43 protein-coding genes and 1 pseudogene (1 of these 44 running past the window's edge) are annotated in these 43,322 nt (G+C 65.7%); 21 read left to right on the forward strand and 23 right to left on the reverse strand.

The features are described from left to right. Positions 1-722, reverse strand: partial view of a homospermidine synthase gene (locus CFB24_RS17915; RefSeq protein ID WP_176440461.1) — the 5' portion only. It extends 715 nt beyond the left edge of the window; the window shows 722 of its 1,437 coding nt (coding positions 1-722); it begins with the start codon at positions 720-722; its stop codon lies off the left edge, out of view. A gap of 113 nt (positions 723-835) precedes the next feature. Continuing rightward, positions 836-1,399 (reverse strand): GNAT family N-acetyltransferase, encoded by a 564-nt coding sequence (locus CFB24_RS17920; RefSeq protein ID WP_088522053.1) that lies wholly within the window; start codon positions 1,397-1,399, stop codon positions 836-838. Between the two features lie 789 nt (positions 1,400-2,188). Here CFB24_RS17920 and CFB24_RS17925 point away from each other — a divergent pair. Then, positions 2,189-3,790, forward strand: a complete 1,602-nt coding sequence (locus CFB24_RS17925; protein ID WP_088522010.1) for an OpgD/OpgG family glucan biosynthesis protein — start codon at positions 2,189-2,191, stop codon at positions 3,788-3,790. An 81-nt stretch (positions 3,791-3,871) separates the two neighbouring features. Here the strand turns inward: CFB24_RS17925 and frdD are convergent, their stop codons facing one another. From frdD to CFB24_RS17960, 7 genes are all read right to left on the reverse strand, one after another. After that, the gene (gene frdD, locus CFB24_RS17930) at positions 3,872-4,246 is read right to left on the reverse strand and encodes a fumarate reductase subunit FrdD (protein WP_088522011.1); all 375 of its coding nucleotides are present in this window, start codon (positions 4,244-4,246) and stop codon (positions 3,872-3,874) included. Continuing rightward, positions 4,243-4,641: a fumarate reductase subunit C gene (locus tag CFB24_RS17935; RefSeq protein ID WP_088522054.1), complete on the reverse strand. Its 399-nt coding sequence runs from the start codon at positions 4,639-4,641 to the stop codon at positions 4,243-4,245. Before CFB24_RS17935 ends, frdD begins: the two co-directional genes overlap by 4 nt. Before the next feature lie 5 nt (positions 4,642-4,646). Next, on the reverse strand, positions 4,647-5,393 hold the full coding sequence (locus CFB24_RS17940) for a succinate dehydrogenase/fumarate reductase iron-sulfur subunit (RefSeq protein WP_088522012.1): 747 nt from the start codon (positions 5,391-5,393) through the stop codon (positions 4,647-4,649). Then, entirely contained in the window at positions 5,386-7,179 is a 1,794-nt protein-coding gene (gene frdA, locus CFB24_RS17945) for a fumarate reductase (quinol) flavoprotein subunit (RefSeq protein ID WP_088522013.1), read from the reverse strand. The genes CFB24_RS17940 and frdA overlap by 8 nt, the downstream gene beginning before the upstream one ends. 107 nt (positions 7,180-7,286) lie before the next feature. Further along, a complete protein-coding gene (locus CFB24_RS17950) occupies positions 7,287-8,102 on the reverse strand; it encodes a purine-nucleoside phosphorylase (RefSeq protein ID WP_088522014.1) in 816 nt (271 codons plus the stop codon). Further along, positions 8,086-8,514, reverse strand: coding sequence for a cytidine deaminase (gene cdd / locus CFB24_RS17955; RefSeq protein ID WP_244593246.1), 429 nt, complete (start codon positions 8,512-8,514; stop codon positions 8,086-8,088). Before cdd ends, CFB24_RS17950 begins: the two co-directional genes overlap by 17 nt. Positions 8,515-8,524: 10 nt before the next feature. Then, complete coding sequence (locus CFB24_RS17960; protein WP_141098490.1) at positions 8,525-9,352, reverse strand: hypothetical protein; 828 nt, start codon at positions 9,350-9,352, stop codon at positions 8,525-8,527. A gap of 425 nt (positions 9,353-9,777) precedes the next feature. Here CFB24_RS17960 and CFB24_RS17965 point away from each other — a divergent pair, with 425 nt between their 5' ends. Next, positions 9,778-10,365, forward strand: coding sequence for a methylated-DNA--[protein]-cysteine S-methyltransferase (locus tag CFB24_RS17965; protein ID WP_088522017.1), 588 nt, complete (start codon positions 9,778-9,780; stop codon positions 10,363-10,365). 36 nt (positions 10,366-10,401) lie between these two features. Here CFB24_RS17965 and CFB24_RS17970 read toward each other — a convergent pair whose 3' ends face one another. Next, a complete protein-coding gene (locus CFB24_RS17970) occupies positions 10,402-11,559 on the reverse strand; it encodes a hypothetical protein (protein ID WP_088522018.1) in 1,158 nt (385 codons plus the stop codon). A gap of 127 nt (positions 11,560-11,686) precedes the next feature. Between CFB24_RS17970 and CFB24_RS17975 the strand changes: the two genes are divergently transcribed. The 5 genes from CFB24_RS17975 (at position 11,687) to CFB24_RS17995 (ending at position 14,886) form a co-directional block, all read left to right on the forward strand. After that, positions 11,687-11,878: a hypothetical protein gene (locus tag CFB24_RS17975; protein WP_088522019.1), complete on the forward strand. Its 192-nt coding sequence runs from the start codon at positions 11,687-11,689 to the stop codon at positions 11,876-11,878. A gap of 58 nt (positions 11,879-11,936) precedes the next feature. Then, positions 11,937-12,896, forward strand: a complete 960-nt coding sequence (gene trxB, locus CFB24_RS17980) for a thioredoxin-disulfide reductase (RefSeq protein WP_088522020.1) — start codon at positions 11,937-11,939, stop codon at positions 12,894-12,896. Positions 12,897-13,059: 163 nt separating this feature from the next. Then, complete coding sequence (locus tag CFB24_RS17985; protein WP_088522021.1) at positions 13,060-13,446, forward strand: response regulator; 387 nt, start codon at positions 13,060-13,062, stop codon at positions 13,444-13,446. A 125-nt stretch (positions 13,447-13,571) separates the two neighbouring features. Beyond that, complete coding sequence (locus tag CFB24_RS17990) at positions 13,572-13,943, forward strand: phage holin family protein (protein ID WP_088522022.1); 372 nt, start codon at positions 13,572-13,574, stop codon at positions 13,941-13,943. Between the two features lie 19 nt (positions 13,944-13,962). Then, a complete protein-coding gene (locus tag CFB24_RS17995) occupies positions 13,963-14,886 on the forward strand; it encodes an SPFH domain-containing protein (RefSeq protein WP_088522023.1) in 924 nt (307 codons plus the stop codon). Positions 14,887-14,923: 37 nt separating this feature from the next. Here the strand turns inward: CFB24_RS17995 and CFB24_RS18000 are convergent, their stop codons facing one another. Together CFB24_RS18000 and CFB24_RS18005 are read right to left on the reverse strand one after the other, a co-directional pair. Next, positions 14,924-15,760, reverse strand: coding sequence for an alpha/beta fold hydrolase (locus tag CFB24_RS18000; protein WP_088522024.1), 837 nt, complete (start codon positions 15,758-15,760; stop codon positions 14,924-14,926). Between the two features lie 174 nt (positions 15,761-15,934). Then, positions 15,935-16,732: an NAD(+)--dinitrogen-reductase ADP-D-ribosyltransferase gene (locus CFB24_RS18005; RefSeq protein WP_088522025.1), complete on the reverse strand. Its 798-nt coding sequence runs from the start codon at positions 16,730-16,732 to the stop codon at positions 15,935-15,937. A gap of 83 nt (positions 16,733-16,815) precedes the next feature. On the opposite strand from CFB24_RS18005, the gene CFB24_RS18010 reads away from it, so the two are divergent. Continuing rightward, a complete protein-coding gene (locus CFB24_RS18010; protein WP_088522026.1) occupies positions 16,816-17,478 on the forward strand; it encodes a pyridoxamine 5'-phosphate oxidase family protein in 663 nt (220 codons plus the stop codon). A 5-nt stretch (positions 17,479-17,483) separates the two neighbouring features. On the opposite strand, the gene CFB24_RS18015 is transcribed toward CFB24_RS18010, so the two are convergent. After that, a complete protein-coding gene (locus CFB24_RS18015; RefSeq protein WP_158255254.1) occupies positions 17,484-17,765 on the reverse strand; it encodes a NifU family protein in 282 nt (93 codons plus the stop codon). Between the two features lie 394 nt (positions 17,766-18,159). Between CFB24_RS18015 and CFB24_RS18020 the strand changes: the two genes are divergently transcribed. From CFB24_RS18020 to anfO, 6 genes are all read left to right on the forward strand, one after another. Beyond that, positions 18,160-19,779: a sigma-54 interaction domain-containing protein gene (locus CFB24_RS18020; protein WP_088522028.1), complete on the forward strand. Its 1,620-nt coding sequence runs from the start codon at positions 18,160-18,162 to the stop codon at positions 19,777-19,779. Between the two features lie 388 nt (positions 19,780-20,167). After that, a complete protein-coding gene (nifH, locus tag CFB24_RS18025; RefSeq protein WP_088522029.1) occupies positions 20,168-20,995 on the forward strand; it encodes a nitrogenase iron protein in 828 nt (275 codons plus the stop codon). A gap of 82 nt (positions 20,996-21,077) precedes the next feature. Further along, a complete protein-coding gene (gene anfD / locus CFB24_RS18030; RefSeq protein WP_088522030.1) occupies positions 21,078-22,652 on the forward strand; it encodes a nitrogenase iron-iron protein, alpha chain in 1,575 nt (524 codons plus the stop codon). 12 nt (positions 22,653-22,664) lie between these two features. Then, entirely contained in the window at positions 22,665-23,093 is a 429-nt protein-coding gene (gene anfG / locus CFB24_RS18035) for a Fe-only nitrogenase subunit delta (RefSeq protein WP_088522031.1), read from the forward strand. 11 nt (positions 23,094-23,104) lie between these two features. Then, entirely contained in the window at positions 23,105-24,493 is a 1,389-nt protein-coding gene (gene anfK, locus CFB24_RS18040; RefSeq protein ID WP_088522032.1) for a Fe-only nitrogenase subunit beta, read from the forward strand. A gap of 50 nt (positions 24,494-24,543) precedes the next feature. Next, a complete protein-coding gene (gene anfO, locus CFB24_RS18045; RefSeq protein WP_158255253.1) occupies positions 24,544-25,260 on the forward strand; it encodes a Fe-only nitrogenase accessory protein AnfO in 717 nt (238 codons plus the stop codon). A gap of 14 nt (positions 25,261-25,274) precedes the next feature. On the opposite strand, the gene CFB24_RS18050 is transcribed toward anfO, so the two are convergent. Next, a complete protein-coding gene (locus CFB24_RS18050; RefSeq protein WP_244593245.1) occupies positions 25,275-26,057 on the reverse strand; it encodes a phosphodiester glycosidase family protein in 783 nt (260 codons plus the stop codon). Positions 26,058-26,077: 20 nt separating this feature from the next. On the opposite strand from CFB24_RS18050, the gene ribB reads away from it, so the two are divergent. Next, complete coding sequence (gene ribB / locus CFB24_RS18055; RefSeq protein ID WP_088522034.1) at positions 26,078-27,373, forward strand: 3,4-dihydroxy-2-butanone-4-phosphate synthase; 1,296 nt, start codon at positions 26,078-26,080, stop codon at positions 27,371-27,373. A gap of 70 nt (positions 27,374-27,443) precedes the next feature. After that, on the forward strand, positions 27,444-28,895 hold the full coding sequence (locus CFB24_RS18060) for a cobyric acid synthase (protein ID WP_088522035.1): 1,452 nt from the start codon (positions 27,444-27,446) through the stop codon (positions 28,893-28,895). Positions 28,896-28,952: 57 nt separating this feature from the next. On the opposite strand, the gene cbiB is transcribed toward CFB24_RS18060, so the two are convergent. Then, on the reverse strand, positions 28,953-29,927 hold the full coding sequence (gene cbiB, locus CFB24_RS18065) for an adenosylcobinamide-phosphate synthase CbiB (protein ID WP_088522036.1): 975 nt from the start codon (positions 29,925-29,927) through the stop codon (positions 28,953-28,955). Between cbiB and cobD the strand changes: the two genes are divergently transcribed. Beyond that, positions 29,926-30,933, forward strand: coding sequence for a threonine-phosphate decarboxylase CobD (gene cobD, locus CFB24_RS18070; protein ID WP_088522037.1), 1,008 nt, complete (start codon positions 29,926-29,928; stop codon positions 30,931-30,933). The genes cbiB and cobD overlap by 2 nt on opposite strands. On the opposite strand, the gene CFB24_RS18075 is transcribed toward cobD, so the two are convergent. Beyond that, entirely contained in the window at positions 30,930-31,769 is an 840-nt protein-coding gene (locus CFB24_RS18075) for a DUF1499 domain-containing protein (protein WP_158255252.1), read from the reverse strand. The genes cobD and CFB24_RS18075 overlap by 4 nt on opposite strands. An 85-nt stretch (positions 31,770-31,854) precedes the next feature. Here CFB24_RS18075 and aroC point away from each other — a divergent pair, with 85 nt between their 5' ends. Both aroC and CFB24_RS23660 read left to right on the forward strand, forming a co-directional pair. Then, positions 31,855-32,970: a chorismate synthase gene (gene aroC / locus CFB24_RS18080; RefSeq protein ID WP_088522038.1), complete on the forward strand. Its 1,116-nt coding sequence runs from the start codon at positions 31,855-31,857 to the stop codon at positions 32,968-32,970. 125 nt (positions 32,971-33,095) lie between these two features. Beyond that, the gene (locus CFB24_RS23660; protein WP_158255251.1) at positions 33,096-34,040 is read left to right on the forward strand and encodes a DUF2171 domain-containing protein; all 945 of its coding nucleotides are present in this window, start codon (positions 33,096-33,098) and stop codon (positions 34,038-34,040) included. Between the two features lie 49 nt (positions 34,041-34,089). Here the strand turns inward: CFB24_RS23660 and CFB24_RS18090 are convergent, their stop codons facing one another. Together CFB24_RS18090 and CFB24_RS18095 are read right to left on the reverse strand one after the other, a co-directional pair. Further along, a complete protein-coding gene (locus CFB24_RS18090) occupies positions 34,090-34,572 on the reverse strand; it encodes a pyridoxamine 5'-phosphate oxidase family protein (RefSeq protein ID WP_088522040.1) in 483 nt (160 codons plus the stop codon). After that, complete coding sequence (locus CFB24_RS18095; protein WP_088522041.1) at positions 34,569-37,508, reverse strand: hybrid sensor histidine kinase/response regulator; 2,940 nt, start codon at positions 37,506-37,508, stop codon at positions 34,569-34,571. Before CFB24_RS18095 ends, CFB24_RS18090 begins: the two co-directional genes overlap by 4 nt. Positions 37,509-37,960: 452 nt before the next feature. Between CFB24_RS18095 and CFB24_RS22655 the strand changes: the two genes are divergently transcribed. Together CFB24_RS22655 and CFB24_RS18100 are read left to right on the forward strand one after the other, a co-directional pair. Continuing rightward, positions 37,961-38,161, forward strand: a complete 201-nt coding sequence (locus CFB24_RS22655) for a hypothetical protein (protein ID WP_141098492.1) — start codon at positions 37,961-37,963, stop codon at positions 38,159-38,161. Between the two features lie 242 nt (positions 38,162-38,403). Continuing rightward, positions 38,404-38,964 carry a flavin reductase family protein gene (locus CFB24_RS18100; RefSeq protein ID WP_088522042.1) on the forward strand — a complete coding sequence of 187 codons (561 nt, stop codon included), beginning with the start codon at positions 38,404-38,406 and terminating at the stop codon, positions 38,962-38,964. Here CFB24_RS18100 and CFB24_RS18105 read toward each other — a convergent pair. From CFB24_RS18105 to CFB24_RS18125, 5 genes and pseudogenes are all read right to left on the reverse strand, one after another. Beyond that, positions 38,951-40,147, reverse strand: a complete 1,197-nt coding sequence (locus CFB24_RS18105; protein ID WP_170133761.1) for an HD domain-containing phosphohydrolase — start codon at positions 40,145-40,147, stop codon at positions 38,951-38,953. The two genes, CFB24_RS18100 and CFB24_RS18105, sit on opposite strands and share 14 nt — an antisense overlap. A 149-nt stretch (positions 40,148-40,296) precedes the next feature. After that, positions 40,297-41,397 (reverse strand): protein-glutamate methylesterase/protein-glutamine glutaminase, encoded by a 1,101-nt coding sequence (locus tag CFB24_RS18110; RefSeq protein ID WP_088522044.1) that lies wholly within the window; start codon positions 41,395-41,397, stop codon positions 40,297-40,299. Between the two features lie 7 nt (positions 41,398-41,404). Beyond that, positions 41,405-42,265: a CheR family methyltransferase gene (locus tag CFB24_RS18115; RefSeq protein ID WP_244593244.1), complete on the reverse strand. Its 861-nt coding sequence runs from the start codon at positions 42,263-42,265 to the stop codon at positions 41,405-41,407. Between the two features lie 32 nt (positions 42,266-42,297). Next, a complete protein-coding gene (locus CFB24_RS18120; protein ID WP_088522045.1) occupies positions 42,298-42,813 on the reverse strand; it encodes a chemotaxis protein CheW in 516 nt (171 codons plus the stop codon). A 2-nt stretch (positions 42,814-42,815) separates the two neighbouring features. Continuing rightward, positions 42,816-43,322: pseudogene (locus CFB24_RS18125) on the reverse strand (methyl-accepting chemotaxis protein); the annotation flags it as partial.

Here is a 43,322-nt window from a genome sequence, read left to right on the forward strand (position 1 = left end):
TGCAGGCCCTCGGAGACGAAGCCCTCGACCGACCAGGTGTTGACGAACACGCCGCGCGGCTTGGGGTTTTTGGCGCGCTGGGTGTCGCGTTCGGCGATATGCACGCCCTTGACGCCAAGACGCTGCGCCAGCGCGGCCCAGTCCTCGCGGGTCTTCGGCTCGGGCGCGGAATCGCCGAGGTCCTTTGCGAGATTGACCAGCGCCTGTTTGACGAACCAGGAGACCATGCCGGGATTGGCGCCGCAGGTGGAGATCGCGGTGGGGCCGCCGGGGTTTTCGCGCTTGGATTTCAGCACGGTTTCGCGCAGGGCGTAATTGGAGCGCTCCGCCGCGCCCTTGTCCTTGTCGAAATAGAAGCCGGCCCAGGGCTCGACCACCGTGTCGATGTAAAGCGCGCCGATCTCGCGGCACAGCTCCATGATGGCGAGCGAGGACGTGTCCACCGACAGGTTGACGCAAAAACCCTGGCCGCCGCCCTTGGTCAGCAGCGGGACCAGCAGGTCGCGGTAATTGTCGACGGTGACGGGTTTCTTGATGAATTCATAGCCGCGCTCATCCACCAGCTTGCGGTCGGCGTCGCTCGGATCGATCACGACAAGCCGCGACCTGTCGAATTCGAAATGGCGCTCGATCAGCGGCAGGGCGCCCTTGCCGATGGAGCCGAAGCCGATCATCACGATCGGGCCGCTGATGCGACCGTGGATGGGCGATTTGGTCATCATTCGTCCTTTTACCGGAAGTTTGGGGGGTAATGGCGAAGGCGAGGCGCGCGGTCAAGCGACCGCATGCCGCCCTGCTCAAGCGGATTGCACAAAATTGTGACAGTTGATCGTGATCAGGCCGCCTTGCGGCGCGGCGCGGCCGCGGGGGCGGGGCGGCCGGCAGGCCGCAGCACGCCGCAAGCGCCGTCCAGCGCGCCGGCGCGCAGTTCGACGCCGAGGAAGCGCGCGCGATCGACCGGGCCGGGCATGTCGAGCCCGCCCATCTTGGCGCCGCTGAAGCCGAAACGCCGATAATACGGCTCGTCGCCGACCAGAATCACTGCGTCATGGCCAAGCGCGGCGGCTTTTTCCAACGCCATGCGGATCATGCGGCCGCCCAGGCCGTTGGAGCGCAGCGCCGGCGAAATGGCGATCGGGCCAAGCAGCAGCGCGCGGGCGCCATTGCCGATGTCGATGTCCCACAGCCGCAGCGTGCCGACCAGCACATTGTCGCGCAAGGCGGTGAAAGCCAGGCCTTCGGCCGGCAGCCGGCCCTCGCGCACCCGCTCGCTGGACTTGCGGCGCCGGTTGAGCCCAAACGCCTTGTCGAGCAGGATTTCGCGCGCGAAGGCGTCGCGGGGGACTTCGTCCCGAATGAGGATTTCGGCGGCGGCTTGCGGCAGGACGGACGGATGCATGGTGACCTCCACAGGTCAAGAGAGGGCGCGCCAACGGCGAAGGTCAGGAACCTGCCGGCGGGAGGAGGCGTCACGCGAACTGAAAATTCAGATCACTTGCGAACGGGGCTTAAGCCCTGAATGGCGCGAGACATCGCGCGCGCGGACTTCGTCGCGACCTGTGAAGTTCGAACAGATCATGCATCGCGGCATCCCTTCGAAGGGCGCATCGTCAGCGCCACAGATCAACTTCGGAGCGGATGGCTCTGACCTGTTCCGTCCGCGCGATGGAGACGCGCACGAAACGCTCGGTAGGAGCCATCCAGGGCTATCCTTGCGGAAAACCCGGCGCTGCGCCGTGATTGGAAAGGGAGGGGCCCGATCCGCACGCCCGGCAAGAAAGACAAGCCTCTTCGGTACGCCGGCTTTGGAGGCCGACAGAGACGAAAAAGCCCGGTCCGTCGTTGCTTCAAGTCGCGATCTTCCGTGGAGAACGGAGTTCGCCGGTTCGCTTCCGGCCGTCGGTTTGTTTTTGGCGCGCCGCCGGCCTCTTGTCCGGTTTGACGCCAACCGACGCGCGACCACAGGCACGTGCGATTTGGGCAAGCGGATAGATGGCACAAAACGGCGGAGATGCAAGGGGAAAAACGCGGCGTTCCGCTTTTTTGTGGGCGGCTTCGCGCCTTTCGCAAGGTCGGGGGCGCAAAATATCCCGTCCCAGCGGGCGCGCCGTTGGGCGAGAACCTTGCCGAAGCCTGAAAAGGCCGCTACCAGCAAGGTCTATTTCCTGGCTGTGTCCCGAGTCGCCAAATGACCTTGCTTGACCGTCGTTTCGTTCTCAACGCCCTCGTCGCTTCCGGCGCCGCGGCGCTGGCGCCCCCGGTTCTGGCGGGGCCGGCTCAGGCGCGACAGGCTTTCGCCCAATCCGGGCCGCCCGACAAGAGCCAGCCGCAGCCGCCGGCGCGCTTCAATTTCGAGGACGTGCTGAAGCGCGCCAAGGAACTGGCCGCCGCGCCCTATGACGCCATGCCGCCGAAACTGCCGGAGGCCCTGGGCAAGCTCGATTTCGACTCCTACCGCGACATCCGTTTCCGGGCGGAGAAATCCCCGCTCGCCACCGGGCCGTTCCGGCTGCAATTGTTCCACCCCGGCTTCATCTATACCCGCCCGGTGGTGGTCAACACGATTCGCGACGGCATCGCCACGCCGATTCCCTATTCGGCCAACCTGTTCGACTACGGCCGCAACAAGTTCGATCACAATCTTCCGGTCAATCTCGGCTTCGCCGGCTTCCGCCTGCATTACCCGCTCAATTCGGCGCGCGGCAACGACGAGGTGGTGTCCTTCCTCGGCGCGACCTATTTCCGCTTCCTCGGCCGGGGACAGTCCTACGGCCTTTCAGCGCGCGGCCTTTCGGTCAATACTGGCGGCGACGACGAGGAATTCCCGCTGTTCCGCGAATTCTGGATCGACGTGTCCGATTCGTCGGTCGAGCGTGCGACCATTTACGCGCTGCTCGACAGCGCCTCCGTCACCGGCGCCTATCGCTTCGATCTCTATCCCGGCGCCGACAGCGTGATGGAAGTCACGGCGGCGATCATCCCGCGCCGTCCCGACGTCAAGTTCGGGCTGGCGCCGCTGACCTCGATGTTCTTCACCGGCGAGGACAGCCCGCGCCCGCTGGAGGAATACCGGCAGGAGCTGCACGATTCCGACGGCCTGCTGATGCACACCGGCGCCGGCGAATGGATCTGGCGTCCGCTGCGCGCGCCGCGCGTCGGCGGCATGTCCACCTTCGAGGACAAGTCGATCAAGGGGTTCGGGCTGGTGCAGCGCGACCGCAATTTCGACCATTACCAGGACATCGAGCTGGCCTATGAGGTGCGCCCGACCTATTGGGTCGAGCCGCACGGCGACTGGGGCGACGGCCGGATCGAACTGCTGGAGCTGGCCACCAAGGACGAAACGGCCGACAATATCGTCGCTTACTGGACCTTGCAGAACCGGCCCGAAGCCGGAAAGCCGTTCTATTATTCCTACCGCATCCGCTCGCTGCTGGAGTCGCCCGATCTTTCACCCAACGGCCGGCTGCGCAATGTCTGGAAGACCGTGCCCAAGGCCTTGGGCTCGCCGGAGCAGGTGGGCGTCGGTTCGCGCCGTTTCATCCTGGATTTCGACGGTGGGGATCTCGGCTATTACCTGACCGATCCCGCGCAGGTCGAAGTGTCCGCCAACGCGTCGCGCGGCAAGATTCTGCGCACGTTCATCGCGCCCAATCCGCATATCGAGGGGTTCAGGGCGATGGTCGACGTGCAGACCGATCCGGGGACGTCGGTGGAAATCCGCGTGTTCCTGCGCGCCGGCGCGCGGGCGCTGACGGAAACGGCGTTGATCCCGTGGATCGCGGAATAGGCCGCCGGCCCAACTGAGACGGAGCGTCGGGCGCCCGCTTCCTTTCCCGCAAGAGGAGAAGAAGCGGCCTCCCGGCGCCGTTCAGAATCCGATCGCCAGCAGCAGCGCGATCACCGCCGCCGTCACCACGGCCGCGACGCCATAGGTACACAGTTTCAGCAGCAGCGACGGTCCCGCCTTCATATCCTTGAGGGTGAGGAACAGCCGCTCGGCGCCATGCCAGAAAAACAGCGCCACCACGACCAGAACCGCCAGCTTGCCGACAGGGTTCTGCGCAAAGGCGAGCGCATGGTCGTAGCTCAGGAAATTTTCCGGCAGCCCCACGCCCAGAGGCGCGAAAAAGCCGGTGATCAGGATCAGCCCCGGCCCGAACAAGGCGGAGAGCATCCCGCCCGCGCCGAACAGCAGCCAGAAAATGGGCGAAATACTGCGATTGTCCCGCGCCGGCCCCGTCATCGCGCAACTCCCAGCGTGATCAGCACCAGGGCCAGCGAGCAGGCCCCGGCGAAAATCGTGGCGACGCGCGTGATCGTCCGCTGCGCAACCGGCGCCCGGCCCAAAATCAGCTTGGGCATGGTTTTCGGCAGGATCTGGAACCATGTCTTCACATGATACAGCACCGCCGCCAGCAGGGCCGCGTGCAGCAGCAGCGAGACCGGGCTTTGCAGGAAGCGCACATAGGCGGCCCAGCTTTCAGGCCCTTGCGAAAGGCTGTAGAGCCCCGCGAAAAGGACCGCGCCGTAGCCGGCGACGGCGAGCCCGCTCATTTCGCGCACCGTATAGGCGCGATAGGGCGCCTTGGCCCACCAGTCCTTGGGCGCCGGACGCCGGTAGGGGCGGCTCTCGTTCATGAGGCTCATTCCTTTCTCAGGAAGCGCAGGAAGAAGTCGAAGGCGCTGTTGGTCTTGTTCTGATTGACGGCGTTGGCGGGGTCCACGCTTTTCGGGCAGACCTCCGAGCAGATGCCGACCGCGGTGCAGGACCACACGCCGTTTTCGCCGTGGATCGTGTCGAGACGCTTCTGCCGGCCGGCGTCGCGGGAGTCGCCGTTGTAGCGCTGCAGCAGCGCCATGGCGCCGGGGCCGATGAAATCGGGGTTCTCGCCGAATTGCGGGCAGGCGGCGTAGCACAACATGCAATTGATGCAGTCGCTGAACGATTCATAGGCCGCGAGCTGCGCCGGGGTCTGACGATACGGTCCCTGCTCGACCGTCTTCGGCTCCTTCGGCATGATATAGGGGTAGATGCTCTCGATCTTTTTCACGAAGCCGCCGACGCTGATCACCAGGTCGCGCTCGATCGGGAAATTGTTGAGCGGCTCCACGGTGACGGGGCCGGGCGGCAGGTCGCGCAGGAAAGTGCTGCAGGCGAGCTTGGGTTCGCCATTGATCATCATGCCGCAGGAGCCGCACACGGCCATGCGGCAGGACCAGCGGAACGACAAACTGCCGTCGAGCGTGTCCTTGATGGTTTGCAGCGCCTCCAGCACCGACATGTTTTCGGCGCCGGCCACTTCGAACGTCCCGAAGGACGGCGCCGCGTCAACCCCCGGCTGGTAGCGCAGGATGCGCAGCTCGATGGTCTTTTTGGCGGGGTCAGGCATGGGTCCCGTCCTTTTTCGCTTGTTCGAGCTGTTCGCCGAGGGCGCCGTAGGCGCGCGCGCCCGGCTTGGATTTGGTGATCGTCACCGGACCATAAGTGATGTCCGGCGCGGCGCCGGCGCGGTAATGCGCCAGGCTGTGGGCGAGGAAATTTTCGTCATCGCGCTTCTCGAAGCCGTCGAGCCGCTGGTGCGCGCCGCGCGATTCCTTGCGGGCCAGCGCGCTCTGCGCCATGGCCTCCGCCACGTCGAGCTGATAGTCCAGCTCCAGCGCCGCGATCCAGTCGGTGTTCCAGATGTCGGAGCGGTCGTCGAGCGTGACCTGGCCCAGACGCTGCTTCAATTCCGCCAGTTTATCGCACGTCTCCTGCATTTCCGTTCCCAGCCGATAAATGCCGCAGCCCTTTTCCATTGTGGCCGCCATTTCCTTGCGCAGCACGGAATGGCGCTCGCCGCCGCCCTTCTGGTCGCGAAGAGCCAGCGCCTTGGCCGCGCTCGCCTTGGCCTGATCGACCAGGCGGCCCGCATCGACCGCCGGCGCGTCCTTGGCGAATTTCACCGCCTGCTCGCCGGCGACGCGCCCGAACACGGTGAGTTCGCCCAGCGAGTTCGAGCCGAGCCGGTTGGCGCCGTGGATGCCCACGCTCGAACATTCGCCCGCCGCGAACAGGCCCGCCAGCGGCGTGGCGGTGTGGATGTCGGTGACAATGCCGCCCATGGTGTAATGCACGGCGGGGCGCACCGGGATCAGCGCCTCGGCGGGGTCGAGGCCCATGAATTCCATGGCGAGGCCGCGAATGAGCGGCAACCGCTCCTTCAGCTTGGCGAGGCCGAGATGGCGCAGGTCGAGATAAACCGCCGATTCGCCCTGCGGCGTCGTCACCGTGCGGCCCTTGCGGTCCTCCTGCCAGAACGCCTGGCTGAGCCGGTCGCGCGGCCCCAGCTCCATCGCCTTGTTGCGCGGTTCCGTCGTCGCCGGTCCCAGGCCGTAGTCCTGCAAATAGCGATAGCCGTCCTTGTTGACGAGATAGCCGCCTTCGCCGCGGCAGGCCTCGCTGAACAGCACGCCGGACCCCGGCATGCACGTCGGATGATATTGCACGAATTCCATGTCGCGCAGCGGCACGCCGTGACGATACGCCATCGCCATGCCGTCGCCGGTGACGATGCCGCCATTGGTGTTCTGCCGGAACACCCTTCCCGCGCCGCCGGTCGCCAGAATCACCGCGCGCGCGAAAATGGCCGAGAACGCGCCGGTCGCCGGCGACATCACCGTCGCGCCCTGCGCGCGGCCGCCGTCCACGATCAGGTCGAGGCAAAACGCCTCGTCGAAACGCCGGATCTGCGGATATTTGGTCGAGGTCTGGAACAGCGTGTGCAGGATGTGGAAGCCGCTGCGGTCGGCGGCGAACCAGGTGCGCTCGATCTTCATGCCGCCGAAGGCGCGCACGTTGATCTGGCCGTCGGGCTTGCGGCTCCAGGGGCAGCCCCAATGTTCGAGCTGGATCAGCTCGGGCGTGCAGCGGCTGACGAAAAACTCCACCACATCCTGGTCGCACAGCCAGTCGCCGCCATGCACGGTGTCGTTGAAATGGGCGTCGAGCGAATCATGCGACTGGATCACGCCGGCCGAACCGCCCTCCGCCGCCACCGTATGGCTGCGCATCGGCAGAACTTTCGAGACCAGCGCGATGCGCGCGGCTGGGTCGGCCTCGGCCGCGGCGATTGCGGCGCGCAGACCCGCGCCGCCCGCGCCCACGATCAGAATATCGGTTTCGAAAGTCTCCACGATGGGCTCCGTTCACAGCGGCTGCGCGTGAGTCAAAGGACTCGCCGTCCGCCGAATATAGCACGCTTGGCGACATTGCGATGAATGCGCCGCAATTGGTTTCCGCCTCACAGCGTGTCGGCCGTTTTTACGAAGGCGCGCAGCAGCCGGCGCAGCGGCACCACCGCGGCCAGCGTGTGGCTCTGGCCTTCGGCGAGGCTGGGCTCGGAGGCCTGCAAGCCCGCGGCGAAATGGGTCGCGGCCGCCACGGCGGCGACGCGCAGGCCGAGGCACCGGGCGAGGATCGTCTCCGGCGCGACGCCGAAGCCTATGGCGTCCGCGCCCAGTTGCCGGGCCATACGGCCTTCGGCGGGCGTCGAAAAGGTTGGTCCGCTCACCCACATGAACACGCCCTCCTGCAGCGGAACCCCGGCGGCGGCGGCGGCGCGTTTCAGCCGGCGCTGCAGGCGCGGATCGTAAGCGTCATGCAACGGGAAGATCGACTCGTCGCTGGGGAGGCCGATCAGCGGATTGAGGCCGAACAGAGCGATATGGTCGGCGACCAGCATCAGATTGCCCGGATAGAGGTCGGGCTTGACGGAGCCGGCGCCGGCGAGGATCAGCAGATATTTGGCGCCCAGCAGCCGTGCGGTCTGCAGCGGGGTCATCATGCAGGTCGGATCGCCCGCGCCATAAAAATGCGCCTGTCCCTGCAACAGGCAGATATTCGCGCCCTCCAGCCGCCCGACGCTCAGCCGCCCGATCAGGCCCGGCTCGTCGACCGGCGCGAAGCCGGGCAAATCGGAATAATCGACCGTGACCGCGTCGGCCAGCGATTCGGACCATCCGCTCAGGCCGAAGCCGAGCAGCACGGCGAAATCCACCGGCTCGGCGACGCCGCGCGCCCGCAGGGCGGCCAGGGCCAGATCAGCGTTTTCCGTCATCGGCTTGCTCCGGCGCGTTTCCCAAAGACTCCGGCCCGAACGCGTGGGGCAGCAACTCGGCCAGCGCGTGACGCCTGCAATCCCCGGACTCGTCGGCAAGATAAACCAGAACCGAGCCGTGCGCGAATTCGGCGATGCGCTGCCGGCAGGCGCCGCAGGGCGCGATGCGTCGGGGGCCGAGCACCAGGATTTCGGCGATCTCGCGGTCGCCGCCCGCGATCATGGCCGAAATCGCCGAAGTCTCCGCGCAGACGCCCAGGGGATAGGCGGCGTTTTCGACATTGGCGCCGCAATAGAACGCGCCGCTCGCCGCGCGCAGGGCGGCGCCGACGGGAAAATGCGAATAGGGCGCATAGGCGCGCGCTCGCGCCTGTTGCGCCCGCTCGAACAATTCGGAGATTGCGTCCGTCACCGCGCCCCTTTCAAAACCGTCGCCACAGGCCGAGCAGCGCCCCATATTCGCGATAAGCGTTGGCGCCCGCAAGTGTGGTGAAACCGCCGACTTGCACGCGCCATTCCGCGGAGAGCGAATAAACCAGGCTCAGCTGTCCCTTGGACTGCGCCCAACGCGGGTTGGCGGGGTGGCGGGAGGATTCGGAAACCACGTTGAAATTTTGCGCCAGCAGCATCAGGCCGGGCGTGAGATAGACGCCGAGACTGACGTCGGCGCGCCCTTCGTTCGGCGCTTTGCCGCCGCGCGCGCGAAACCCCACGGAGACGTCGATAAAGCCGGGCAGCGCGGCGACGGCGATATTCTTGCCGCCGAGCAGACGCAGGTCGAAATCGGCGTTTTTGGAGCCGTTCAGCGAGGGGGCGGCCGGCCCTGCCGAACCGGGGAGCCGCGCCAGCGCCTGCAACGAGATCACCGCCGCGTCGCTTTTCCAGACGCGGCCGCGCACGCCGATCTCGCTGTCGCCGAAGCCGCTGAACTTCTGGTTGTCCGGCGCGCCCAGCGTCGTGTTTTGCAGCGAGGGCTTGAGCGTGGCGGCGAGCCAGTCGGTGAGGCCGTAATCAAGATAGAGCGAAGCTTGGTAGGAGCGGTATTTCGGCGTGCGCGTAAATCGGCCCGCCTGATCGAAGCCGTCGTTGGCCTGATCGAACAGCGTCGTGACAATGATTTCGCCCTGTCCAGCCGGCGGCGTCCACGCTCCCGCCAGCGCGTCGCCGGGTCCCGCCAGGACAGTCCACGTCCCCGCCAGCATCCGCGTCAGGCGGACAGCCGCGCTCAACGCCGATGCGCTAGGCCGCATGCGGCGCCCTCCGGCGTCGCCCGTCGTCGCATCCCAAAACGAGGCGCCGCCGCCGGGAATGTGCGCGTAAACCCGTCCTCACCATGATCAGAGCCGCGCCGTTTCAAATCCCTGGTCGAATCCTTGGTCGTTTGCGGCGACTATCGCCCGGGGCGGCGGCGCGATTACAATTTATTTTTGCAAGTGAGCAAAATACAACCTTGCGATGCGTAAGCCCCGAATCGGACTGCGTTCAATTCCACCTTTGCTTTGCCGGATCGGCCCGCTATGGTGAACGCTTGGGGCGTGTGGGGCCGTCCCGGCGCGCGGGGGGCCGCTCCGACGCGCAGCGGTCCCATGCGTGTTTGTTTCCGTTCGGCGTGGCGCAAATCCGGGGCTCGTGCTTTGGAGCGCCGGCGACGGCTGCGAGTTTCGGTTGAGCGCATATGGCTGGCGGCACACAAAAAGCGAAAACTCCCGCAGGGGACGGGGACGAGGTCGTCTACGGAATCGGCGACACGACTCTGGGGCCGACGCTTGTGGCCCTTTCGCCGCAGGGCGTGTGCGCCCTGCTGTTCGGCGAGCAGGAGAAGAAGCTGATGCGCGACTTGCGCGCGCTTTATCCCGATGCGCGCGCCGCCGCCCCCGATCTGCTCGACCCCGCGCTCGCGGCGGCGCGCGCGCTGGCCGAACAGCCCTGGCGCGACTTTCCGCTGCCGCTCGACATTCGCGGCACGGACTTTCAGCGGCGGGTATGGATGGCGTTACGCGAGATCGCGCCGGGAACGACCGTCAGTTACGCCGAAGTGGCGCAGCGGATCGGCGCGCCGAAGTCGCTGCGCGCGGTGGCCGGCGCCTGCGCCGCCAACCGGCTGGCCATTGTCATCCCCTGCCATCGCGTGCTGCGGCTCAACGGCTCGCTGTCCGGCTACCGCTGGGGGCGCGAGCGCAAGCTGCGGCTGATTGAACTGGAGCGCGAGGCCGTCGCCGCCCGGACGTGTCCGGCGGAGTCCGGTTCGTCCAAACTGTTTTAGGTCTTAATTCGGGGGCGCCCGCTCTCCGCGAAATGTCTAGCGCAAATCCGTGATCGAGCCTTTGAACGCGCCCTGGCTCGCGCCCGCCGCCGGCGCGAGATTGATCTCGGCCGCCATGGCGGCGCGGCTGGCGCCGTCGCCGTCTTCCTCGCCCGGCCAGGGCCAGCGCAGATAGGCGCGGCGCGCCGGGGCGGCTTCGGCGAATTCGATCCGTCCGCCGGCAACGCGGACATGCGCGCATTCCTCCGCCGTTTCGCCGGGCGGCGCGTCCACGCTCCGGCACACCCGGTCGCCCTCGCGTCGCCAATTCCAGATCGACAGGCTCACGGAGCGCCGCGTCAGGCGCTTGACCTCGAACAGCTGTCCGTTCGGCGCGAAGAAGGTGGCGGCGCGATCCTCGTCGGCGGCGCCGCGCAGCAGCAGGGCGCCGACGAACGGTTCCGCTCCCGCCGCGCCGGTCCAGTCGCGGCCCGGCTTGTCGTCCATCAGCGGCACATAGTCGGGCAGGCCGCGCAGGTCGCCGCGCCGCAGCCGCACCTCGCCGTCGCCAAATCCCTGTACGGTTCCGATCGCCGTTCCCACCGCGCTGTCGCGGATGCGCGCCTCCAGCGCGGCCGCCGCGCCCCGGTGCAGCGCGGGGTCCAGCTCGACCGCGAGATAGAAACATTCCCGCAGATCCGCGCCGAAGGTGCGGCACAAATGGTCGTCGTCGCGCGACCATTGCCGCACCTCGATCGTCTTGGCGTCGAATTCGGCGACGAGGCCCCGCGGCGCGAAATAGATATGGCGCAGCGCGCCGTCCGGGCCGACGATCTCCAGCGTATTGCCGATCACGGCGGCCAGGGCGTCGTAGCGCCGCAGCACCGGCGCGGTCGCCTCCTCCGCGTCAGGCGGCGGATTCTCTTGCGCCGGTTCGACACCGGCGATCTCCGCGCCTTGCGTCGAGGGTTCGGCAGGCGCGGCCTTGGCCTGGTCTTCCCCCGACTGCCGGGCGGGCGCGGGGTCGCCGGCGACGGGCGCCTCCTCTTGCGCCAAGGACACGGTCATGGCCGTCGGCGCCTCCGTCGCCGGTTCGATCCTGGGCGCGGGGGCGAAATAGAGGCCGGGCGCATTGAATTGCACGAACAGGCCGCTCGCGAAGCCGGTGGCGAGCAGCAGTCCAAAGGCGCGAAACTTGCGGCGGTTCTGGTCCATGACTAGGAGTTTAGCCGGGAAGCCTAAATGTTACGTTAGGCCAGGATCCCCAACGACATTTAAGAAATCATTCAAGCTTTGGCGTTTTTCTCTGATGGCGTCTTGCTCGGACTCTTGAGAGACAACCATGGATTCATCGCATCACACCCTGCTGTTGGCGCTGCCGGCGACGCTGATCGCCCTGGGCGCGTTGAGTTACGGGCTGCGGCGGCTGTTGCGCGACCGGGGGCCGGGGCTGGCCGGCACGGCGGCGCTGCTGTCGCTGGGCATGGCGGCGGGGGTCGGGCTGATGGGCCTGTGCCAGTCTTTCGTCAGCTAGCTTTCCCTCGGCGTCGAAATCCTATAGAGGCGGGGCATCGTTGCTCTGCGGAGAAGACATGTCCGACACCGCCTCGCGTCACGCCAAGGTCGTCATCATCGGTTCAGGTCCGGCCGGCTACACCGCCGCGATCTACGCCGCCCGCGCCATGCTGCAGCCCTTGCTGATTTCCGGCTATGAGTCCGGCGGCCAGCTGATGATCACCACCGATGTGGAGAATTATCCCGGCTTCGCCGAACCGATCCAGGGCCCCTGGCTGATGGAGCAGATGCGGGCGCAGGCCGAGCATGTCGGCGCCGAAATGGTCAGCGACCACATCGTTTCCGCCGATCTGTCGGTCCGTCCGTTCCGGCTGACCGGCGATTCCGGCGTGGTTTACACCGCCGACGCGCTGATCGTGGCCACCGGCGCCAAGGCGCAATGGCTGGGCCTGCCGTCGGAAGAAAAGTTCAAGGGTTTTGGCGTGTCGGCCTGCGCCACCTGCGACGGGTTCTTCTTTCGCGGCAAGACGGTCATTGTGGTGGGCGGCGGCAATTCGGCGGTGGAGGAGGCGCTCTATCTCGCCAATATCGCCGCCAAGGTCATTCTGGTGCATCGCCGCGACTCGCTGCGTTCCGAACGCATCCTGCAGGAGCGCCTGTTCGCCTGCTCCAATGTCGAGTTCCGCTGGAACCGCGCCATCGACGAGATCATGGGCGCGGAAAATCCGTTGTCGGTCGAGCGCGTGCGTCTGCGCGACGTGGCGAGCGGGGCGACCGAGGAGGTGGCGGCCGACGGCGTGTTCGTCGCCATCGGCCACAAGCCGGCGACGGAATTGTTCGCGGGGCAACTGGGCCTGAAGCCGGGCGGCTACCTCAAGACCGCGCCGGATTCGACCGCGACCAATATCGAGGGCGTGTTCGCGGCGGGCGACGTCGCCGACGACAAATACCGCCAGGCGGTGACGGCGGCCGGCCTCGGCTGCATGGCGGCGCTCGAAGCCGAACGCTGGCTGGTCGCGCAAAGCAAAGTCCGCTGAAAAGGCCAAGTCCGCTGAATCCGGGCATGGGGCGAATTTCTTTTCGCCCCGTTCCGCTTTCTTAACCGATCCCGGCGCAGGTTGGCGGTTGTGGGGGCGGCGTGTCCGCTCGACTGCGCGAGACCGTTTTGGCCGCGCGGTCATCGGAAGGCCGGGGCGCAAGATGAAGCATGGATTGGTCGTCGACGATTCTGCCGTGATCCGCAGGGTGGCGAAGCGCATTCTGGAATTGATGGGCTTCGACAGCACGGAAGTCGACGACGATGTCAAGACGCTCGACCGTTGCAGCGAAGCCATGCCCGACGTGATCCTGCTCGACTGGAACATTCCCGGCGTCGATTGCATCGAATTGCTGCGCAAGCTGCGGCGGATGCCCGGTTCGGAGGCCGCCACGATCTTCTATTGCGCCACCGAGAACGACCCGATGATGATCGGCCGGGCGTTGCGGGCCGGCGCGGACGACGTTCTGCTCAAGCCGTTCGACCTGCGCACGGTGCAGGAGAGACTCGAAGATCTCGGCGCCACCGGCCGCCAGGCGCAGGCGTCCTGACCCAAAGGGCTGACCAAGCGTTCCGACAACGCCGATCCCGCCTTTGCGGAACCCTTGGCGCTTTCGCCCAAGCTTCCTATCTTTAGGGCGGCTGGCGCCGGCCGCGCCGGTGGAGGAGGCCGCCCATGATCGGATTTCTGCTTCGCGCCCTGATCGTCGCCGTTGGCCTTTACGTGGCCTCGCGCATCGTCCCCGGCGTGTCCTTCGCCTCGACCGAAAGCCTGTTGTGGGCGGCGGTCCTGCTGGGCCTCGTCAATGCGGTGCTGCGCCCTGTTCTCATCGTTCTCACCATCCCCATCACCGTCCTGACCTTCGGCCTGTTTCTCCTGGTCATCAACGGCCTGATGATCGAGCTTGTGGCGCATGTGCTCGACGGTTTCTTCGTCAGCGGCCTGGGCGCGGCCATTCTCGCCGCGCTGGTGGTGAGCGTGGTGAGCTGGCTGGTGTCGTGGTCGGTCGGTCCCGGCGGCGTCGAGATCATGGTGATCCGGCGCTGAGTTTTTCGGAAGTTTGCAGATGACCAACGCCTATGTGGATTTCGCCGCGAACGCCTTTCTGGGCCTTGGCCTGTTCCTGCTGCTGGCGATCGTCCTCAGCTCGTTTTTCACGGTGCAGACGGCGGAAACGGCCATCATCACCCGGTTCGGCCGCTATGTGCGCTGCGCCGAGGCCGGGCTGAACTGGAAGATTCCGTTCATCGAAGCGGTCGACGGGCGCATGAGCCTGCGCGTCAACCAGATCGCCTTGACCATGGAGACCAAGACCCGGGACAATGTGTTCGTCACCATCCCGATCTCCGTGCAGACGCGGGTGCGCGCGGAAAAGGCTTATGCCGCCTATTATAGCCTGTCCGACCCGGAGGCGCAGATCCGCGCCTATGTCGAGCAGGTCGTGCTCGGCCATGTGCCGGGCATGACGCTGGACGAGGTGTTCGCCAGCCAGTCGGGCATTGCGGCGGCGGTCAAGCACGAGCTCGACGTGGACATGGCCGGCTTCGGTTATGAAATCGTCAATGTTCTCGTCACCGACATCATTCCCGACGCCAAGGTGAAATCGGCGATGAACGACATCAACGCCGCCCAGCGCGAGCAGGTGGCGGCGGCGGCGCGCGGCGAGGCCGAAAAAATCCTGGTGGTGAAAAAGGCCGAGGCCGAGGCGGAATCCAAGGCGCTGCAGGGCGAGGGTATCGCCAACCAGCGCAAGGCGATCATCGAGGGCCTGCGCGGCTCGATTGAGGGTTTTCAGCGCACGCTCGGCGACGCCAGCGCCAAGGAAGTGATGCAGCTCGTGCTGGTGACGCAATATTTCGACACGCTGAAGTCGATTGGCGAGCTGAACAAGACCAACACCCTGTTTCTGTCACATTCGCCGGCGGCGGTGCAGTCGGTGTCCGAGCAGATCCTGCAGGCGCTGTCCGGGGCGGAGAAGGCGAAGGGATAGGCGGGCGGGCCGCGATATTCACGGCCCGCCCGACGCCTCACGCCTTCACGAACGCCAGCAGGTCGGCGTTCAGCACCTCGGCGTTGACCGTCAGCATGCCGTGCGGGAACCCCGGATAGGTCTTGAGTTCGCCGTTCTTCAACAGCTTGATCGATTTTAGGGCCGCATCGGCGATCGGCACGATCTGGTCATCTTCGCCATGCAGCACCAGCGTCGGAACCGAGATCGCCTTGAGGTCCTCGGTCTGGTCCGTTTCCGAAAACGCCTTGACGCCATCGTAATGCGCTTTGGCCGAGCCCATCATGCCCTGGCGCCACCAGTTCCTGACGACGCCCTCATGAACGGTCGCGCCGGAGCGGTTGAAGCCGTAGAACGGGCCTGAGGCGACATCGAGGAAGAACTGGGCGCGGTTGTCGGCCAGCGCCTTGCGAAAGCCGTCGAACACCTCGAGCGGCAGCCCTTCCGGATTGGCGTCCGTCTTCAGCATCAGCGGCGGCACGGCGCTGACCAGCACGGCCTTGGCGACGCGGCCGCGCGGTTCGCCGAATTTGGCGACATAGCGCGTCACCTCGCCGCCGCCGGTCGAATGGCCGATGTGGATGGCGTTCCTGAGATCGAGATGATCGGCGACGGCGGCGGCGTCGCTCGCGTAATGATCCATGTCGTGGCCCTCGGAAACCTGAGCCGACCGGCCGTGTCCGCGCCGGTCATGCGCCACGACGCGGAAGCCGCGCCGAACGAAGAACAGCATCTGCGCGTCCCAGTCGTCGGACGAAAGCGGCCAGCCGTGATGAAACACGATGGGCCGCGCGTCCTTGGGACCCCAATCCTTGTAGAAGATTTCCACGCCGTCGGCGGTGGCGACATAGGGCATGAGTCAAACTCCGTCCGCTGAGATCATTGAGAATGATGCGTTGGGTCGCCGCGCCGCCCGAAGGCGAAGGGGCAGGGTGCGCGCCGGCGAAAAGGCCGGGCGCTCTCCAAACGTCAGTGGGGCGGTGAAGGTTCAGAACTGCGCCTCATCGGCGACCGGTTGGACGGCGGCGCTTCAGGGCGCCGGCGGCTCGACCGTCACCGGATAGTCGCCGCCGATCAGCAGCACTTCCCGCTCGGCGCGGAACGGAAAGAAGGCGAGCAGCGCATTGGCGAACAGGATTTTGGGCAGCGGCGCCTGAACCGAGACGACCCGCGAGCCGAAGCAATCGGCGGTGGCGCGGTCGGTGGTGAAGGAGGACAGGCTGTTGACCCGCAGGATCATCTTGGATTCGCGCCGAAACAGCTGCTCGGAGGCGCGATCGACGCCGCGGTAGAGCCGCAGGTGAGTCTGGCCCGGACAGACCAGCGTGCGCAGCGCCCATTGCACATATTCATAGAGCAGGTCGAGTTGGGCGTGAATGGAATTGGCGTGATAGGCGCTGCCCAGATTGTCTTCGACATAGGCGCGCCAGGAGGGATCGGCGACATCGCTGATCCTCTCGCCGTGGTGGGCGGGCGGCAGGCCGAAGCGGCTCTCCACCCAGCCCTTCAGCACCGCGCCCTCGCGCGAAAAACTGTCATGCTCCCAGCCGAGCAGCAGGCGCACGAAGGAATGGCGGAACGACGGTCCGCGCGCGCTCGGCTGCTCGCGCCATTGCGGCGCCTCCAGCCCGAAAATCGCGGTCATATATTTGGCGAAGGCGTCGCTGGCCTCGGCGATGTCGCCGGCGAGGCCGAGCATTTCGAACAGCGGCGCATTCATCTCGCGCACGCCGGCGATGCGCAATTCGCTGGGCGCGACGGCGTAATCGACCGAGGCGAGGACGGCGGCGGGCAGGCCGACCAGATTGGGGCCAAAGGGCGGCGTCATGTCAGCGCCGAAGCCTTGCGGCAGCCATGGCTCGTTTCATGCTTTGTCGTTGGCGTCCCATCTTCTTTCCAGGACTTTTCCCAATGACAACTTCGCCCCATGACGCCGGCGCGCCCAGCGCCAGAACCATTGTGAACCGCTATCGCCATCTCGCCCATTACGACCGTCCCACCATCGACGCCATTCTCGACGCCATGCCCGTCGCCCATATCGCCTATCTTCACGAGGGACAGCCGATTGTCACCCCCACGCTGCAATGGCGCGAGGGCGATCGGGTCTATTGGCACGGCGCCAACAACGGACGGATGATGCGGGCGACCGAGGGCGCCGACGTCTGCCTCACCGTTTCCATTCTCGACGGCCTGGTGCTGGCGCGTTCGGCCTTCAATTTCAACGTCAATCATCGTTCGGTCATGGTGTTCGGCAAGGCCGAGGCGGTCACCGACCGCGAGGAGAAGGTGCGGCTGCTGACCCGGCTCATCAACAGTTTCGCGCCGAACCAATGGGACAAGCTGCGTCCGGCGACCGCCCCGGAAATCAACGCGACCGCGATCCTGTCGCTGAAAATCGGGGAGGCCTCGGCGAAAGTGCGCAGCGGCCCGCCGGAGGATAATGAAGGCGATTACGCGCATCCGGTCTGGGCCGGCGTGCTGCCGATCCGCCTGACGGTCGGCGCGGCCGAACCCGATCCGCGCAATCTCCCCGGCGTCGCCGCGCCCGACCTGTCCGGCTACCGGATCGGCTGACCCGATCAGGCGGGCCCCGCTTTTCCAGTCGGAACGACCGAAACGGGCCCGCCGCCCAGGGCGTTGGACAGTTGCTTGCGCACCCAGCCCAGCGTCTCATTGGCCGCGCCGCAGCCGGCGCAAGCGCCGTCCAGCCGCACTTTTACGCGAGCGCCTTCGATGGCGACCAGCGCGATGTCGCCGCCGTCGGCGCGGAATTTTTCCCGCAAACTTTCGAGCGTTTCCGCGATGATGCGCGCGCGTTCGCTGTCGCTGGCGGGCGCCGGATTCTCTTGTTCGGGACGCATGAAAACTCCTATCGAAATGCGGGCGCAGGTTTGCGCGCGAAAAAGACATCGCAAGCGCCGCGCCATGGCCGCGGCGTCCAGCAAATCGCGGGCGGAGAAGGTTTGCGCGCGGCGCGCGGCTGGGCCTGTGCGGTCAATTTCGCGGCGAATGAACCGGGGCGGTCAATTCGTACGCGTCGTCGCCGCGTCTCTCGGAAAATTTACAAAAAGGTGCATTGTGCGCGATCGGTAAATTTCGGGCCGCCGTCACGGCGCGGCGCGCCCCTGCGGACATGCCGGGAAATCGCGCGGAATCCGCCCGCCGCGCGCCGGTTTGAAAAAACAACCCGTCGCTGGCCCCGCGCTTGCTGAACTGTCGATGCGGTCGGACTCACCCGGCCCGGCGAGGACGTTCATGCGCCTTGAAGATCACGACGCCGCAGACATCGACATCACAAATTTCGTCGACGAGTTCAGCCATTGCTTCACCGGCGAATGCCGCGTCGGCGTGCTGCAGACCCTGTCGCAGATCAGCCGGATCATCACCGCTAGCGACGATCTCGCCGGCTCGCTGCCGCTGATCCTTGCGGTGATGCGCCAGCAGCTCAAGATGAAGCGCGGCCTGCTCACGCTGTATGACCGCGCCAGCGAAACCATTTTCGTGCATGACAGTTTCGGCCTGTCCGACGAGGAAAAGGCGCGCGGCGCCGTGCTGCCCGGCGAGGGCGTCATCGACAAGGTGATCGCCACCGGCAAAACCCTGATCGCGCGCAGCCGGCGCGGCGCGCGGGCGGTGTTCGACAAGGAAAAGAAAAGCCGCGCCGAAACCGCCTTCATCTGCATTCCCATCATCCACGCGCAAAAAGTGTTGGGGGCGCTGGCGGCGGAGCGCGGCTATATGAATCCCCGGCTGCGCGCGCAGGATGTGGAAATTCTCACCATGATCGCCGCGATGATCGCGCCGGCGGCCGAACTCTATCTGCTGGAAACGCTGGAAAAGACGCGGCTGGAGCAGGAGAACCGGCGGCTGCGCAACACTTTGGGGCAAAGGTTCCGGCCCGATAATATGATCGGCGGCTCCAAATCGATGCAGGACGTTTACGATCTCGTTGAAAAGGTCGCGGCGACCAAGGCGACCGTGCTGATCTTGGGCGAGAGCGGCGTCGGCAAGGAGCTGGTCGCCAACGCCATCCATTTCAACAGCGCGGCGTCCGACGGGCCGTTCATCAAATCCAATTGCGCGGCGCTGCCGGAGAGCCTGGCCGAGAGCGAACTGTTCGGCCATGAGCGCGGCGCCTTCACCGGCGCGTTAAGCCTGCGCAAAGGCAGTTTCGAGCTGGCTGACGGCGGCACGATCTTCCTCGACGAAGTCGGCGAACTCAGCTTATCGATTCAGGCGAAGCTGTTGCGCATTTTGCAGGAGCGCACGTTCGAGCGCGTCGGCGGCTCCCGGTCGATCAAGATCGACGTGCGCATCATCGCCGCCACCAATCGCAATCTCGCGGAGATGGTCGAGAAGGGGCTGTTCCGCGAAGATCTCTATTACCGGCTCAATGTGTTTCCGATCACCGTGCCGCCGCTGCGCGAGCGCGGCAGCGACGTCATCACGCTGGCCGATCATTTCGTCACCACCTTCGCCGCCGAAAACAACAAGCCGGTCAAGCGCATTTCGACGCCGGCGCTCAACATGCTGATGGCGTATCATTGGCCGGGCAATGTGCGCGAACTCGAAAACATCATGGAGCGCGCGGTCATTCTTTGCGAGGACGAGGTGATCCACGCCTACGCCCTGCCGCCGTCGCTGCAGACCTCGAAAGAGAGCGGGACGAGTTTCGGCGTCAGTCTCGAATCCAAGCTGCATTCGGTCGAATATGAGATGATCGTCGAAGCCTTGAAAAACTCGTCGGGCCATATCGGCGACGCCGCGCGCGAACTCGGGTTGACCCGGCGCATGCTCGGCAAGCGGCTGGAGCGTTACGGTCTCAACTACAAGACGTTTCGCGCCGCGGGCGCGAGCGGCGACGATTTGGGTTGACCGCACTCCGCCTTCGCCCGTTCCGCCTTCCCTGACCGCCGGCCTCGCGCCGGCGGTTTTGCTTTCTGCGGCCTCACGCGTGGAATAGACCGGGAGGTAAATTCTTGCCGGATTTACCTCCCGGTTCATTTCGGTTTCGGGCTCGCGGCGCCGCTGCTTTTTACATTGATGTAAATACTGTTCGTGATTCACCTGCGCCGCGCATTGTTGCGGCTTTCCCGCCCTCGCTGCGCTGAATATTATCTTTTAATATCATATTGTTAAGCGAAGAATGGCGCGTCGCCAAGGATTCTTGCCGTCGAAACGATTATTTGGCGAATACTGGCACATCGGTTGCGATACAGGGTCATGCGATGGCGACGCTCGCCAGGCGCGAAAGGAGTTCTTCATGACCCGCAAGGTTGCGATTTACGGCAAGGGTGGCATCGGCAAGTCCACCACCACCCAGAACACGGCGGCGGCGCTCGCCCATTTCCACAACAAGCAGATTTTCATTCACGGCTGCGACCCCAAGGCTGACTCCACCCGCCTCATTCTCGGCGGCCAGATGCAGGAAACCGTGATGGACACGCTGCGCATCCACGGCGCGGAAAAAGTCACGGTCGACAAGGTGGTGAAGACCGGCTTCAAGGACATCCGCTGCGTCGAATCCGGCGGCCCGGAGCCGGGCGTCGGCTGCGCCGGCCGCGGCGTCATCACCGCCATCGACCTGATGGAAGAAAACGACGCCTATACCGAAGACCTCGACTTCATCTTCTTCGACGTGCTCGGCGACGTGGTCTGCGGCGGCTTCGCCATGCCGATCCGCGACGGCAAGGCGCAGGAAGTTTACATCGTCGCTTCCGGCGAGATGATGGCGATCTACGCCGCCAACAACATCTGCAAGGGCCTCGTCAAATACGCCAAGCAGTCCGGCGTGCGCCTGGGCGGGATCATCTGCAACAGCCGCAATGTCGATGGCGAGAAGGAATTCCTGCAGGAATTCACCGCGGCCATCGGCACCAAGATGATCCATTTCGTGCCGCGCGACAACATCGTGCAGAAGGCCGAGTTCAACAAGAAAACGGTGACGGAGTTCGATCCCAACGTCAATCAGGCGCTGGAATACAAGGAACTCGGCCGCAAGATTCTGGAGAACGAGGATTTCGTCATCCCGACTCCGCTCGCCATGGACCAACTCGAAGCCATGGTCGTCAAATACGGCATCTGCGACTGACCTCGCTCAGGGAAGCTTCGGCTTCCCTCTCTCCCGAAATCGCATCGCAACCACGCGCCCCCTCTCGCGCGAAGGAGACGTCATGCCTTATCATGAGTTCGACTGTTCCAAGGTGATCCCGGAACGCAAACAGCACGCCGTCGTCAAGGGCGAGGGCGAGGATCTCACCTCCTGTCTGCCGAAAGGCTATCTCAACACCATTCCCGGCTCGATCTCCGAGCGCGGCTGCGCCTATTGCGGCGCCAAGCACGTCATCGGCACGCCGATGAAAGACGTGATCCACATCAGCCACGGCCCGGTCGGCTGCACCTACGACACCTGGCAGACCAAGCGCTATATTTCCGATAACAACAATTTCCAGCTTAAATACACCTTCGCGACCGACGTGAAGGAAAAGCACATCGTGTTCGGCGCGGAGAGCCTGCTCAAGCAGAACATCCACGAGGCGTTTGACGCCTTCCCCGAAATCAAGCGCATGACCATCTATCAGACCTGCGCCACCGCGCTGATCGGCGACGACATCAACGCCATCGCCGACGAGGTGATGGCCGAGCGTCCCGACGTCGATATCTTCGTCTGCAACTCGCCGGGCTTCGCCGGCCCGTCGCAATCGGGCGGCCACCACAAGATCAACATCGCCTGGCTGAACCAGAAGGTCGGCACGGTCGAGCCGGAAATCACCTCCGACTACGTCATCAATTACGTCGGCGAATATAACATCCAGGGCGACCAGGAGGTGATGCAGGACTACTTCAAGCGCATGGGCATCCAGGTGCTGTCGACCTTCACCGGCAACGGCTCCTATGACGATCTGCGCGCCATGCACCGCGCCCATCTCAACGTGCTGGAATGCGCGCGTTCCGCCGAATATATCTGCGACGAATTGCGCGCCCGCTATGGCATCCCGCGCCTCGACATTGACGGCTTCGGCTTCAAGGCGCTGGGCGATTCCCTGCGCAAGATCGGCCTGTTCTTCGGCATCGAGGATCGCGCCGAGGCGATCATCGCGGCGGAAACCGCGCGCTGGAAACCGGAACTCGACTGGTATGCGGCGCGCCTGAAGGGCAAGCGCGTTTGCCTGTGGCCGGGCGGATCGAAGCTGTGGCACTGGGCCAACGCCATCCAGGAGGAAATGGGCGTCAAGGTCGTCTCGGTCTACACCAAATTCGGCCATCAGGGCGACATGGAAAAGGGCATCGCCCGCGCCGGCGTCGGCACGCTGGCCATCGACGATCCCAACGAATTGGAAGGCCAGGAGGCGCTGTTGCGGCTGAAGCCCGACGTGATCTTCACCGGCAAGCGCCCCGGCGAAGTCGCCAAGAAAATGCGCGTGCCGTACCTCAACGCCCACGCCTATCACAACGGTCCCTACAAGGGTTTTGAAGGCTGGGTCCGCTTCGCCCGCGACATTTACAACGCGGTCTATTCGCCGATGCACCAGCTGTCGGGCGTGGATATTTCCAAGGACGATTACGCGACCGACAAGGGTTTTGTGACGCGCCGCATGCTGTCCGACGCCAGCCTGCCCGAAGCCGACCGCGCTTCGCCGCTGACCGGCTACACCGGCAAGTTCGATCCCATCGAAGCCCTGCGCGCCAAGACCGATGCGGACTATCCGCAGTTCGCGCGCAAGTCGTCGCCCCAGGCCGCCGAGTGAGGAGATCTTGATATGGCTGGTTTCAAGAAGGAAAAACCCACCGCGCGGGCGAATTATCCCAAGCTGCACGCTTCCGATCCGCTGACCGGATTCGACGCCGAGACGCGCGAAAAAGTCTCCTTCATGGAGAACTACATCATGAAGAACTGCCTGTGGCAGTTCAACTCGCGCGGCTGGGACCGCCGCAAGCAGAACGAAGGCATTCTGGGCAAGACGACAAAACTGCTGCTCGGCGAGGAGGTCGAAAACGAGACGCCGCTGGAGAAGTGCTACTGGGTCGACGCGGTCCTGCTGTCGCGCGCCTTTCGCGAGCGTTGCGCCTGGCTCGCCGGCATGGGCAAGGACGAGGTCCAGGCCCTGATGAAAATCCTGCATGCGCGCATCGACTGGCTCACCATCGACGGCTCTCTCAATGAAGAGCTGACGGTCCAGAATTACTGAGGATTTTTGCCATGAATTGCGAAGTCAAAGTCAAGGACCGGATTGGCACGATCAATCCCATTTTCACCTGCCAGCCGGCCGGCGCCCAATATGCCTCGATCGGCGTCAAGGACTGCATCGGTCTGGTCCACGGCGGCCAGGGCTGCGTCATGTTCGTGCGTCTGTTGATCTCCCAGCATCTCAAGGAGAGTTTTGAGATCGCCTCGTCCTCGCTGCATGAGGACGGCGCGGTGTTCGGCGCCTGCGGGCGGGTCGAGGAAGGCGTGGACGTGCTGCTGGCGCGCTACCCGCACCTCAAGGTGATCCCGATCATCACCACCTGTTCGACGGAGGTGATCGGCGACGACGTCGATGGCGTCATCACCAAGCTCGAAGAAGGCCTGCTCGCGGAAAAATATCCCGACCGCGAAGTGCATCTGCTGCCGATCCACACGCCGTCTTTCGTCGGCTCGATGGTGTCGGGCTATGACGTGGCCGTGCGCGATTTCGTCAAAAAGTTTGCGCGCAAAGGCCCGTCGAACGGCAAGATCAATTTCATCACCGGCTGGGTCAATCCCGGCGACGTCACCGAGCTGAAGTCGCTGCTCAAGGAGATGGATATCGACGCCACCGTGCTGTTCGAGATCGAAAGCTTTGATTCCCCGATCATGCCCGACGGCGGCGAAGTCTCGCATGGCAACACCACCATCGAGGATCTGGTGTCCACGGGCTCGGCGACCCACACGTTTGCGCTCAACCGCTACGAGGGCGGCAAGGCGGCGCAGTTTTTGGAGAAGAAGTTCAAGATTCCCTCGGTGATTGGCCCGACGCCGATCGGCATCCGCAACACCGACGCGATGCTGAAGAAACTGTCGGAAGCGACGGGCAAGCCGATCCCGGAATCGCTGGTGCGCAAGCGCGGCGTCGCGCTCGACGCCATCACCGATCTCGCCCACATGTTCCTCGCCGACAAAAAGGTCGCGATTTACGGCAATCCCGATCTGGTGATTGGTCTGGCCGAATTCTGTCTCGACCTGGAAATGAAGCCGCAACTGCTGCTGCTCGGCGACGACAATTCGTCCTATGCCGACGATCCCCGCATCAAGGCGCTGCAGGAGCATGTCGATTATCCCATGGAGATCGTCACCAACGCCGACTTCTGGGATCTGGAAGACCGCATCAAGAACAAGGGCCTCGAACTCGATCTGATCCTCGGCCATTCCAAGGGCCGCTTCATCTCGATCGACTATGACATCCCCATGGTGCGCGTCGGCTTCCCCACCTACGACCGCGCCGGGCTCTATCGCTATCCGGTCGTCGGCTACGGCGGCGCGACCTGGCTGGTCGAGCAGATGGCCAATGCGCTGTTCACCGACATGGAGCACAAAAAGCACAAGGAATGGCTGCTCAACGTGTGGTGACAACAATGGCGGGCGCGTTGCGCCCGCTGTTCCGGCTTGGGAGACCCGTCATGAAAATGCTCGTCCATGTCGATGCGCGCGATCAGATCGCCGATGTCCGGACGCCCGGAACCTTGCGGTTGTTCGACAACGCCTCCGGCGTCTGGCGCGTGATCGACGAAGCGGCCTTCGCCCTTTCGCAGACGGCCGATCTCGCCGCGATCCAGAAACTCCTGCGCGGCATTGTCGAGCGGTTCGGCGCGGGCTGCGCCTTCCTGTCCGGGGCGAACCGGGGACTGGTTTATTCGCTGTTGCAGGAGCAGGGCTTTCGCGTCTGGCAGGCGTGCGGGCCGCTCGCCGCGCTCGATCTCGACGCTTTCGCGCAGCGCGACGCGGAACTGGCGGCGGCGCGGGAAAACGAAGCGCGCGACCGCGCCTTCGTCGCGCTGTTCTCGTCGCCCGGCGGCTGCGGCGCCGGGGAGGGCGGCCCGACCCGCAAGCGCCGCACGCCGGAGGGCGTCGACGCCGTGCATACGCTGGCGGAATCCCTTCCCGACGGGCGGCTGCGCATCGACCTTGAGGCGGTGTTCGCACGCTATCGCGAGGCCAATTCCGTGGATGTGCTGGAGCCGATTTTAGAGGCGCGCCGCTTTTCCAGCCTGGAGATCCTGTGCGACCACCTGCCGCGCTGGTTCGCCGCCAAAATCGCGACGCTCGGCCTGACGGCGGAGATCACGCCGCGCGGCGCCGGCGTGCGTGCGCTGGTGTCTCCCGCCGCGAAAAGCTGACGCCACCGACGCCCCTACTTGCCCTTGACCACCACCCCGATCATCGGCCCGAGCGGCAGCGTGAAATCGTCGCGGCCCAGCTCCGGCGCGTAGAGCGCCGACACCGAGCCGTCGAGGAACAGCGCGTTGTCGCAATGCAGCGTGTCGTGGAACAGGTCGGCGAAGGCGTGGAACGTCACGGGCTCGTTGGAAATGGCGAAAACCGCGAGACCGTCGCGGTCGACGCCCACGCCATTGCGTGACTTTTCCGAAACGCCGTCGGCATGGATGCGCGGGTGAATCTTGCCGCCGACCACCAGCATCGGGCCGGACTGGGTGGCGTAGTCGGCGGAGGGGCGCTCCTTCAGGAAGTGCGTCGTCTCCATCACGCCGGCCCGGCCGCCGCCGACGAAAAACACGCCGTTCGGCTTGAGGTGAAAATTGCCGCCGCCGCTGCGGGTGTTGGCGCGGCGCATTTCCTCGGTCTTTTCGATGTAGAGCCCGACCGGCGCGTTGTCGCGGTCGTACATGCCGCCGTTCATGGCGAACGCCAGCCGGTCGCCGGCGGGGAGGGCGGCGGCGAGGGCCGAGAACGAGCCGAGCGGCGCGCCGGTCGGCCCGCGCCAGAAGGTGCGGATGTCGTCCTGGCGCGGATCGAACTTGCAAACCGTGTAATGCTTGCCGTCTTGCGTCAAATCGTCGCAGCTCCTGGCTTGGGCCGGGCAGGCGGCGACGCCCAGCGTGAGACAGGAGAGAAGGATCGCCTTGCAGGGGGAGGATCGTCCGACGAGCGATTTTAGTATTGCTAAAATCAGCAAAAGCTCTAGCCTCTGGCGCCATGAAACTGGCGGACTGGTTACGCAAATCCGGCATGAGCCGGATTGAATTCTCCCGACGGCTCGGCCTGACGCCCGGCGCCGTGAGCCAGTTGTGCAATCAGGAGAGCGTGTGGATGTCGCGCGACACAGCGCAAGCCATAGCGCGCGAGACCGGCGGCGCGGTGACGCCGAATGACTTTCTGCACGAATTTGCGGCAGACAACAAGAGGATGGACGTGAGCATGACTCATTCGGTGAATGAGGCGATCGAGGCGATCAAGCGCGGCGAAATCGTGATCGTCACCGATGACGACGATCGCGAGAACGAGGGCGATCTGGTGATGGCGGCGAGCCTGTGCACGCCGGAGAAAATGGCCTTCATCATTCGCAACTGCTGCGGCATCGTCTGCGCGCCCACAACGCTTCAGGAGGCGCGCCGCCTGCATCTCGCGCCCATGGTGGCGGAGAACGACGCCCCGCTCGGCACCGCCTTCACCGTCTCGGTCGACGTCAAACATGGCCTGACCACGGGAATTTCGGCCGAGCAGCGCGCCAATACCGTGCGCGGCCTCGCCAATAACAATCTCGGCTCCAATGATTTCGTCCGTCCCGGTCATGTGTTTCCGCTGATCGCGCGCGAGGGCGGGGTGCTGATGCGCTCCGGCCATACCGAGGCCGCCGTGGATTTGTGCAAGCTGGCGGGCGTGCCGCCGGTCGGCGTGATCTGCGAACTCGCCAATGACGACGGCACCGTGATGGTGGGGCCGCAGATCGCTGAATTCGCGCAGAAACACAGTCTCAAGCAGATCTCGGTCGCCGAACTGATCGCCTATCGTCAGGCGCGCGAGCATCTGGCGCACCGGGTCGCCGAATTTCCGGTCGAAACCAAATTCGGCACGTTCAAGGGCTACGCCTATGTCACGCCCTTCGACGAGGTTCAGCATTTCGCCCTGGTGGTCGGCGATATCGGCGACGGCCGCGACGTCCCCGCGCGCCTGCATCGCGCCGATCTGTTGAGCGATGTGTTTGGCGGCGGCGCGCTGATCAATGGCGCGCTCGACAATTTCCAGAAACAGGGCCGTGGCGTGCTGGTCTATCTGCGCGACGGCGCCGTGGGCGTGCCGGCCAATGCGCTCGGGCAAAAGCAGGAAACGGGCGCGGAAAGCCAGCGGGCCAGGAACTGGCTCGACATTGGCCTGGGCGCGCAAATCCTGCGCGATCTCGGCGTCGCCTCGATCCGCCTGCGCACCAAGGCCCCGCGCCGCTATGTCGGCCTGTCCGGCTTCGGCATCGAGATCACGGCCTTCGAGGAATGACGGCGCGCGGGGACCGCTTGTGCGGATCGACGCTAGCTGATCGTTGGCGGGCGGCCGTCGGGCGGTCCTCATGACGCGCGTCCTGATGTTCCAGGGCACCGGCTCCGATGTCGGCAAGTCCCTGCTGGTGGCCGGCTTCTGCCGCGCCTTCGCCCGGCGCGGCCTGCGCGTCGCGCCGTTCAAGCCGCAGAACATGTCGAACAACGCCGCTGTAACGGCGGACGGCGGCGAGATCGGTCGGGCGCAGGCGTTGCAGGCCCGCGCCTGCGGGCTGGCGCCGAGCGTCCACATGAATCCCGTTCTGCTGAAACCCCAGAGCGCCGTGGGGTCGCAAATCGTGGTCCAGGGCAGGATTTTCGGTCAGGCCCAGGCCGCCGACTATCAGGCGCGCAAGGCGCAACTCGCCGGCTTTGTCGCGGAATCCTTCAGGATTTTGGGCGAAGGCCGCGATCTCCTGCTGGTCGAGGGCGCGGGTTCGCCGGCCGAGGTCAATCTGCGCGCCAACGACATCGCCAATATGGGATTCGCCCGCGCCCACAATGTCCCGGTCGTGCTGATCGGCGATATCGACCGGGGCGGGGTGATCGCCCAGATCGTCGGCACCAAGGCCGTGCTCGACGCCGAGGATTCCGCGCTGATCCAAGGCTTTCTGGTGAACAAGTTCCGCGGCGACCCGCGGCTTTTCGACGCGGGCATGGCGATCATCGCGGACAAGACCGGTTGGGCGCCGCTCGGCTTGATTTCCTATTTTCACCGGGCGGCGCGCCTGCCGGCCGAGGACGCGTTTTCCCTACGCGGCGCGCGCCAGGGCGAGGGCCATGGCAAGAGAATTGTCGTGCCGCTGCTGCCGCATATCGCCAATTTCGACGATTTCGACCCGCTTAAGGCCGAATCGGGGGTCGAACTGACGATGGCGCCGCCGGGCGAACCGCTGCCGGTCTGCGATCTCGTGATCCTGCCGGGCAGCAAGACAACCATCGCCGACCTCGCCTTTTTTCGCGCCCAGGGCTGGGATGTCGACCTGTTCGCCCATGCCCGGCGCGGCGGGAAAATATTCGGGATTTGCGGCGGCTATCAGATGCTTGGCCAGACCATTGCCGATCCGCTCGGCATGGAGGGACCCGCCGGCGCCGCGCCGGGACTGGGCCTGCTGGCGGTGGAGACGGAACTGGCCGCCGACAAGACGCTCGCCGCCTGCGCCGGCGTCTCGACCGGCGGCGCGGCGTTCTCCGGCTATGAAATGCATGTCGGCGTCACCAGGGGCGCGGATTGCGCGCGGCCGCTGCTGCGTTTCGCCGACGGCCGGGCCGAGGGCGCCAGCAATGCGGCGGGAACGGTGCGGGCGGCCTATGTCCATGGCCTGTTCGCCGCCGACGCGTTTCGCGCCGAATTTCTCGACTGGATCGGCGCGGACAGCGCGGGGCTTAATTACGAAGCCGAAATCGAGCGCATTCTCGACGAACTGGCGGATCATCTCGCCGCTCATGTCGATCTCGACGCTCTGCTGGCGTTGGCGCGGTAAACAAAAAAGCCGGAGCGTGCGCCCCGGCTTTCTTTGAAAGGTCGATGGCGACCGGCGTCACCACACCAGGATCAAAACCACCGCCAGGAAGGCGACCTGCACGATGCAGGCCTTGCGGTAGAGCATGAGCGCGCGCTTGACGTCGGCGAAGTTCAGTTCCGAACGGCCGGTGCCCATATAGGCGTCCTCGACCAGGGCGCCGTCATACATGCGCGGACCCGCCAGCTTGTAGCCGAGCGCGCCGGCGATGGCCGCTTCCGGCCAGCCCGCGTTGGGCGAGCGATGACGGCGGGCGTCGCGCAGGACGGCGTCCTTGGCGGCTTTCCAATTGGCGCCGGGGGTGATCGCGGCGGCGATGGCGATCCAGATGGCGGAAAGACGCGAGGCCGGCAGGTTGACGATATCGTCCAACAGCGCCGTGGCGCGGCCGAACAGGGCGTATTTCTCGTTTTTGTGGCCGATCATCGAATCGGCGGTGTTGATCGCCTTGTAGGTCGCCGCGCCGACGAGGCCGAACAGCACGGTCCAGAAGGTCGGGGCGACCACGCCGTCGGAGAAGTTCTCGGCGAGGCTTTCGATGGCGGCGCGGGCGACGCCGGCTTCGTCCAATTCGGAAACGTCACGGCCGACGATCTTGCCGACTTTTTCGCGGGCGACGGGCAGACCTTCGAGCTGAAGGGCGCGGGCGACGTCGTCAACATGATCGAACAGGCTGCGCTGCGCGATCAGGCTGGAGATGATGCAGGCGAGCAGGGCGAAACCGATAATGCCATGGCCGGCCCAGTCGGCGAACATGTAGGACACGCCGCCGGCGACGACCACGACGATCGCGATCGCGGCGATCCCGCCCGTCTTCCGCGTCTCGGCGGACAGACGGCTTGCGTTCAGCCATCCGTCGAGACGGTTGATCAGGGCGCCGATCCAGCCGACCGGATGGCCGATTGCGGCGTAGACTTTTGGCGGATAGGAGAAGAAGGCTTCGATCAGCAAAGCCGCAAGGGCAAGAGCGAGAGTGAAGGCGGATATTATCATGGCGAATCCCTGTGACGCGCCTCATTATCATGGCGGGAGACTTTTCGCCGCAACAAAAAAACACCCCGAAGCGCCCAAGCCATGGCTTGATCTTTCAACGGGGATTAATTGCGTTGCGTATCCGTTTGTTACGCCAGGCCGCGACACATACGCGCGCCTGCCGGAGCCGGAGGGCGTGGCGGCGCTGGAATCGGCGGCCGCCGGCTTTTTCGGCCTTGGCCCCCGCGCCGCCTGCGTCGCCGCCTCCGGCACGCAGGCGCTGCTGCAAACGCTGCCCCGGCTGATTCCCGCCAAAACGGTTGCCATCCTTGGCTTTTCCTACGCCGAACACGCGCGCTGCTGGGCCTTGAACGGCGCCGACGTGTTCGTCGCGCAGACGATGGACGAACTGGCGGCGGCCGAGGTCGCGGTGATCGTCAATCCGAACAATCCCGACGGGCGGCTGCTGGTCCCGGCGGCGTTGCGCGATCTGGCGCAAAGCCGCGCCGCGCAAGGCAAATGGCTGATCGTGGACGAGGCTTTCGCCGATTTCCTGCCGGGCGCCAGCCTTGCGCCCGAGCTGCCGTTGCCCGGCGTGGTCGCGCTGCGGTCGTTTGGCAAGGTTTTCGGTCTGGCGGGGCTGCGGCTCGGCTTCGCGCTGGCGCCCGAGCCGTTCGGCCGGCGGTTGCGCGACGCGCTCGGCCCCTGGGCGGTGAGCGGGGCGGCGATGGACATCGGCGTCCAGGCCTATCGCGACGCCGACTGGGTGAGACAAAGCGCCGCGCGTCTGGCCGGCGAGGGCGAGGTTTTGGACGCGCTGCTGCGTGAGGCTGGATTTGAGGCGGTGGGGGGAACGCCGCTGTTCCGCCTCGCGCGTCACGACAGGGCGGCGGATCTGTTCGAGACGCTCTGCCGGTGCGGCGTTTTAACGCGGCCGTTTACGGAGCGGCCGGACTGGCTGCGCTTCGGCATTCCCCATGGCGAGGATCAGTTCGCGCGGCTGCGGGCGGCGCTGATCGGGAACTAGTCTTCGCTGTCCTTGTCTTCCAGCGCGTCGGTCAGCTTGCCGATCAGCGTCGCGCCCGCGCCAAAATCGTTGGGGGCGTAACGCATCACCGCGCGCATGTCGACGCGGGTCTGGTCGTTGGCCGGCTTGATTCGAATCGACACGGCGATGGGAATATGCAGCGCCAGCGTATAGGCGAGCGCCTCGATTCGCCCTTCCGGCCGCGCCGCGCCGCCGGGGCGGGCTTCGTCGAGCAAGGTCCAGCCCATGTGCAGCGCCGCTTCGCGGGCGGCGGCGAAGGCTTCGTCGGTTTCGAGATCGAGCAGAACGGGCTTCACGTCGGGATAGGCGTCCACCTGCTCCTGGCCGCGCGCCGCGTCGAGCGATCCGGGAACCCAGCCGCGCGCGCCCGCCACCGCCGGGTCGGTCGAAAAGGCCGGGGGATCGTCGTAATCGGTGGAAATATCGGCGAGGAATGGGGGAACGCCGTTGGAATGAACCAGCCAGGCGGGGTAGGGGACGAACAGCGTCAGCAGCAGGAACACGCCGATGATGTGCCGGGCGCCGCGCCGGCCGTCGCGCCAGATCACGACCATCGCCGCCACGGCCAGCAGCGCGGCGACCGCGCCGATCGCCAGGGCGGCGAAAAACAGGAACAGGCCGAGGCCCGGCGAGGGCGCGCGCGTCGGGCTGAGGGTGAGCACGGCGACGAAACTGGCGAGGCCGCCGCGCGCATGGCTCGCCGCCAGCGCGACCAGCGCCGCCACGATGGAGGTCTTGGCCAGCGCGTTCGCCCAGATCGCCAGCGGCGTCACCGGCTGGTCGTGCTTGAGCCGCCGCAGTGCGCTTCCCGCCATGTCCCCGTCCTGCTTTTCCGACATTGCGTCACGGGCTTGGGTAACAAGGCTTGGCGTTCCCCGCAATCCATGATTATTACCGCCCATGTCGCACAACACCTTTGGCCATCTGTTCCGCGTCACCACTTTCGGCGAGAGCCATGGCCCCGCGCTCGGCTGCGTGGTGGACGGCTGCCCCTCGCGCATTCCGCTGGACGCCGCGGAAATCCAGGCATTTCTCGACCTGCGCCGCCCCGGCCAGTCGCGCTTCACCACGCAGAGGCAGGAGCCGGACGCGGTGAAAATCCTGTCGGGCGTGATGACCGACGAGACCGGCGCGCAGCTCACCACGGGAACGCCGATCGCGCTGATGATCGAGAACACGGACCAGCGCAGCAAGGATTACGGCGAGATCAAGGACTCCTATCGGCCGGGACACGCCGATTACGTCTATGACGTCAAATATGGCATCCGCGATTATCGCGGCGGCGGGCGGTCCTCCGCCCGCGAAACGGCCGCGCGCGTGGCGGCCGGCGCGGTGGCGCGAAAAGTGATTCCCGGCGTGACCATCCGCGCCGCCATGATCCAGATCGGGCCGCACAGGATCGACCGTAACAATTGGGACTGGGACGAGGTCGGGCGCAACGGCCTGTTCTGCCCCGACGCCGTGGCCGCCGCGCTGTGGGCGGATTATCTCGACGACATCCGCAAAAAAGGCTCGTCCATCGGCGCGGTGCTGGAAGTGGTGGCGGAAGGCGTTCCCGCCGGCTGGGGCGCGCCCGTCTATGGCAAGCTCGACGCCGATCTCGCGGCGGCGCTGATGTCGATCAACGCCGTCAAGGGCGTCGAAATCGGCGATGGCTTCGGCGTCGCCGAACTCACCGGCGAGGACAACGCCGACGAGATGCGCAGCGGAAACGATGGGCCGCATTTCCTCGCCAACCACGCCGGCGGCGTGCTCGGCGGCATTTCCACGGGCCAGCCCATCGTCGCCCGTTTCGCGGTCAAGCCGACCTCCTCGATCCTGACGCCGCGCCTTTCGGTCAATCGCTACGGCGATGAGCTGGAGTTGCGCACCAAGGGCCGGCACGACCCCTGCGTCGGCGTGCGCGCCGCCCCCATCGCCGAGGCCATGGTCGCCTGCGTGCTGGCGGACCACTTCCTGCGCCATCGCGGACAGCAGGGCGAGGGATTTTCCTGGCCGTTCGAACGGGAGCGCTGACGCGCCCGCCGATCCGCCGGAGGTCGAACGATCCACCTGGAACCAACCCGGCGCGATGCTTGTTCTTCAGCATCGCTTCAATGAGGGCGCATGCCCGCATGTCATTGAAACTCGGGGAGGAAATCATGCCGATGCAAAATGTGACGGCGTTCTTCGACAGCCGCGACCAGGCCGAGGCCGCTCTCGCCCGGCTGCGCCAGGATGGAATCACCGATGCGGACCTCAGGGTCTCGCCCCGCTCCGAACCCGCTTCCTCCGAAACGAAGCCCGAGCCCGAGACGGGGTTCTGGGCCTTCCTGCGCGAGGTGTTCGGCGCGGCGCCGGAATATCCCAGCTATCGCGAAGGGCTGCGGCGCGGCGCGATCATGGTGGCGGCGCATGTCGAGGAGGCCCGGGTCGACCGGGCCTGCGCCATTCTCGAGGCGCAGGGCGCCGTCGATCTGGAGGCGCGCGAACAGCAATGGCGCGAGGAAGGCTGGGCCGCCGAAGACTTGACCGGCGAACCGACCGCCGCGAGCCGCGCCGCCCAGACGTTCAGCTCCGAAATCGACGGCGGCGGCGCGCTCGCGCCGGCCGCGCCGGGCGAATCGTCCGCCGCTTCCAGCCCCGCCGCCCCCGGCGCGTCGCCGGCGACCTCGGTCGAGGACCGGTCCGCCCGCGCGGTCAATCGCGGGCCCGTGCGGATTCATAATTTCGACGCGCGCACGCCGGCGGACGAGCGCGTGGCGCCGCCGGAGCCGACGGTCATCGCCGAGACGCTCGGCGCGCGGATGGATGAGGCGTTCGCCCAAAGCGAAGCTGGCGTGCGCGCCAACGCCGGGCGGTCCGTCGGCGAAACTCCCGGCGTTTCGACCCGGCTCTCCGAAAACATGGAGGTTTTGGGGGCCGACGGCCGGCATGTCGGCGTGATCGACCATATTGAGGGGATGTCGGTCGAACTGAAGAAGGACGATCCCGCCGCCCACGGTCAGCATCACCTGATCCCGATCGAATGGATCGCGTCGGTCGATCAGGCCGCCAAGCTCAAACTTTCGGCGGCCGACGCTTGGAGCCGCTGGACTGCGGCCTGACCGACGGAAGGGCGGGGAAGCGCGCGGCGTTTCCCCGCTTGCTGAATCTTCAGATCGCCAGCTTGGCGTTGTCGCCGAGATCGGGCGTCTGGCCGGTGGCGACCGCGAAGGCGATCTTGACCATGCCGATCGGTCCCGCCGGCCCGTCCCAATATTCGGCGCTGGCGGGATCGACGCTGATGACGACCACGTCCGGCGAATCCGGGCCGTCGGGAAAATAGGCCTGGGCGCCGGCGTTCCAAAGCTTTTGTATCAACGTCTTGTCTTCGTGCAGGGCGGCGTGGCCGCAGACCGAGACGAATTTCGAGCTTCCGTCAGAAAACCCCAGATAGACTGAAGGGTTGGCCGCGATCTCGTGGTCCGACGCCGAGCGCCGGTCGGCCAGAAAGTAGATGCGGCGCTCGCCCGGGCGCACGAGGGCCGCCATCGGCCGGCCGTGCAGGGCGTCGCCCCGGCGCGTCACCAGCAGCGCGACGCCGACGCTTTCCATCAGATCCCAGGCCCGCTTGATCTTGTCGCTGTCGGACGTCATCGCTCGCTCCCGCTCTGTTGGCCGCTTTCGGGCACAATGCCCGTCCGGTCCAGAGGTTCCTGCTGCGGCGTTCCCGCTTCGCTCCGCATCAGCGCAAGCTTGCGTCGGAGGTCGTCGGCGTCGATCGGCTTGTGGGCGATCTGGAAGCCGCTGGCGGAAATGCCCGCGATCTGCGCCGCCGAGGTTTCGCCGGTCAGAACCAGCGTCGGAATGGCGCGTCCCGCCTGCCGGGCGATCTCGCGCGCGGCGCTCACCCCGTCGGCGCCCTCGCCGAGGGCGAAATCGGTGACGATGGCGTCAAAGCTCCAGTTTTCACGCGCGGCGCGTTCGATGGCCGCCTCGCCGCTTGCGGCCAGCGCGACCTGATAGCCCCAGTGGCCGGTCATCGCGCCAAGGCTTTCGCGCACGATGGAATTGTCCTCGACGATCAGCAGGGTTCCGCCGCGGTCTTCCAGCGGCGCCGTCGCGACGGCGGCCGGCGCGACGCATGCGGCGGCCGGCGCCAGCAATGAAAAGCGCGAGCCGCGCCCTTCGCGCGACGACACCTCCACCGTCGCGCCGAGCAGACGCGCGGTGCGCGCCACGATGGCGAGGCCGAGGCCAAGCCCTTTTTGCAGGTCGCGGCCGGGATTGTGCAGCTGATGAAACTCCCGGAAAATCTCGTCATATTTGCTGGGGGGAACGCCGATGCCGGTGTCGATGACGTCGAGGCGCACCTTGTCGCCGCGCCGGCGCGCGCCGACGAGCACGCCGCCCTCCGGCGTGTAGCGCAACGCATTCTCGATCAGGTTGCGCACCATCCGCTCCAGCAGGCGGGCGTCGCTGCGCATGCACAAGGGCGTGGGGCGGATGCGCAGGTCGAGGCCGCTCGAGCGCGCCTTGGCCGCATATTCGGCCTTGAGCCGGTCGAGCAGGGCGGACAGGTCGACGCTGTCGAGACTCGGCTCGACCACGCCGGCCTCAAGCTTGGAAATATCCAGGATCGACGTCAGCAGGCCGTTGAGCCCGTCGAGCGCCTGTTTCATCTTCCGCGCCGTCTCGACGGCTTTCGGCAGCGCCTTCACCTGGCGCTCGATCACCGACAACAGCAGGACCAGGGATTGCGCGGGTTGGCGCAGGTCGTGGCTCGCCGCCGCCAGGAACTTGGATTTGGCCTGATTGGCCTCCTCCGCCTCGCTCTTGGCGGCGACAAGCTCCTGCTGCAGCGCCTTCTCGTGCGAGATGTCGCGAAAGTAGACGGAAATGCCCCCGCCGCCGGTCGGATAGACGCTGAACGCGATCCAGCGTTTGAGGATGGGCGACACCGATTCGAATTGCACGGGCTGGCCGTCGGTCATGACGGACTGGTAGCGGGCGTGGACGGTGGACCCCCGGACCATCGGAAACATGTCGAAGAAGTTTCGGCCGAGGACGTCCGATCGGCTCTTGCCCAGCATCTGCTCGGCCCTGGCGTTGCAGTAGACGAACCGCCAATCCGCGTCCAAGGCGTAGAACGCGTCGCCAATGCTCGCAAGAATCTCCTCCGCCTGCCGCCGCGCCCTGTCCAGATCCCGTCGCCCCGCCACCTGGGCCGTGACGTCCAGATGGGTCAGGAAGGCGCGGGAGAAGCGGCCCAACTCGTCGCGCTCGATCTTGCCGACGCTCTCGATCCATCGCTCCGCGCCATCGTCCCCGACCACCCGATGCTCCACCGGCCCGGAATGGCCCGTGGTCTGCATGCGCTGCAACGCTTGCAGCCATTTGGGGCGGTCTTCGGGCGCGACGCGGTTGGCGAACTGCGACATGCGCCAGTCGAACCCGTTGCCGGAGGCGCCTTCAACCGGGGGGAAGCCGAGGACTTGCGCGTAATTGCCGGCGCTGGCGATCTCGTTGCGGACGAAGTCGATCTCGGTGTAAGTCAGGCCCGCGGCTTCGGCGGCGTCGCGCAACCGCGCCTGCGAGCGCAGCAACGCCGCTTCGAGCCGGACATTGGCGAGCGAGCCCGACAGGCGATGCGCGGTCGCCTCGATCATGGCGATGTCGCAGGGCGTCCAGTCTTTCGGCCTGGCGTGATGCGCGAACAGCACGCTGCCGAGCCGCCCGTCGACCAGCAGCGGCACATTGACCGAGGCGGCGGTTTGCAGGCGGCGATGCGCCGCTTTTTCGGCGTCGGTCAACAGGGCGTCGGCGGCGATATCGGGCCAGACGACCGTGCGGCCCGCCGCGAATTCCTTGAGGATGCGCGGCCCGAAATCCGCATAGCGGTAAACGCCGGCGATGCTCGCCACCCGATTCACGGCATCGCGGATCACCCGGAAATGAACGCCGTCGCCGCAATCTTCGGCGTAGCCGACGCGGCTCACTTTCAGACGCCGCGCCAGCAGCCGCGCCGCGCCGAGCTGGATCGCGACCGGATTGGAGCCGGCGGCGATGGCGTCGGTCAGGTTGAGCAGAAAAGCCTGGCAGGTTTCGCCGTCCCGCCGCCTTTGCCGCGCCAGCACAGCCTCGGTGGTTTCCGCCGCCGCGCAGTAGAATCCGGCGATCCGTTCGGTTTCGTCGCGCAAAGGCGTATAGGAGAAGGCGAACCAGCGCGTCGTCGGCGGGCCGCATCCCGCGAGGTCCACGGGATGATCGACGAAATATTGCGCCTTGCCCGCGAGCGTCTCCGCGATGATGGGTTGAAGCTCGGGCCACAGCTCCGACCACACGCCGGCGAACGCGCGGCCGAGCGCCCGCGGATGCCGGGCGCCGAGCATCGGCAGATAGGCCTCATTGTATATCAGCGTCAGCGCGTCGCCCCAGCCGACGAAGGCCGGTTGCGGCGAGGACAGCATGATTTCCGCCGTCGTCCTGAGGCTTTGCGGCCATTGGCGCAGCGGCCCCAGCGGGGTGGCCGACCAATCGAGCGATTGGAAGTACTCGGCGAAATTGGCGCAGTTCGAGGGAGCAAGCGTCATTTTCGGCTTCAGCGCTGGGGCGAAATCCCGGACTCCTCCGGTGAATAGACGGATATAGGGAGTTTGCGCGCTCCCGGCGACATATTCATCTCCCGATCCAATGGCTGGAGCCTGAGCTTTGCGGCCTTTACCTATGGCCCCGCCGCCGTGGCGGCGTCACAGCCCCGCGATCACTTTGTCGTGCGGGTCTTTTGCTTTCACTTCTCGCAACTTACGATGCGGTAGCGTCGCAATGTCTCGCCAGGCCCGAGCCAAGCCCCCGGCCGGCGCGCGGGGGCGGCGCGGCGATGCAGCCTTGCCATCAAAATGGAAAGGTGGTTCACCAGTTCGCAACGTAAGCAAGGCATAAACCGCGCGCTTTTGTCCAAGTGCGGTTTGACGTCCGATTCGGTAAAGCCGCGCGAACGCGAACACCATGCCCAAACGGCTGAACCTCACAGGAGCGCGGCGACGTGCTGAACTTAGATATTCATGATCGACTGGCCGCCGCTCAGGCGTTCAAGGGCGAGGTCGCCCAGGTCCTCGCCGATATCGCCGAGCGCGTGCGTCAGGGCGCCGACGGCCAACGGCCCGGAAAATCCGCGAGCGAGAGCCGCTTGCCCGTCGCGGAATGGTGGTGGTCGCGGCGCGGCGGCGCCCAGCCGGCCAAGTGAGTTAAAGCAAGTCCCGTCAAGGCGGGTTGGCGGTCGCGCCGAAGCGCCGCGTTGAGGCCCCAGGCGGGATTCCGGCCCCTTCCGGACTTCCGGCCCCTTCCGGGTTTGGCGGCTCCCGGAGGCCGGGTTCCCCCGCCGAAAACAGCGCGGCGGTCTGCGACATCTTAAGCGAAAACGCGTTGTGGCTCCGCCGAGCTTGCCTGAAAAGACGATGAACGCTCGGTCCTGAGGCGGGGGATTCGATGACGGCGAAGCGAGATTTTCCGGTTCACAAGGCGCGGCGCTATCTGGAGCCAGGACCGGTTGTCCTGGTCACGTCGCGCTGGCGGGACAAGGCGAATGTCATGGCCTTGGGGTGGCACACGGTCATGGAATTTTCGCCCTCGCTGGTCGGTTGCGTGATCTCCGTCGGCAATCACAGCTTCCATATGATCCGCAAGAGCGGCGAATGCGTCATCAACCTGCCCACCGCGACGCTGATCGACGCGGTGGTGGGCGTGGGCAATTGCTCGGGCGCCGAGGTGGACAAGTTCGAACGGTTCGGGCTGACACCGGAGGACGCGTCGGACGTAAAGGCGCCGCTGATCAAGGAATGTCATGCGAGCTTCGAGTGCCGCCTGCATGACGACAGCCTCATCGACAAATACAATTTCTTTATTTTCGAAATCGTCCGCGCGCATGCCGCGCCGACGCCCAAACACCCGGAAACGATCCACTATACTGGCGGGGGCGTGTTCGTCCTGGCCGGAGACGTCGTGGACAAGCGGGCGTCGTTCCGGCCGGAAATGCTCAGTCTCGATTGACGGCCGGGGCTTCGGCGCCCGCGTGCCGCCGGCGCGGCGCGTGCGCGGCATGTTCGATATGCGCGCCGGCCACGCTCTTCGGCCGCGCGTTCTGATGCTTTTCAACGGGCGGGCGTTTGAGCGCCTCATGCAGGTGTTCGATGTCGTCGTGGGTGCGGATTTCGAGAAGCTCGCGTTTCAATTGTTTGAAAACGGCGACGCAGGCCGGATCGAAAGCCGAGCCGGCGCCGCGGACGATCTCGGCGAAAGCCTCTTCGAACGGCATGCCGGATTTATAGGCGCGTTCCGAGCAAATGGCGTCGAAGGCGTCGGCGACCGCGACGATGCGCGCCTCCAGCGGAATGTCTTCTCCCTTGAGGCCTGCGGGATAGCCGGAGCCATCCCACCTTTCATGATGGCCGCCGGCGATCAGCGCTGCGATCCGCAGCAGTTCCGTGGCGCCGTCGCGAAGAATCTGCACGCCGTGCTTGACATGCCGGCGCATGATTTCGGCTTCCTCGGCGGTCAGCGGCCCGGGCTTCCTGAGAATGGCGTCGGGCGTCCCGATCTTGCCGACGTCATGCAGCGGGGCGGCGAGATAGATCAACTGGCTGCACGCCTCGCCCATGCCCATGCCCAGCGCGATCAGGCGGCTGATTTCAGCCACGCGCGCGATGTGGGCGCCGGTGCCGCCGTCGCGCGCCTCCACGGCGAGCGCCAGCCGCCAGATCATCTCTTTCTCGCGCAAAGCCATTTCGCGCATGGCTTGCTCGACGTCGTTGGTCAGGAAGGCGACCAGCTTGGCCTGCTGCCTCTGCGCATTGCGCAGCGCCAACATGTTGGACAGGCGCGCGCGCAGTTCGAACGGATCGAACGGCTTGGTGAGGAAATCGTTGACCCCGGCCGAAAGCGCGTCGATTCGCACGTTGCGGTCGTGTTGCGAGGTCAGCATGATGATGGGGATCGAGCGATAATGCTCCACCTTGCGGATTTTGCGCAGGAAATCGATCCCGTTCATTCCGGGCATCAGATAATCGACGAGAATCACGTCATATTGGAATTCCGCGCATTTCAGCATCGCCTTGACGGGATTGTCGCAGGTTGCGACGTCGATCTTGCCGATTTTGTTGATCGTGCTTTCCAGTATCGCCAGCATGGAGCAGCTGTCGTCGACGACGAGAACGGAAGTGATATCGTCACGCACGTTGACGATTTCGGGTAACTTTGTAAGCATAATGACGAAATCTCGGGTTGCATCGATATCAATCTGGAAATTTAATTCAGATTAAAACTGAAAATTTCCTTTTTCATCGAGTTTTTCTAAAGCGGCTCTGTTCTAAGATCTGGACCGTTCTAAGCTCGGGACTGAGCCAGCAGCAGTTCGCGCGCGATCTCGTCGAGACCGACGACGCGATCGACCCCGCCAAGCGCGATCGCCTCCTTGGGCATGCCGAACACGATGCAGCTCGCCTCGTTCTGGGCGATGGTGAAAGCGCCGGTCTGTTTCATCTCCAACATACCGCGCGCCCCGTCGTCGCCCATGCCGGTCATGATCACCCCGACGGCGTTGCGTCCCGCCGCGCGCGCCGCCGAGCGGAACAGCACGTCCACCGAAGGCCGGTGGCGCGACACCAGCGGCCCCTCGCGCACGGAGACGTGATAGCGGGCGCCCTGGCGTTCGAGCATGGTGTGGCGGCCGCCCGGCGCGATCAGCACATGGCCGCGCAGCACGGGGTCGCCATCCTCGGCCTCCTTGACCGACACTTCGCAAAGGCCGTCGAGCCGCTTGGCGAAAGCCGCCGTGAATTTTTCCGGCATGTGCTGCACGATCACCAGGCCCGGCGCATTGGCGGGCAGCGCCATCAGCAAGTCCTTGAGCGCCTCTGTGCCGCCGGTGGAGGCGCCGACGCACCCCACGATTTCCGTCGTCTTGGCCATCGCGCCGGACTGGGGGCGGGCGGGCGGAAGCATGGCGTCGGCCGTCAGTTTCGGCGCGGGCTCGCCATAGCCCTGGCGGACGACCGGCTTGCGCGGCCCGCGCGCCTGCACGCGGGCCGAGGCCGCGGCCTTGACGACATCGCAGATCATCGCGGCGCTTTCCGCAAGCGCGTCCGCCGCCGCGATCTTCGGCTTTGCGATAATGTCCACGGCGCCGGCTTCCAGCGCCTGCAACAGCGTCTCCGAGCCCTCGGTCGTCAGCGACGAGCACATGACGACCGGGATCGGCCGTTGCGCCATCAGTTTCTTCAGGAAGGTGATGCCGTCCATATGCGGCATCTCGACGTCCAGCGTGATGACGTCGGGCACTTCCTCCATGATGCGTCGCGCGGCGGCGTGAGGGTCGGAGGCGACGGCCATCACCTCGATGTCCGGGTCCTGCGAGAGAACCTGCGCCAGAGTTTGGCGCACGCTGGCGGAATCGTCGATGATCAGCACGCGGATCGGCTTGCCCATAGGCTCCTCATGTTTTCTGGAAAATGGTTCCGCCAACCGCGCGGATCGGGAGATCGAAGCCGGTGACCGATTCGGAATGGCCGAGAAACAGGTAGCCGCCGGTCTCAAGCCGCTGGCACAGGCGGTCGAGCACGGCGTATTGCGTCGGCTTGTCGAAATAGATCAGGACATTGCGGCAGAAGATGATCTGCATGGGATCGCCGACCGGATAGGTCTCGTCCATCAGATTGAGCCGGGCGAATCCCACCATGGCGCGCAATTCGGGAATGACGCGCGCTTGCGCGCGGTCGCTCGCGGAGCCGCGCATGTAGCGCCGCCGCAAATTCGGCGGCACCGGCGCGACCATGGCGGCGGGATAGACGCCATGGCGGGCCGCGCGCAGCACGTCGGAGCTGAGGTCCGTCGCCAGAATGAAGGTCTTCAGCGGTCCCGCCGCCTGCGTCTCGGCGTAATCGGCGCAGACCATGGCGATGGTGTAGGGCTCGGCCCCGATCGAACAGGCCGCGCTCCAAATCCGCAGGCTGTTATGACCGCGGTTCTGAAGATCGGGCAGAACTGTTCGGGTCAGGGCGTCGAAATGGGTCGGTTCGCGAAAGAAATCCGTCTTGTTCGTCGTCACCGCGTCGATGAGGTACAGCGCCTCTGTCTCCAGCCCCGCCCCCTCGAACAGATGGTCGCAATAGTCCGCGAAGCTGGCGATTCCCGTCGCGCGCAGGCGCCGCCGCAGCCGGCCTTCGAGCATCAGCCGCTTGCTCGCTGGCATTTTTATGCCGCTGTAGCTGTTGATGAATTCGGCAAGACGCTGGAAGTCGCCCGGCGACAGGCGATCGGAGTCCGCATAGGGGGCGTCGGCGTACGATGGCTTCACATGATCCTCTCGGGACTGCGCGGCGTGCGCCGTCAGGCGGCGCGCCAGCTTTCGGGGGCGGCGCCTAAACCGGACGCCAAGCCGGACGCCAAGTCGGCGGCCTCCTTTTCGGATAGCAGGCGGGCGAGATTGACGATCACGACGAAGCTCTGGTCGCGCCGCACCACGCCGTCGATGTAGTCGTTGGCCCAGCGCGCCCCAATGTCGGGCGCGGCCTCGATCTCGTCCTTGCGCACCGTCGTCACCTCGAACACGCGGTCCACCACGATGCCGAGCGTCAGAGCGCGCTCGCCCAACGCGACATCCACCACCAGCACGCGGGTGGCGGAAGTCGGCTCGACCGGGGGCAGGCCGAGCCTCATGCGCAGGTCGATCACCGGCACGCCTTGCCCGCGCACATTGCACAGGCCGAGAAAATGGCGTGGGCCGTTGGGGATGCGGAAGGCCCGTTCGTGGTCAAGGATTTCGCGCACGACGCGCACGGGGAGCGCGAAGCATTCCGCGTCGAGCGCGAAGGTCACCAGTTGCAGTTCGTCGTGCGCGGTCATGGTCAGGCGCTCTCGCGGAAGTCGTGATCGTGTTCGTCGCGTCCGCCCATCGACAGGTCGAGGGCGAAACCCCGCGCGCGTTCCTGCTGCGCCTGCACCGACTGGGCCTGCGACGCTTGAGGCTGCGCCGGCTTTTTCGCGGTGAGGGTGCGCGGTTGGCGCGCCGCCTGGGGCTTGGCGGCGGGCGCCGCGTTGGCCTGCGGCCGGCTGGAGGGCTGGCGGCGGTCGCCGGCGCCGTCCACCTTGAAGAACGAGATGGAGCTTTGCAGTTCCTCGGCCTGACCCGCCAGTTCCTCGGAGGTCGCCGACATTTCCTCGGACGCCCCGGCGTTCTGCTGGGTGACCTGGTCGAGCTGCTGGATCGCCTGGTTGATCTGCGCGGCGCCAATGTCCTGCTCACGGCAGGCGGCGGAGATTTCCGCGATCAGTTCGGCGGTCTTGCGGATGTCGGGCACGAGGCGGTTGAGCATTTCGCCGGCGTCCTGGGCCGATTTCACCGTTTCGCCAGA

Origin of the sequence: Rhodoblastus acidophilus (assembly GCF_900187365.1) — a bacterium.
In the GTDB taxonomy this organism is placed as follows: Bacteria; Pseudomonadota; Alphaproteobacteria; order Rhizobiales; family Beijerinckiaceae; genus Rhodoblastus; species Rhodoblastus acidophilus.

What these genes read in the sequence shown, in the direction of transcription:
- cobD (WP_088522037.1), top strand. Translation starts at nt 29,926, where the DNA reads ATGGCGAATCCCTGTGACGCGCCTCATTATCATGGCGGGAGACTTTTC.
- CFB24_RS17990 (WP_088522022.1), top strand. Translation starts at nt 13,572, where the DNA reads ATGATCGGATTTCTGCTTCGCGCCCTGATCGTCGCCGTTGGCCTTTAC.
- anfO (WP_158255253.1), top strand. Translation starts at nt 24,544, where the DNA reads ATGAAAATGCTCGTCCATGTCGATGCGCGCGATCAGATCGCCGATGTC.
- CFB24_RS18100 (WP_088522042.1), top strand. Translation starts at nt 38,404, where the DNA reads ATGACGGCGAAGCGAGATTTTCCGGTTCACAAGGCGCGGCGCTATCTG.
- CFB24_RS18000 (WP_088522024.1), bottom strand. Translation starts at nt 15,760, where the DNA reads ATGCCCTATGTCGCCACCGCCGACGGCGTGGAAATCTTCTACAAGGAT.
- CFB24_RS18120 (WP_088522045.1), bottom strand. Translation starts at nt 42,813, where the DNA reads ATGACCGCGCACGACGAACTGCAACTGGTGACCTTCGCGCTCGACGCG.
- CFB24_RS18095 (WP_088522041.1), bottom strand. Translation starts at nt 37,508, where the DNA reads ATGACGCTTGCTCCCTCGAACTGCGCCAATTTCGCCGAGTACTTCCAA.
- CFB24_RS17925 (WP_088522010.1), top strand. Translation starts at nt 2,189, where the DNA reads ATGACCTTGCTTGACCGTCGTTTCGTTCTCAACGCCCTCGTCGCTTCC.
- anfG (WP_088522031.1), top strand. Translation starts at nt 22,665, where the DNA reads ATGGCTGGTTTCAAGAAGGAAAAACCCACCGCGCGGGCGAATTATCCC.
- CFB24_RS18015 (WP_158255254.1), bottom strand. Translation starts at nt 17,765, where the DNA reads ATGCGTCCCGAACAAGAGAATCCGGCGCCCGCCAGCGACAGCGAACGC.
- aroC (WP_088522038.1), top strand. Translation starts at nt 31,855, where the DNA reads ATGTCGCACAACACCTTTGGCCATCTGTTCCGCGTCACCACTTTCGGC.
- anfD (WP_088522030.1), top strand. Translation starts at nt 21,078, where the DNA reads ATGCCTTATCATGAGTTCGACTGTTCCAAGGTGATCCCGGAACGCAAA.
- CFB24_RS17960 (WP_141098490.1), bottom strand. Translation starts at nt 9,352, where the DNA reads ATGCGGCCTAGCGCATCGGCGTTGAGCGCGGCTGTCCGCCTGACGCGG.
- CFB24_RS18075 (WP_158255252.1), bottom strand. Translation starts at nt 31,769, where the DNA reads ATGGCGGGAAGCGCACTGCGGCGGCTCAAGCACGACCAGCCGGTGACG.
- CFB24_RS17970 (WP_088522018.1), bottom strand. Translation starts at nt 11,559, where the DNA reads ATGGACCAGAACCGCCGCAAGTTTCGCGCCTTTGGACTGCTGCTCGCC.
- CFB24_RS17950 (WP_088522014.1), bottom strand. Translation starts at nt 8,102, where the DNA reads ATGACGGAAAACGCTGATCTGGCCCTGGCCGCCCTGCGGGCGCGCGGC.
- CFB24_RS17985 (WP_088522021.1), top strand. Translation starts at nt 13,060, where the DNA reads ATGAAGCATGGATTGGTCGTCGACGATTCTGCCGTGATCCGCAGGGTG.
- CFB24_RS17975 (WP_088522019.1), top strand. Translation starts at nt 11,687, where the DNA reads ATGGATTCATCGCATCACACCCTGCTGTTGGCGCTGCCGGCGACGCTG.
- CFB24_RS17920 (WP_088522053.1), bottom strand. Translation starts at nt 1,399, where the DNA reads ATGCATCCGTCCGTCCTGCCGCAAGCCGCCGCCGAAATCCTCATTCGG.
- CFB24_RS18010 (WP_088522026.1), top strand. Translation starts at nt 16,816, where the DNA reads ATGACAACTTCGCCCCATGACGCCGGCGCGCCCAGCGCCAGAACCATT.
- CFB24_RS17965 (WP_088522017.1), top strand. Translation starts at nt 9,778, where the DNA reads ATGGCTGGCGGCACACAAAAAGCGAAAACTCCCGCAGGGGACGGGGAC.
- CFB24_RS18110 (WP_088522044.1), bottom strand. Translation starts at nt 41,397, where the DNA reads ATGGGCAAGCCGATCCGCGTGCTGATCATCGACGATTCCGCCAGCGTG.
- ribB (WP_088522034.1), top strand. Translation starts at nt 26,078, where the DNA reads ATGAAACTGGCGGACTGGTTACGCAAATCCGGCATGAGCCGGATTGAA.
- nifH (WP_088522029.1), top strand. Translation starts at nt 20,168, where the DNA reads ATGACCCGCAAGGTTGCGATTTACGGCAAGGGTGGCATCGGCAAGTCC.
- CFB24_RS18090 (WP_088522040.1), bottom strand. Translation starts at nt 34,572, where the DNA reads ATGACGTCCGACAGCGACAAGATCAAGCGGGCCTGGGATCTGATGGAA.
- trxB (WP_088522020.1), top strand. Translation starts at nt 11,937, where the DNA reads ATGTCCGACACCGCCTCGCGTCACGCCAAGGTCGTCATCATCGGTTCA.
- frdD (WP_088522011.1), bottom strand. Translation starts at nt 4,246, where the DNA reads ATGACGGGGCCGGCGCGGGACAATCGCAGTATTTCGCCCATTTTCTGG.
- CFB24_RS17995 (WP_088522023.1), top strand. Translation starts at nt 13,963, where the DNA reads ATGACCAACGCCTATGTGGATTTCGCCGCGAACGCCTTTCTGGGCCTT.
- anfK (WP_088522032.1), top strand. Translation starts at nt 23,105, where the DNA reads ATGAATTGCGAAGTCAAAGTCAAGGACCGGATTGGCACGATCAATCCC.
- CFB24_RS17935 (WP_088522054.1), bottom strand. Translation starts at nt 4,641, where the DNA reads ATGAACGAGAGCCGCCCCTACCGGCGTCCGGCGCCCAAGGACTGGTGG.
- CFB24_RS17940 (WP_088522012.1), bottom strand. Translation starts at nt 5,393, where the DNA reads ATGCCTGACCCCGCCAAAAAGACCATCGAGCTGCGCATCCTGCGCTAC.
- CFB24_RS18060 (WP_088522035.1), top strand. Translation starts at nt 27,444, where the DNA reads ATGACGCGCGTCCTGATGTTCCAGGGCACCGGCTCCGATGTCGGCAAG.
- CFB24_RS18005 (WP_088522025.1), bottom strand. Translation starts at nt 16,732, where the DNA reads ATGACGCCGCCCTTTGGCCCCAATCTGGTCGGCCTGCCCGCCGCCGTC.
- cbiB (WP_088522036.1), bottom strand. Translation starts at nt 29,927, where the DNA reads ATGATAATATCCGCCTTCACTCTCGCTCTTGCCCTTGCGGCTTTGCTG.
- CFB24_RS23660 (WP_158255251.1), top strand. Translation starts at nt 33,096, where the DNA reads ATGCCGATGCAAAATGTGACGGCGTTCTTCGACAGCCGCGACCAGGCC.
- CFB24_RS18020 (WP_088522028.1), top strand. Translation starts at nt 18,160, where the DNA reads ATGCGCCTTGAAGATCACGACGCCGCAGACATCGACATCACAAATTTC.